The sequence below is a fragment of the Rhizobium aouanii genome, from assembly GCF_037002925.1.
Taxonomy (GTDB): Bacteria; Pseudomonadota; Alphaproteobacteria; order Rhizobiales; family Rhizobiaceae; genus Rhizobium; species Rhizobium aouanii.
In genome coordinates this window covers 1-53,711 of the sequence record NZ_JBAMYD010000031.1, presented here as the reverse complement: position 1 = coordinate 53,711, position 53,711 = coordinate 1, and the positions used below count along the sequence as shown (strand labels likewise).

Here is a 53,711-nt window from a genome sequence, read left to right as displayed (position 1 = left end):
TGCCGCGCGGCGTGCCCTCTCCTGCTGTCCCCAACATGACCCGAAGAAGCGCTTTACCCCTCCTCCCGCATCGTCTCCCTCTGGGTGATCAGCCGGGCGCTGTGCTGGCCGCTCAGATAGATCCACAGCCAGCTCCAGGCGACGGAGAAGCGCGAGCGGGTGCCGATCAGGAAGTAGATATGGGCAAGACCCCAGATCCACCAGGCGATCCAGCCCTTCAGCTTGATCCGGCCGAAATCGATGATCGCAGCACTCTTGCCGATCGTCGCCAGGCTGCCCTGATGCCAATAACGGAAGGGCGCCGGCGCCGGTTTGCCGGACAGGCGCGCGCGGATGACCTTGGCGACGTAACCGCCCTGCTGCTTGGCGGCGGGCGCAATGCCCGGCACCGGCCTGCCATCCTCGCGCATGACGGAGGCGGTATCGCCGACGACGAAAACGTCGGGCAGGCCGGGCGCGCTCAGATCGTTCTCGACCACGACGCGCCCTGCCCGGTCGGCCGGCACGCCGAGCCACTGCGCCGCAGGCGAGGCGGTGACGCCGGCTGCCCAGACGATCGTCCGGCTGGCAACGAAGGTCTCTCCGATCTTCACGCCGTCGGCGTTGCATTCGGTCACCGGCTTGCCGAGATGGATCTCGACCCCGAGTTTCTCCAGCGCCTTCTGAGCATAGGCGGAAAGCTCCTCGGCGAAGGTCGGCAGCACCCGCGGGCCGGCTTCGACCAGAACGACGCGGGTCTTGCGCGTATCGATGTTGCGGAATTCCTTGGGCAGCGTGAAATGCGCAAGTTCGGCAATGATGCCGGCAAGCTCGACGCCGGTCGGTCCGGCTCCGACGATGGTGAAGGTCAATAGCGCATCGCGCACGGCCGGGTCGGCCTCCATCTCCGCCTTCTCGAAGGCAAGCAGCACGCGCCGGCGGATCGTTGTTGCATCCTCAAGTGTTTTCAGGCCGGGCGCCACCGGCTCCCATTCGTCGTGGCCGAAATAGGCATGCGTCGCCCCGGTCGCCAGCACCAGCGTATCGTAACCAAGAGTCATGCCGTTGCGTAAGGAAACAGTCTTTGCGCCACTGTCGACGCCCGTGACCTCGCCGAGCAGCACCGTCACGTCAGGCCGGTCGGCATAGAGCCGGCGAATAGGCCAGGCGATTTCCGAGGTGGAAAGAATGGTGGTCGCCACCTGATAGAGCAGCGGCTGGAAGAGATGATGGTTGCGCCGGTCGACCAGCGTGATCCTGACACCCACGCCTTTCAAGCCGTTGACGAGCTGCAGCCCGCCGAAACCGCCGCCGACAACGACGACATGATGATCGCTCATGACCTACCCCTTTTGCGCCATTTCGCTCAAAGCCAATGTGGCCTTCGCCGCGATGGTTGCAACTGCCGTTTCGGCATAGCTCCCCTGCATCCCGGTCGGTGGAGCCGGCTCAATCGGCATATCCTACGGGAATCGCCGTGCCGCCCTTCAGAAGCTCCATCGAGATCGAGGCCGACACGTCGAAGAGCTCGATCTTGCGCACGATCTGCTTGTAGATCACGTCGTAATGCTCGACGCGCGGCAGCACGATCTTCAGGATGTAGTCGTGATTGCCTGTCAGCCGGTGCGCTTCGACGATCTCGGGAATGTCGCTGATGATCCGGCGGAAGGTCTCCGTCCATTCGTCGGAATGGTGCGCCGTCTTGACCAGCGCGAAGACCGTCGTCGGCACGCCCATCTTTTCCCGGTCGAGCACGACGATGCGCCGGGCGATATGGCCGCTCTCCTCCAGCCGCTGGATGCGCCGCGAGCAGGCCGATATCGAAAGTGCCACGCGCTCGGCAAGATCGGTCACGGATATGCCCGCATCCTTTTGCAGCATGTCCAGAATGCGTCTGTCGCGATCATCAAGCATGTGTCGAACATATACCTCTCGCGTCTTTTTTGCAGGATTTCATAAAATGACGCAAAATCCTGTCACATATATGACGCGAGAGACAAACAAAGCAAACACATCGCGCCGGGATTGCGGCATCATTTTCTAAGGTTCAGAAGCATGGAGAGCATGAAGAGATGGAAACGATCGGCCTTATCGGCGGCATGAGTTTCGAAAGTTCGGCGGTCTATTACCGTGTCGTCAACGAGATGGTGCGTGACCGCAAGGGTGGCCTCGCCTCGGCCGAACTCATCCTGCATTCTGTCAATTTCGAGGAGATCGTCGCGCTTCAGAAGGCCGGCGACTGGGATATGGCCGCCCGTCGCCTCGCCGACGTGGCGCTGCGCCTGCAGATCGCCGGCGCCGGCTGCATCCTCATCTGCACCAACACCATGCATCTGATCGCCGACAAGGTCGCAGAGAAGATCTCCGTACCGCTGATCCACATCATCGACGAGACCGCGAGATCGCTGCATGCGGCCGGCCGCAAGCGCCCGCTGCTGCTTGCTACCCGCTATACGATGGAGCACGGCTTCTATAGCGACCGCATGAAGAGCCTTGATGTTGATATCATGGTGCCAGATGCTAGCGACCGCACGACCGTGCACGACATCATCTTCAACGAACTCTGCGCCGGCAAGGTGCTCGACAGCTCTCGCGACAAGCTCATGGCAGTGATTGCACGCGCCATCGACAACGGCGCCGACAGCATCATCCTCGGCTGCACCGAGATCTGCATGATCCTCGATCCCGACCATTTGCCGCTGCCGGGTTTTGACACCACCGCGATCCATGCGAGGGCGGCGGTCGATTTTGCGCTCGGCGCAGACGAAGCGGCAGAAGAGGAAGCAGCTTGATATTGCCATGTTAGTTGACTCAGTCCACTAAATACAGGACAAGATCTCCATCTGGAGATCTTGTCGGACTGCTGACAAAGTCGGCCAACTCCTCTTTCGTCATGCTCGGGCTTGTCCCGAGCATCTGCAACCGGTGCAGCAGATCCTCGGCACAAGGCCGAGGATGACGCCGAGCAAAGAGCGAGGTTTGTCAACAAACCGGCGACGATCTCCATCTGGAGATTTTTGCCATGTCCGATATTGCCCTCATCGAAACCGCTCGCGATTTCAACCGCTTCTATACGAACTTCCTCGGCCTGCTGAACAAGGCCTATCTCGACACGCCCTTCACGCTGACGGATGCCCGCATCCTCTTCGAGGTCGGCTCGCATGACGGCGTCAGCGCCGCCGCACTTGTCCGCGACTTGCATCTCGACGCCGCTTATCTCAGCCGCATCCTCAAGCGTTTCCGCGCCGAGGGGTTGATCGAGACCAGCCCCGATCCGGCCGACCTGCGCAGCCAGGTCATCATTGTCACCGACCGGGGACGAGAGCAGTTTAAAGAACTCGGCCGGCGCGCCAATGCGCAGATCGCCGCCCGTTTCGACAATCTCGCCAGCGGCGAGCCGGAGGCCGCGGTCTCCGCCATGCACACGATCCGCACGCTGCTCGACCCGGCGGCAAAGCCCGCACCGGCCATCATCCGCGCCCACCGCGCCGGCGATATCGGCTGGATCGTTCAGAGCCAGGGCCGTTTCTATGCCGAGGAGTATGGCTGGGACCTACGCTTCGAGGCGCTGGTGGCCGACGTCGCCGGAAAATTCCTCGCCAATTTCGATCCGGCCAAGGAATATTGCTGGATCGCCGAACGCGGCGGCGTCAATATCGGCTCCGTCCTCGTCACCAATAGCGGCGACGGCATCGCCAAGCTCCGCCTGCTCTATGTCGACAAATCAGCCCGCGGCCTCGGGCTCGGCAAACTGCTGGTCGACGAATGCATCCGCTTCTCCAGGCAGAAAGGCTACCGCGAACTCTCGCTCTGGACCAACGACATGCTGGAGACCGCCCGCGCCATCTACGTCAAGGCGGGCTTCCGCCTTGTCTCCGAGGAGAGACATCGCATGTTCGGCCCTGAGGCCAACGGGCAGACCTGGGTGCTCGACCTTTGAATTTGCTGCGTCACAGAAATTCCACTTGATTTGGAAACGTTCATTCCCTAATTATGCGCCATGACCGTTGCCACTCTCACATCAGAAGCAAAGACCCGCAGCCGTGGCCGTCCGCGCGAGTTCGATATGGACGCCGCATTGGATTCGGCCTTACGGGTCTTTTCCGAACGCGGCTACCACGCCACCTCGATCAGCGATCTGACCGAGGCAATGGACCTCGCCTCTGGCAGTATCTACAAGGCGTTCAAGGACAAGCGCGGCGTCTTCCTCGCCGCTTTTGGTCGTTATCGCCAACTCGGCCGGCGGCGTCTCGAAGCGATGATTGCGTCGGCGGAAACAGGCCGCGACAAAGTCTTCCAGATGGTGATGTATTATACCGAGCTCTCCTATGGCGAGGCCGGCCGTAAAGGCTGTCTCGTCGTTGGCGGCGCCAACGACTTCGCCCTGCTAGACGAGGAAGCGGCTGCCCACGTCGTGACTGCCTTTGCCGCAGACGAAAAGCTGATGGCCGATCTCATCCGCATCGGCCAGGCAGACGGCAGCATTCCGAAGACGGTGGACCCGGATGCCGCCGCCCTCGCCTTCCTCTGCTTTACCAAGGGCCTGCGCGTCATCGGCAAAACAGGACGCAGCAGGGAAGAGATGATGTCTGCGGCCGAGGCCGCGATGAAGCTCGTGACCTGAACAGTCCGCACCGTGGACGAGAGAAATACCGGCATTCGGTCAAGGATCGGGTGGCCGCAGCCAGCATTTTTGCATTCAATCCCTACAATCTTTGAATACCGGAGTTTCTGATGAGCGTTTCAGCCACCACGCCGGATGAGGCCATTCCCCGGGAGTTATCCCCCTGGCTCACCTTCCTTTTCGCCGCCGCCTGCGGGCTGGTGGCCGCCAATCTCTATTACGGCCAGCCGCTCGCCGGTCCGATCAGCGCCGACCTCGGCTTCACGCCTGCCGCCACTGGCCTGATCGTCACGCTGACGCAGATCGGCTATGGTCTCGGTCTGCTGCTGATCGTGCCGCTCGGCGACCTCACTGAAAACCGCCGTCTGGTATTGATGCTGATCGCCGTCTCTGCCGTTGCGCTGATCGGCGCGGCGCTGTCTTCGACGTCGACAACCTTCCTCGTCGCCTCGCTCTCTATCGGTCTTTCATCGGTCGCAGTTCAGGTCCTGGTTCCCTTTGCCGCCAACATGGCGCCTGATGCCACCCGTGGCCAGGTCGTCGGCAACGTCATGAGCGGCCTGCTCTGCGGCATCATGCTGGCGCGCCCCTTCGCAAGCTTTGTCGCTGAAGCCTCGTCCTGGCATGTGGTCTACTACGTCACTGCAGCGCTCATGCTCGTGCTCGCCGTCGTGCTTCGCGCCAACCTGCCGGTCCGCCGGCCGACGACCAGGCTACGCTACGGCGAATTGCTCGCCTCCATGGGCCATCTGGCGCTGACGTCGCGGGTGCTGCAGCGCCGGGCGCTCTATCAGGCCGGCATGTTCGGCGCCTTCAGCCTGTTCTGGACGACGACGCCGCTGCTACTCGCCAGCCCGGCCTTCCGCCTGACACAGAACGGCATCGCCCTCTTCGCCCTCGCAGGTGCTGCCGGCGCCATCGCCTCGCCGATTGCCGGCCGGCTTGCCGATCGCGGCATGACGAAGATCGCCTCGACGCTTGCCATGCTGCTCGGCATGACGTCCTTCCTGATTAGCCATTTCGCCAGCGACGGCTCGCTCGCCGCCCTGATCCTTCTGACAGTAGCCGCGATCATGCTCGATTTCGGGGTGACGACCAATCTCGTCTGCGGCCAGCGCGCCATCTATGGCTTGAACCCGGAACATCGCAGCCGGCTGAACGGCCTCTTCATGGCCACCTTCTTTGCCGGCGGCGCACTCGGCTCCGCCGTCGGCGGCTGGGCCTATGCGACCGGCGGCTGGACGATGACGGCCTGGATCGGCTTCTGCTTCCCGGCGCTGGCCTTCCTGCTGTTCCTGACGGAAGGACGCGGCAAGTAAGGCACCATCAGAATCCAGGATCGAACATCTAAAATCTTGACAGAGCCGATTTATAGATGCCCACATCCAGGAAGCAGCGTATGCATCCGTTTGAGAGCTGCAGAATTTTCGCCTTTTGCATGGGATTCCGACATGGAGATAGACGAAGAGAAAATCGACGATGCTGTGCTCGCATTGTTATGGCTGACGCTGCATGACGGAGATCGTGCCTGGAAGGGTTTTGACTGGGACGTGATGGACCGTTTGCACCAGAAGGGTCTGATCGCAAATCCCGCAGGCAAGGCCAAGTCTGTCGTTCTGAGCGACGAAGGTTTGCGAAGATCGGAGGAATTGTTCCGCGCTCTGTTCATGCGGCCAACCAAATAATCGCTGTTTCCGTTTCCAGAAACGCCAAATTCGCTTTTATCAACGGTACTAGCCGCTGGCGGAATCGAAATGCAAGCGGGCGGCGCGAACGGCATCATGGTTCGCTTCCGCCCAGTTGAGAAGCTGCGACAACGGCTGGTAGAGCGAACGTCCAAGTTCGGTCATCGAATATTCGACGCTCGGCGGCTTGGTCGGGAATACCTCGCGGTCGATATAACCATCCCTCTGCAGGTCGCGCAGCGTCTGCGTCAGCATGCGCTGCGAAATATCGGGGATCATCCGCCGCAGCTCGCCGAAGCGATAAGGCCGATCCGCCAGCACCTCGAGCAGCAGCGTCGACCATTTGCCGCCGATCTGCTGCATCATGTCCCTGACCGGGCAATTGCCGAAATCGAGGGCTGCGAGATCGATCTCGCGCCGCGCCCCCGGCACCCTGTTCTTCAGACTGACAACCGCACCGCTCATCTGCTGGTTCCCTTTTGGTAACGTAGAGCTGAAAAACTGCCTCCTTTACAGCGTCAAGTCAATTCCTATTCTAGTGTTACTCTCTTTTTGAGACCACCGGCACAACACAGCCAGCACAACACAGAAGGAAACGACTTATGAGTGAATCCATCCTGGTCACCGGCGCTGCCGGGCAGCTCGGCCAGCGTGTCATCCATCACCTCATCGAGACCTACAAGGTCGCCCCCGGCAACATTGTCGCCGCGACGCGCAGCCCCGAAAAGCTCTCCGAACTCAAAGAGAAGGGCGTCGTGACCCGCAAGGCCGATTTCGATGACGCGGCAGGTCTGGAGAAGGCTTTCGCCGGCGTCGACCGGCTGCTGATCATCAGCACCGACGCACTGGATACTCCCGGCAAGCGCCTCGCCCAGCACAAGGGCGCCGTCGCGGCGGCAGTCAAATCAGGCGTCAAGCACATCGCCTATACCTCGATGCCGGCGCCGGACAATTCGCTCGTCACCTTCGCGCCCGATCATCTCGGCAGCGAAAACGCCATCAAGGCAAGCGGCATCGCCCATACGATCATCCGCGACGCCTGGTATCATGACAATTACCTGCACGGCATGCCGCACAACCTGCAGGGCGGCAAATGGTACAGCGCCACGGGCGACGGCAAGATCTCGACCATCTCGCGTGACGACTGCGCCCTGGCGATCGCCGCAGCCCTTGCCTCCGGCACATCCGAGAGCGCCACCTATACGGTGACCGGCACCCAGTCGCTGAACAACCGGCAGATCGCCGCCATCGTCTCCGATGTCGCCGGCAAGCCGCTCGAAGTGGTCGATGTCAATGATGAGCAGCTCGGCCAGGGCATGCGCGGCGCCGGCCTTCCCGGTTTCGTCGCCGACATGCTGGTGTCTGCCGACGCCAACACCCGCGCCGGCAAGTTCAACATCGTCACCGAAGACTTCACCAAGCTGACCGGCAAACAGCCGCAGCCGCTGAAGGATTTCTTCGTGGAGCACAAGGCGGCGCTGACCGCCTGAGGCAACACTTGTCGCCCCTGTCCTCTGGGTTTAACCCAAGGACAGGGGTGCAGTAGACACCGTCGGAGATAGCGATCCTTAGAATTGCGAGACGAAACGAGGCGGTTTTTCCCTAAGGTCCAGGCCGTATTCAAGCTCGGCCCTCATCCAGAGAACACCGCTTTCATAGGGATCGTCAGACATTGTCTCAGTTCGCGCGTGGGCGACATTGCTGTCAGGCCAGTTCTTGACGCACGCGACGTTCTCGCGTTTCCGCTCGTTCCGGTCGATCGCACACCATTCTCGTCTCTCGTCGAACGGAACCCATGCGAGACCATCCCGGAAACAGGTGATGGCGCGATATTTCGGCTCGACGACGATGTTCCCGGCGGCATCCGCGATGCCCCAAAGCAAGGTTCCGTTCGAATTCCTGGAGACGCGCTGTCCGCGGTCTGGTTCGCAACGCAACTTCGATTGCCGATCCTCCAGGCGGCGCGGCTCGGAGACTTCACGTCCTGATGCGTCGATCCAAAACTTCCGCGCATCCTTCGATACCGCATAGGCGCCGGAATCGGGCTGCATCTCATCGAACTGGGGAGCGAGGGCCAGCACACCGCTGCTGTCCAGTATTCCCCATTTGCCGTCAATCTTGACGCCGGCATAGCCACCGCTGAAACTAAATTGGCTCTGAAATGACGGCGGATCGACAAGCAGTTTGCCGTCCTGCTTGAGAAATCCCCATCTTCCATTGTACCGAACCGACACGGGGAATTCGCAAGTCATGTGCGTGTCGTCAAAGAGATACGAAACGGTCGGCTTTTCGTCCGCTCCGACGACCTGAATACGGTTGCCGCTGTGCATGAATTTGATACCCGAAGGACATGCCACCAGCGCCATCCCATCCTCCGGGTTGGGCACCAGATCCCCGGCACGGTTGAGCCCGGTCCACTGGCCGTTGACCAATATCTTGGCCACCTCACCGGAATAATCGGGCAATCTCGCATCGTCAAACAAACGCCCGCCAAGCAACCGTCCCGCCTCGTCAAGGAGGCCGGCTTTCTGGCCTTCGGTCACAAGGTAAAAACCGTTTCGATACCCATGAATCCTAAACTGCTGTGGGGCGAGAATAGTTTGACCGTCCCGGTCGATCACGCCGCATTGGGCGGTGTCGGCCCGGCCACGTTGGCTGGACTGGCCTTTGTGTCCGGCCGGCCGGACATAACAGACAATTGCTCTTCCTCCATGGAGTTTACCGACTGTTTCGAAGCGAGGCTCGATCTCCGTCGGGAGCAAGCAATCCGTATCGTTTATCTCCCGGTTGAGCGGCCCAGACGAAAGTGCCGAATTCGAATTCTTTAATGGCCAACTCGTCCTTCAGCATCTTTCCCGAAGGGAGATCGATGAGCAGATAGCGCAGATCGCCCCTCTCCGCGAACAATTCACCGATCGTGAAGCGCAACATGCCAAAGGAATCCGACGCGATCGCTTTGCCAGGACGAACGAGGGCCGCCTCGGCTCCGAATGGGATGGCACGCGCGTAGTTCGGCGCCAATACGAGCTTTCCCGCCCTGTCGATGATTCCTGCCTTTTCACCGAGCACCACCTCGGCATGGCCTTTGCGAAATGCACGGGCAAGGTCGAACGCAGGCGCGATCACCATCTCGCCACTCGAATTGATATAGCCGAATTTCCCCTCGGAGCGCACGGCGGCCAGCCCCTCCGAGAAAGGAAGCGCAACTTCGAACTTGCGATCGATCCGGGGTTCTAACGTCGCTCTGTCGATATAGCCGCAAAGAGCGTAGACGCCGCCGCACCTTTCCACCCATCTTTCCGGCCGGGGATCGGCGACGCCGATCCCAACGGAGCAGAGCAAACACGCCCATGCCACCGCGACAAACATAAAGTGACGCGTAACAACTCTCATCCTAGCGCCCCCCGGTTGAAAGGAACAAGGAGATGCTCGTGTGTTGGAAATATGGCCAGTCCGCAGGTCGGATGTCACGAACACAGGAGAGACCCTTGCAGGGCAAGTTAGTCGCTGCCAATACGCAAGAAGGAAACGACCTTCCTCAAACCGCCTGCCCACACGCCCGGCAGAAGCGCCGCACCGTTTCCGCCATGCCGTATTCCAGCGCATCGGCGGTCAGCCCATGACCGATCGAGACCTCGGCAAGCTGGGGAATGCGCTTCACCAGATCAGGCAGGTTTTCGACCGTCAGATCGTGGCCGGCATTGACGGCGAGGCCGATTGCAAGGGCCGCATCCGCCGTCCGTCCGAGCGCTTCGAGGATCGGGGCCGCCCGCTCCGGCGCGTCGAAGCAACCGCCATAGGGGCCGGTATAGAGTTCGATCCGATCGGCCCCGACCGCCTTGGCGATATCAACCGCTTCTGCATCCCCATCGCCGTCGGCAAACAGCGACACCCGGCATCCCATCGTCTTCAGCCGCGCGACGGCTTCGGTCAGGAACGCCCGGTGCTTGCGGAAATCCCAGCCGTGATCGGAGGTTGCCTGCGTAGGATCGTCGGGCACCAGCGTCACCTGCTCGGGTGCTGCCCCGGCGCAGAGCTCGAAAAATTCCTCTGTGGGATAACCCTCGATATTGAACTCGGCCTTCGGGAATTCGTCGTCGATCAGGTTGCGGATGACGGGCAGGTCGGAAAAGCGGATGTGCCGCTGGTCGGGGCGCGGATGCACCGTCAGGCCGCTGGCGCCGGAGGCAAGTGCTAACCGCCCGAGCGCTTCGACGCTCGGCCAGGGCAGATCGCGCCGGTTGCGCAGCATGGCGATGGCGTTAAGGTTCACGGAGAGCTTGGCGGGCATGGCTGATATCCATCGGTCACGGAAGCGGGAGACCCTGCTTTTAAGCCAAGGGCCACACGATGGCCAATCAGATTCGCAGATGAATGCGATGCCGATGGCTGATGAGCATCGCTGTTGGTGCATTCGAGCGCAGCTGCGTAGCACAAACAGTAATTCCCATCGCCCTTGAAGACGACCGGCCGATGCCGCAATGCAGCGCATGTTTTGCTGCAGCACACCCGAAAACCTCGGCAAATGAAGCCGTCACGTTGCTATCCCATTTAAAAGAGATTATTTTTAGCACTTATAAAAAAGATCGTTCACGCATAACGTGGATATCGTATCGCGTAAAAGTTAGCCGCGTACTGCTTCTTTCCCAATGACAAGAACGCTTAGAGGAAACCCCACTCGCCGCGCCCGGGAAGCAACTGGCAAATCCGCATGAGGTGCAACAACATGCCCTAGGAGGGTTCATGCCAGACGGTTCCAAACGCCTGTTTGCTGCCGCCGGTATCGCTTCGGAGGCCCGGTCGAAATATCGGTTCCTGCCTTCAGCCGCGCTGCCGCCGGATCTACCTGATGGTCCCGTGCCCATCGCCGATATGGCCAATGCATTCGGGGTTACGCACAGGACACTGCATTTCTACGAAGAAAAGGGATTAATCTCGGCCAACCGCATGGGCCTGATGCGGGTCTACGGCGAGGACGATGTGATGCGCATGGCCGTCATTACCGTTTGCCGTGAGACCGGCATGCCGATCGCCGTCATCCAGGAACTGATGGACGAACTCCGCAATGCCGATTCGCAGGAAACGGCCGAGGCGATGTTCCGCGAGGCCCTGCAGGTGCGCAAGCGCGAGCTGACGGCCGAGATGTCGACGCTGCACCGCCAGCTCCAGCAGGTCGGCGACCTCCTGGATTTCGACGGCAGCATCGAAGAGCCGCCGCTGAACGACAACCAGGACAGTGCAAGCCTGACCGCGCAGGAGCGGCGTTGCCTGGAACTGATGGCGGAGGGCTATTCCACCCAGCGAATCGCCCGGGCGCTCGACCTGAAGCATGACGAAACGCGTGACCTGGAGGCCGGAATCATCCTGAAATTCCGCGCCAACAACCGCTTCCAGGCCATCGCCAAGGCAGTTCTGCTCGGCATCGTGCAGGCTTAGTACCATCCGCCTAAGACACGGCCGCCACCGTTTCTTGCTCGCCAGTCCAGATCGGTAATGCGACCTAGTCGTAGGTGCGACTGGAATTAGCGGACGATCGTCAACGTCTCCGCCGCGCGCGTGATCGCAGTATAGAGCCAGCGTTCCCGGGTATCGCGAAACGCCCAGCTCTCGTCGAAGAGCACGACGTCGTTCCATTGCGAACCCTGCGCCTTGTGAACGGTCAGCGCGTAGCCATAGTCGAACTCGTCGTAGCGTTTGCGGGTGTTCCAGGGAATCTCGCCCTCGACATCCTCGAAGGCCTGCTTCAGCAGCTTGATCTTGGCTGCTCCCCGGTCCATGTCGTCATCCTCTGGCCGGACGAGCAGATTGATGCCGGGCTTCGTCGTTTCCTTGGATGAGGTCATCACCTGCCAGAGCGAACCGTTGAGCAGGCCCTTTGCCGGATCGTTCCTCAGGCAGACGAGCTTGTCGCCGGTCTGCGGATAATCGGCATTGAAGCCTTTCAACTCGCGCAGGCGCTGATTGTAGCGCCGCCGCGTGCGATTGGTGCCGACGAGCACCTGGTCGGCATCGAGCACCAGCTGCTGCGTCACCTCGTTCTTCGAGATCACCTTGGCCGTGCCGTAATCGCCATACATCACCTCATTGCCTTCGCGAACCTGCATGGCGAGCTTGATGATCGGATTGTCGCGCGCCTGCCGGTGGATATCGGTGAGCAGGTAGTCCGGATCCTGATTGGTGAAGTAGCCGCCACCGGTGACCGGCGGCAGCTGGCCGGGATCGCCGAGCACCAGGATCGGCGTGCCGAAGCTCATCAGATCCTTGCCGAGCGCCTCGTCCACCATCGAGCATTCGTCGACGATGATCAGCGCCGCCTTGGCGACCGGGCTTTGCCGGTTGATCGAAAACATGGGCGCGATCGAGGTCTTGCCCGTTTCCTCATCTTCCACCGCCTCCTCACCGCGCGGCCGGTAGATCAGCGAATGGATCGTCCGGGCGTTGGAGGCGCCGCGCGAGCGCAGCACCTGCGCCGCCTTGCCGGTGAAGGCGGCAAACAGTACGTCGCCATCGACATTTTCGGCAAAATGCTTGGCAAGTGTCGTCTTTCCCGTTCCGGCATAGCCGAACAGGCGAAAGAGCGGCGAGCGCCCTTCCTTCAGCCATTTCGAAACAGCCTTCAGGGCTTCATCTTGTTGCGGCGCAAATTGCATGATCGCAGGACTTGGCAGGATTCGCGGGCTTTAGGCAAGGCGGAAAACGGCAAATCACCCGGCCGGACGATCATCAGTTCCACTGCCGGTCCGCGCCGCTGGCGCACATCGACGGGTCCTGCCCCATAGCCTCGGTGAGAAAATCCAGAACCGTCTTGACGCGCAGCGCCATGTTGCGCCGCGAGGGATAGACGACGGTAACCGGCAGTCGGCTCGGCTGGAAATCCCTCATCACGGGGACCAGCCGGCCGGCGGCGATATCGGGCATCGCGATGATGTGCGAAAGCACCGCAAGACCCGCTCCAGCAAGGGCTGCCCGGTGGATGGCGACCGCATTGCAGGCGGTCAGCCGCGGCGAGATCCGGACCGATATGTCTTCCGAACCGTTCGAGAAGGACCAGGTATTGGCCTCGCCCGCCCTGTTGTAACACAGGCATTCATGGTCCTTGATCTCCTTCGGTGCGCGGGGGGCCGCCCTGCGCGCGAGATAGGCGGGCGAGGCGACGAGGAAGGCCGTCGTCCAGCCGATCCGCCGGCAGACGAGGCTGCTGTCGGCGACCTGGCCCAAGCGCACTTCGAGATCCAGGCGCTCCTCGATCATATCAGAGCCCTGCTCCCTTAAGATGAGTTCGACCGAGAGCTTCGGATGGGCGGCGAGAAGATCGCCGAGCCGCTCGCTGAGATAGAGGCCGAGTGGTGCTGGAACGCTGAGCCTGACCTTTCCCGAGGCCATGGCGCCGTCCGATCCGGCCGCATCGCCAAGCTCCTCAACCGCTTCGAGAATCCGCAGCGCCATCGGCAGCATCCGCTCCCCCTCTGCCGTCAGCGACAGGCCACTCGTCGTGCGATGCAGGAGGCGGGTGTTGAAATGGCCCTCGAGGGCCGCGACCTGTCGCGAGACCGCCGGCTGCGTCACGTCGAGATCGTGCGCCGCCGCCGAAAACGAACCCGTCTCCACGACGCGCTGAAAGGTCCGCAATGCCGAAACGATATCCATCCCCCTGCCCCTCATACTTTTGCGCATAGGCTTTATGCAGCCAGACTAAACGAGAATGGCTTTACAGTCCAGCAATTAAGGATATCTTCTATCCATAAGGATATTTAATATCCTTAATTAAAGGAGAGACACATGACCCAGCGACTGAACTACGCCCAACAGTCCCCCGAGCTTTTCAAGAAATTCATGGAATTCAGCATGGCGCTGAAGAGCAGCGTGATCGACGAGAAGCTGCAGGCCCTCGTCGAGATCCGCGCCTCGCAGATCAATGGATGCGGCTTTTGCCTCGACATGCATGTGAAGCAGGCCAAGATCCACGGCGAGACGGAACTGCGGCTCTACCACGTCGCCATCTGGCGGGAATCGAACCTGTTCATCCCCCGCGAGCGCGCAGCCCTTGCCTGGACCGAAGCGCTGACCAAGCTTCCCGAGGGCGGCGTTCCAGACGAGATTTACGAACGGGTGCGCGGCCAGCTTTCCGAGAAGGAAATCTCGGATCTGACTTTCGTCGTCATGGCGATCAACGCCTGGAACCGCGTCAATGTCGGCTTCAAGACCGTGCCCGGCACGGCCGACAAGGCCTACGGTCTCGATAAGGCTGGCCTGAACTAAACCGCGCAATTCATTGAGAAGATTCACCTTTGACGCTGCCGCACCACGGCAGCGAACGGAGATCCGTTATGAAAATCGTTGTCATCGGCGGAACCGGCCTTATCGGTTCGAAGACTGTCGAACGCCTGCGCAAACGCGGCCATGACGTGATCGCCGCCTCGCCGAACTCAGGCGTCAACACGATCACGGGAGAAGGACTGGCGGAGGCGCTCTCGGGCGCCGAAGTCGTGCTCGACCTCGCCAATTCGCCATCCTTCGAGGATAAAGCCGTGCTCGAATTTTTCGAGACCTCGGGCCGCAATCTTCTCGCCGCCGAAAAACTCGCCAGCGTCAAGCACCATATCGCCCTCTCCGTCGTCGGCACCGAGCGTCTGCAGGAAAGCGGCTATTTCCGCGGCAAGCTTGCCCAGGAAAAACTGATCAAGGCATCGGGAATTCCCTACACCATCGTCCATTCGACGCAGTTCATGGAATTCCTCAGTGGCATCGCCCAATCGGGAACGGTCGGCCAGACGGTCCACCTGTCGCCGGCCTATGTGCAGCCGATTGCGTCCGACGACGTGGCGGACGCCATGGCGGACGTGGCCCTCTCTGCTCCCGCCAACGCGACGCTCGAGATCGCTGGTCCGGAACGGGCGCGTCTCAGCGAGCTCGTCGCCCGCTATCTGAAGGCCATGAAAGACCCACGCACCACCGAAGCTGATGTCGAGGCGAGATATTTCGGCGCAAGACTGAACGACCAGTCGCTCGTTTCCGACGACAATCCGCGGCTTGGTTCGATCACCTTCGAGCAGTGGTTCGCAAAGTCCGCCCAGCGGACATGATTGACGTGCCCTCAAGACGCGACCGCTCGGGCGCGTCTTCCCCGACCCACCAACCATGGAGATTCCGATGATCAGAACATTTTTCCTCGCCGCCGCCCTCGCCTTTCCGGCTGCCACCGGCGTCAGCGCCCATGACAGCAGCGAGTCTGCGAAGGTGACACTCGTCTATGAGCACGAGCTTCCGAACGTGCCGGGTAAGAGCATCAAGGGCGTGCTGGTCGAATACGGCCCGGGTGGCTTCTCCGAAGGCCACACCCATCCCGACACCGCCTTCATCTACGCCACCGTGCTCGAAGGAGCGATCCGCAGCCAGGTCAATGACGGTCCGGTCAAGGTCTATCAGGCCGGAGAGAGCTTCTCCGAAATGCCGGGCGACCGTCATCGCGTCAGCGCCAACGACAGCGAGACCAAGCCCGCCCGCCTGCTCGCCGTCTTCGTCGTCGACACCAACCAGATAGAGCTGACCTATCCGCTCAAGAAGTAACGATCAGCATTACAGCGCCGCGCGTCTTTCAGACGCGCAAAGGACGCTGTAACACTTTGAATCTACGCATCGTGCTTTCCGAAAATCGGTTCCGATTTTCGGGCCGATGCGATACCGCCTGCGCAGGCCTGATGCTTGCGCGGGCGGACGAGATGCTGAATCATGTGCGGCCTGCACCCCGGAGACAGAGAGATGATTGACGACGCCCTCTTCGGCAAACCTCTGATATCCTTGATAACAGTCGGATTCGCCGGAATCGTCGTCTGGCATCTGCTCTCCCGCCACCGGCCGACGACGCGGCTGGTGGTGCAGATCATCTTCTTTGCAGTAATGACGCTGATCCTCGTCGGCAGCGGCATCGAACCCCACCGGTTTCAAGGATATGAGTCCGAGGATCCGCGGGCCCTGCTGGTCATCGTCGCAAAAACGCTCTGGTGGATCCATCTGGCATGGGCCGTCATCGGTTTCATCAGGCTCTATCTGGTGCTGGAGGGCAGTCCGCGAGAGGCTCGCCTGCTCCAGGATCTGGTTATCGGCGTCGTCTATATCGGCATGGCCCTGTCGGTTCTGGCCTTCGTCTTCGGCGTGCCGATCGGAACCCTCGTCGCGACCTCGGGCGTGGTCGCCATCATTCTCGGCCTGGCGCTGCAGAACACGCTCGCTGACGTCTTCTCCGGCATCGCCCTGACACTCGGCCGGCCATACATTATCGGCGACTGGATCCTTCTCAGCGACGGCACGGAGGGGCGCGTCGTCGAAAGCAATTGGCGCGCGACGCACATCCTGACCAGTGCCAACAATGTCGTCGTTCTGCCGAACAGTTTTCTGGCGAAGCTCGGCCTGACCAATGTCAGCCGGCCGGACGAGACCCATCTTCTGATCCTCACCATCCGCATCGCCCCGACGCGCATGCCGGCATCGGTCCGCCACGTCATGGCAACGGCACTTGCGAGTTGCAATTCGATCGTGCGCGAACCGCCGCCGGTCGTTGCGCTGAAGGGGCTGGATGCCACGGCGCTTGAGGTCGAGCTGCAGTTTCGGGTGACGAGCCCGAGCCAGCGGGTGCCGGCGCGGAACGAGGTGCTCGATCTCGTCTATCGCCATTGCAAATCCGCCGGCCTGCTGCTGGCCATTCCGCCGTCGGCGACGGTGCTGACCGCCGATCTGCCGACGGAAGAAAGCGCAAAGCCGCCGAGCGTAACGCCGCTTGCCCTGATTGAGGCCATTCCGGTCTTTACGACGCTGACATCAGATGAAAAGCGCAGGCTCGCCGAAACCACGACTGTCCGGGAGTTCCGCAAGGGCGATGTGATCGTGCGGGAGGACGAAATGCTCCCCTCACTGATGATGGTGCGCGCCGGTATCATCGCGGCGCGGAACGCAGGCGAGGAACGCGGACGGCTCGCGCCGGGCGATTTTTTTGGAGAGACCGGATTGCTCGCCGGCATGCAGGAAGTCTGCACCCTGGAGGCTCTGACCCCCGTGACCGCCTATGAGATCGACCAGGAGGCCTTCGCGCCGCTGCTAAGCGAACGCCCGGCGCTGGCGGAAGAAATCGCCGACCAACTCGCCAGCCGCGCCGAGCGTTTCCGCAACGGCGCCTCCTTGCCCCCGGAACATGCTCGCAGTGCGCATGCCATCCTGAAGACCATCAGGACCATCTTCAAGGCATAGAAATCGGCACCTCCGCTCAGCCGGCGCGCTTGAGCACCCATTCGAACGTGCTCCGCCAAATGTCGGCCGGCACTTCCTCGGACAAGGTGCCGACCAGATCGGAAAGCCGCACGCGCCTCAGAGTATCCCGCCAGGCCTCGTCGGCTTCCCACATGATGCGGGCGACCGCGCAGGGCTTGCTGTCGCAATAACCGGCCGGCCGGCAGGGATTGTTCTCCCGGATGTTCGTGCAGGTGAAGCTGCGCGCCTTCCCCTCGACCGCCTCGACGATCTCGAGAAAGTTGATATCCGAGGGAGCCCGGGCAAGCCGGTAGCCGCCGCTCGGCCCGAGCGTGGTCTCGACCAGCGATGCCTGCGAAAGGCTCTGCAGCGCCTTGGAGAGATATTCCTTCGGCAGACCATGAAGCTCGGCGAGCGCCTTGGTGGAAAGATACCTGCCCTCTGGCAGGCCCGCGAGAATGGCGCAGCAGTGTAGCACCCACTCGACCTGGCTTTTCAGGATCATTCAGCAACTCGTGTGATGGCTGGTTCCGCCAATGGAATTAAGGACATATACTATCCGAAAACAGACACGATGTAAATGAGCTGCAAAAGCAGCGTGTTGCTGCTTGAACGGCGAGCGATGCGGGGCTGTCCAGCTCCCCTCAGCCCCCGTTCTCGTCCTCTCCCCGCGCCTGCTCATTTTCAATTCCGGCGATCAGCTTGCGCAGCAGCGCCGCGAGCGCCTCGCGCTCCTTTCCGTCAAGAGCCTGCAGGAAAGAAGCTTCGCTCGCCATGTCGGTGCGGAAAGCCTTTTCGGCGAGTGCCGCACCCGCCTCGGTCAATGCCACCAGCACACTGCGCCCGTCCCGCGGCGATTTCTCCCGGCGGATCAGTCCCGCCTTCTCCAGCCGGTCGAGCCTGTGAGTCAGGCCTCCCGAGGAGATCATCAGCGCCGAATACATGTCCGTGGGGGTTAGCCGGTAAGGTGGCCCGGAACGGCGCAGCGTTGCGATCACGTCGAATTCGCCGCGGTCGAGGCCAAAATCGGCAAATGTTGCCTCGATACTGGGACGCACCAGGTTCGACAGCCGGAAGGCCCGTCCCAGGATCGCCATCGGCTCCGTGTCGAGGTCGGGCAGTTCTAACGCCCATTGCCGTCGCAGCCGGTCGACGTGGTCCTCCCCAGGGCAGTCCTCGTCCCCGAGGCGGTCACCGTCCCCGGGGCGGCCACCGTCCCCTTTAGTTCCATTCATCATTCTCTGCCTCATATCACCACAAGCGAGACATACACCTTCTATCCGAGTTACGGAAGATATCTTGACAGGAAGATAGCTTGGGAATATCTCTTCTCGAGAAGATAGTTTTATGTTCATAGACAGCACCAGCAGGAGGCACGTGATGTTCAGGATTCTTCGCCACCAGGAACCGCGACCCGATCAGAGCCGCACGGTCCGCTTCGAAGGCCGCGATCATGGTGGCGAGATTTCGCTTTTCCTGGTCGACAATGAGCCCGGCCAGGGACCCGACCTTCATGTCCACCCCTACTCCGAAACGTGGGCCGTCAGGAAAGGCGAAGCCGAGTTCACCGTAGGTGACGCCAAGACCCGCGCCTTTCCCGGCGATATCGTCGTCGTGGCCGCCAACATTCCCCACCGCTTCGAGAATGTCGGCACCGGACGGCTCGAAATCGTCTGTATTCATGCCAGCGACACGATCGTGCAGGAATTTGTGTGAGCCGAGCCGCCGCCTGGAAAACAAAGCCTCGACGTCAAAACCCGGAAGACAAAGGAAGAGGAGAGAACTGCCATGCCGAAGATGATTTTCGTGAACCTGCCGGTGAAAGACTTTGCTGCTGCGACCCGCTTCTATGAAGCGATCGGCTGCAGCAAGAACGAACAGTTCAGCGACCATCAGGCGTCGAACATGGTTTGGTCCGACGCCATCTTCTTCCATCTGCTGACGCGCGATTTCTTCGCGACCTTCACGCCAAAACCCGTTGCCGAAGCGCAGAAGGCGAGCGAAGTGCTGATCGCGCTGACGATGGACAGCCGCGAAGAGGTGGACGCCATCGTCGAGGCGGCCGGAGTTGCCGGGGGCAAAGCCGATCCGCGCGCGCCGACGGACATGGGTTGGCTCTACAACCGTGCCTTCGAAGATCCCGATGGCCATATATTCGAAGCGGTCTGGGTCGACATGGCGGCGGCGACCGCCACCGGAGAATAGCCGGCAAGGCGCCTGAGGCGACATGCGCGGGCGAAACGGGCTTCGGCCCACCGCGCCCGCCATGAAACTTTTGCCGCACCTGGAATAAAACCACCGCGCCACGTGTCTCATCTCAGGTACCGCAAGATTGCGTGCCCAATCTGAGGAGAGACATCATGAGAACCGTGAAATTCCTGTCCGTCGTGGCCGCCGCCGCCCTTGCCGCGACCGCTGCTTTCGCCGCTGCTCCCGTCAAGGAAGTCGACTCCGCCAAGGGCAAGGTGCTTGCCGGCGAAAACGGCATGACCCTCTACACCTTCAAGAAGGACGTCAAGGGCGTTTCCAACTGCTACGACGATTGCGCCAAGAACTGGCCGCCGCTGATGGCGGCTTCCGATGCCAAGGCTGATGGTGCATATTCGATCGTCGATCGCAAGGATGGCACGAAGCAATGGGCCAAGGACGGCATGCCGCTCTATTTCTGGGTCAAGGACACGAAGATGGGCGACATCACCGGCGACGGCGTCGGCGGCAACTGGGATCTCGCCAAACCTTGATTGCAGGGGCCCTGATGCCAAGAGAGCCGGCATGAAGATACCCGCACCCGAAACCTTCGAGGGCCAGATCCTGGCCCTCCTGCCCTCGCTCAGGCGCTATTCGCGCAGCCTGACTCGTTCGGATGCCGATAGCGAGGATCTGCTCCAGGATTGCGTCGAAAAGGTTCTCACGCGCCGCGGCCAATGGCGCGGCCTCAACCTGCGCGGCTGGGTCCTGACCATCATGACCAATCTCTACCGCAACGGCCGGCGCGGCAAGACGCGCGATGGCCTTGTCGAGCTCGATGCCGCAGAAAATCTGGCCGTGCCCGAACCGCCGGCCGATCCGCTGGAACGTGCTCGGCTGGACGATGCGCTGAACAGCCTTTCGGAGGAACACCGCGCTGTGCTGATGCTCGTGGTCATCGAGGGATACACCTATGGCGAGGTCGCAGCCGCGCTCGATATCCCGATCGGCACCGTCATGTCCCGCCTGTCGCGCGCCCGCCGGCGCGTCGCCGAGCGATTGAAGGCCGACAACATCATTACGCTTCGGAGACCGAAATGAACGAGACCAATCCGAGCGTCACCGAAGCCGACCTTCACGCCTATGCCGACGACCAGCTGCCGGAAACAGCGCGCGCCCGCATCGAGGCTTACCTTGCCGAAAACCCGGACGAGGCGGCGATGGTCGCTGGCTGGCAAGCGCAGAATGGAGCGATCCGGTCGCTGTTTGCCGGTTATGAAAAGGCAAAGGACACCGATCCGCTACTCGTCGTCCCCCCGCGCGCCGTTTCATCGGGACCGAAACGCTGGGCGATTGCCGCATCAGCCCTCCTCGTCTTCACGCTCGGTGCCGTCAGCGGCCATTATGGCCCCGCACTTCTGGAAAAGCCGGAACTGCAGCTTGCCGGCTCCGAAACCCTGCCAAAACAGGCCCAGACCGCGTTTACGGTCTATGCCGCCGAGGTTCGCCACCCTGTCGAGGTCTTCGCAAACGAGGAGGTCCACCTCGCCAGCTGGCTCGGCAAGCGCCTGGCAATCCAGAACCTCAAGATTCCGAACCTGCAGCCGCTCGGCTTCAAGCTAGTCGGCGGCCGCCTGCTGCCGGTCGACGGCAGGCCGGGCGCGATGTTCATGTATGAAAACCAGGCCGGCGAGCGCCTGACCGTCATGGTCGGCCGCAACACGGAGAACCGCACGACGAGCTTCCGCTTCGCCTCATCGGGCAATCTTGAAACCTTCTATTGGATCGACGGCGAACTCGGTTATGCCGTGACCGGCGAAATCTCCCGCGAGACGCTGCGTCAGGTAGCCGAGGAGTGCTACCGGCAATTCCCGTCGTAGAGTAATTCCAGGAAAAGTGCGAAGCGGTTTTCCGTCCGGAATTACGTAGAAAACAAAGACTTAGAGCGGTTCTGCGCTTCCGTGAACAGCTGAACCGCTCTAAGGATCAGCGTGAGGGATCGTTGCCGAGCTCGATCGGCCGTCCATACGGCGTCGCCTCCGCCGCCCGCTGCCAGCTCTGTTGCAGTGCCAGGATCGTTTCCGCATCGGCGATGCCGTTGTCGACGATAAGGTCGCAGAGTGCAGCCACCCAGCAGTCGAAATAGTCGCTGCCATCTTCGGCCCGGCCAGGCTTGTGCAATTGCGCGGAAAGCGTTTCAGCCCATTCGCTCCAGCTGAACAGGCCTTTTGCGTGCAGGTGCACGGTCATGGCGAAAGCTTCGGCCGCCCATGGTTCCGGAAAAACCGGCTCGCCCTCCGGCGACCTCGGCAGCCCGGACGATTGCGTCAGCGGCGACATTTCATGCCGGCTCAAGATAGCTCTCCCAAGCATCGATCGACACGGTCAGCGTGGGATCGGCATCTCCACCCCAAAGCTCCGCGCCGTCGAAAACGACCGTATAGAGCCATTGCGGGTTTTCGCCCTCGCCATGCGCATTGTCGTCAGGGAAGACGAAAGCACCCTGCACTGCCTCGACCACGCCTGTTTTGGCTCGGGCATAACGCGGCAGGCGCGTATGTGTTACTGGATTGAAATTCTTTATCTTCACCCCTTCGCCGGCCACGAAGCGCGGCGCGGTCTTAACAGGACGATCGCAAGGCCCGCCCTTCGCAAGAACGCCGGGCACCATGTCCGCCTTCAGCACCCGCTTCGGAACGGCTCCTGGCTGCTGCGCATGACCGGACAGCAATTCCGCGCGAGTCGCAAAGCCATGCCGTTCGAGCAGCTTGTCGATGCCGCGGATCCAGATCTCGTAATAGCTGGCGGCGAGATAAGCGGCCGGCGGAATATTCTCGCGCGCGTGCCGGCTTTCGTCGATGGTCCAGGCGCCGAAAGCGCCGCAGGAAAGCGTGATGCCGAGCGCCCGCTTTTCCCATTCGGCATGGAAATAAGGCTCGTCCTTTTCGGGCGCGACAGGTCCGAACCCCATCTGCCCGCCGAGATCGTGCGGTCCGTTCATGTCAAGCTCTCCGGCTTGCCGGCAACGGCCGTACCGATCATCGCATCGCGGCTGACGAGGCCAGCGAGCGCCTGCTCGTCCATTCCGTCGGTCCCTTCGGGCCGCTCGGGAATGACGAGGTAACGCAGCTCCGCCGTCGAATCCCAGACGCGGACCTTCTTATCCTCAGGCAGCGTCAGCCCGAATTCGGCCAGCACGCCGCGCGGATCGATGACGGCGCGCGAACGATAGGCCGGCGCCTTGTACCAGATCGGCGGCAGGCCGAGCACCGACCAGGGATAACAGGAGCAGAGCGTGCAGACGACGAGATTATGGGTCTCGGCCGTATTGAAGACGGCGCGCATATGCTCGCCCTGTCGGCCGGTATAGCCGAGGCTGGCAATGGCCGCCGTCGCATCACGCTTCAGCCAGTCGGCGAAATCAGGATCGCTCCAGGCCTTGGCGACGACATGCGCGCCGTTCCTCGGCCCCACCTTCGTCTCGTAGGTCTCGACGATCGCGTCGATCGCTGCCGGATCGATGAGCCCCTTCTCCGTCAGCAGCGTTTCCAGCGCCTTCACGCGCGCCTGCATGTCGGAATAGTGGTTGTCATGATCATGCCCGTGGGCGTGATTGTGGTCGTCGTGCAAGGCGAGATCCTCCCTTAACTGCAGACAAGCAATTTCCGCCCCTTCTCTTTGAGGGCGGTCTGAGGAACAGCGAAGTCCGAGGCTTGCTCCCTCTTCTCCCCAGCGGGGAGAAGGTGGCCCGTAGGGTCGGATGAGGGGGCCGCACAGCAGACCCGTCATTGTTGCCCTTCGCTTACGCTTCGTGCATTCGCGGCTTTCGCCGCTCACCCCCTCATCTGCCTGCCGGCATCTTCTCCCCGCTGGGGAGAAGGGGGAATGAAGCAAGGCCGCGCGCTACCAACGCATCCCTCGAAACATCTTCCTCTTTCTAGCATACACCGCGCATCCGCCAAGCCCTTCTCTGCGCCCAAGCTCTTCTATGTCTCATGCGCTTTTCCGCTAATCTCCTGCCATGAACATTCTGATTCTCGGCGCAACCGGCTTCATAGGCTCCGTCGTCGCGGCCCGGCTCGTTGCCGACGGCCACGCCGTCACCGGCATCGGCCGCAATCCCGCGCGTGCACGCCTGAAACAGCCGGCGATCGACTGGCAGCGCGCAGATCTCTCGCGCATGACGAAACCAACGGATTGGGACGAGATCCTTAAGGACCAGCATGTCGTCGTCAATTGCGCCGGCGCTCTGCAGGACGGCCTCTCGGATGATCTGTCGGCCACCCAGGCAGAGGCGATGCTGGCGCTCTATTCCGCCGCAAAACGCTCGTCGCGCCCGCTGATCGTGCAGATATCGGCAAGGACGACGGGAGCCGCTGGTGATCTGCCCTTCCTCGCTACCAAGCGGCGGGCCGACGAGGCGCTGGCGACAAGCGGTCTGCCTCACCTCATCCTGCGCCCTGCCCTCGTTCTCGGCCGCAATGCCCATGGCGGCTCGGCGCTGCTGCGGGCGCTTGCCGCCTTTCCCTGCGTGCTGCCACTGGTCCATGCCGAAAGTCCGGTCGAAACACTTTCAGTGGACGATGTGGCAGAAGCCGTGTCGCGGGCAGTCTCCGGCGGCATCTCCGGCGATATCTATCTTGCCGCCGACGAAGTTCTACCGCTCGCCGATCTCGTCCGCCTTCACCGCCAGTGGCTCGGCCTGCCGCCCGCCCGCGTGTTCGCCCTTCCCGGCTGGTTTTCCAGGCCGGTGACGTGGCTGGCCGATATATCAGGCCTCCTCGGCTGGCGTTCGCCGCTGCGCTCGACGGCGATGACTGTCATGTCCGAAGGCGTGCGGAGCTCGAAAACAGGGAGCAGCCTTGCCACAACACCCGCGGCAGCAACGCTCTCGGCCAATCCGTCCGGCGTACAGGATCTCTGGTTTGCCAGGCTCTATCTTCTGAAGCCGCTCGTCATATCGGGCCTATCCGCTTTCTGGCTGCTCTCAGGTTTGATCCCGCTGCTGACGCTGGAGAAGACATCCGCTCACTTCCTGCCGTTCATGCCTCAGGCCGCAGCCACGGCGCTGACGCTTGCAACCTGCCTGATCGACATCGCTCTCGGCGCCGCCGTCCTCCTTCGCCCGCTGGCGAAACGTGCCCTTCTCGGCATGATGGCCGTGTCGTTCACCTATCTTGCCGGCGCCAGTCTGCTCGAACCCGCACTCTGGCTCGATCCTCTTGGTCCACTCGTCAAGGTGCTGCCATCGATCCTGCTGACGCTCACCGCACTTTCCACGCTGGATGAACGCTAATGCTTGAGGAATGGCTGCTGCTTGCCCATGTCATCGGCGCGACCGTGCTCTTCGGCACTGGCGCCGGCATCGCCTTCTTCATGGTGATGGCGCACCGGACACGCGATCCCAAGCTGATCGCTCATGTTGCGGCAACTGTGGTGGTCGCCGACACCCTCTTCACCGCCACCGCCGCCATTCTCCAGCCGGTGACCGGCTATCTGCTGGCCCGGTCGATCGGTTGGGACTTGTCGGAGGGATGGATTGCGCTTTCGCTGCTGCTCTATGTCGTGACCGGCCTGTTCTGGCTGCCGGTCGTCTGGATCCAGATCCGCTTGCGCGATCATGCCCGCGCCGCAGCAGCGGCGGGAAAAGCACTGCCACCAGCCTATTTCAGCCTTTACCGCATCTGGTTCGCCTGCGGTTTTCCGGCCTTCTTCGCTGTCATCGGCATTTTCTGGCTGATGCTCATGAAGCCGGCAATCACTCTATTTTAGCATCGGCCAGAGGCTTAGCACCAACAACACCGCCATGCTGATATTGAACCATTTCAGCCGCACCGGATCGGACAGCCATTCCCTCAGCGCCGAGCCGAAGCCTGCCCATGTCGAAACGCTGGGCACATTGACTGCCGCGAAAGCGAGACCGACGATCAGCACGCTCACCAGGTAGAGTTGCGGATTGGTGTAGGTCGCCATCGCGGTGACCGCCATCACCCAGGCTTTCGGGTTGACCCACTGGAAGGCGGCCGCTGCGAAGAAGGACATCGGCTCGACACCGCTCCTGCCTTCGCTGAGCGCGCGCGACGAGGCGATCTTCCAGGCGATCCAGAGGAGATAGGCGCCGCCCGCAAATTTCAGCGCCGTATAGACCAAAGGCACCGTGTGCAGCAGCGCGCCAAGCCCAAGGCCGACGCCGATCAGCAGCGAGAAGAAACCCACGCCGATGCCGAACATATGCGGGATCGTCCTGCGAAAGCCGAAATTCACGCCCGATGCGAAGAGCATCATATTGTTCGGTCCCGGCGTGATCGAGGTCGTGAAGGCGAAGAGAACGAGGGCGAGAAATGTATCCAGCGGCATGCGACCTCCCGAAGCCAGCTTTCTGCGGCCTGCTTATTTAGGTCAGCATAACTGTCCTAAGTGGCCCATACCATTGCATCATTGTCATGGTGACAGGATTACTTGAAAGATAAGAATTCGCCGCAATCTCCTGCAATATGGAAAAGATCATGCAAGACAACCGGATTCCGACAATCACCTTCCCGAACGGCGTAGAAGTGCCGGCGCTCGGCCAGGGAACCTGGGCGATGGGCGAGGATGCCGGCCATGCCAAAGCGGAGATCGAAAGCCTGAGGGCCGGCCTCGATCTCGGCATGACGCTGATCGATACTGCAGAAATGTACGGCGACGGCGGCGCCGAGGAGATCGTCGGCCAGGCGATCAAAGGACGGCGCGACGAAGTCTTCATCGTCAGCAAGGTCTATCCCTGGAATGCCAGCCTGAACGGCACGATCGAAGCCTGCGAACACAGCCTTGAGCGGCTGGGCACCGACCGCATCGATCTCTATCTGCTCCACTGGCGCGGCAACCATCCGCTCACAGAGACCGTCGCGGCCTTCGAAACCCTGAAGGCATCCGGCAAGATCGGTGCCTGGGGCGTCTCCAACTTCGACACCGACGACATGGAAGAACTGCTCCGCGTGCCCGACGGCGCCAATGTCGCCGCCAACCAGGTGCTCTACAATCTCTCCCGCCGCGGCATCGAATTCGACCTGCTGCCCTGGTGTCAGAGCCGCAAGATCCCCGTCATGGCCTATTCGCCGATCGAGCAGGGAAATATCCTGCACCATCCCGAACTGATCCGCATCGCCAAGGCCTATCAGGCAACGCCCGCCCAGCTGGCGCTCGCTTTCCTGCTGGAACGCGACGGCGTCATCGTCATCCCGAAGACGTCGAGTGCCAAACGAGCGGCCGAAAACCGTGACTGCGTCTCGCTTGAGATCACCGAGGAGGACTGGCAAGCGCTCGACGCCGCTTTCCCGTCGCCGGCAAAGAAAAAGCCGCTGGAAATGCTCTGATCTCCAGCGGCTTTCAACACCGTTGCGGTGCCGGGTTTACATCCCCTGCGCGCCGCGGTTCATTGCCGCAATGCCGGTACGGCACACCTCGATGAGGCCAAGCGGCTTCATGATCGCCACGAATTGGTCGATCTTCGATGATTTGCCGGTGATCTCCAGAATGAAGTGACCGACCGTCGCATCCACCACCTTGGCATGGAAGGCATCGGCAAGGCGCAGCGTCTCGGCGCGCATCTCGCCCTCGCCGATCACCTTGATCAGCGCCACTTCGCGTTCGATCGGGCGGTCCTGGCCAAGCTCGCGGGCACGCACCGTCAGATCGACGACGCGGTGCACCGGCACGATGCGTTCCAGTTGCGCTTTGATCTGCTCCAGCACCTGCGGCGTGCCGCGAGTGACGACCGTGATGCGGGAAAGATGCGCCTGATGCTCGGTCTCGGAGACTGTCAGGCTCTCGATATTGTAGCCGCGGCCGGAAAACAGGCCGATGACCCGGGCAAGAACGCCCGGTTCGTTGTCGACGAGAACCGAAAGCGTGTGGCTTTCGACCGCCGCCGTTTCCGGCGAGATGAAATAAGCGGAGCCCGTGGGCTGTAGGTGTGCGTTCATGGTCTTGGTTCCTTCCCTGATCAGACGAGCGCGCGGCCCTTGGCGTCGATCGCATTGGCGACCGCTTCGTCGGTGGCTTCGTCCGGCAGCAGCATTTCGTTATGGGCCTTGCCCGAGGGGATCATCGGGAAGCAATTGGCGAGATTGGCGACGCGGCAATCGAAGATGACAGGCTTTCTGACCTCGATCATCTCCAGAATGGTGTCATCAAGCGCATCCGGCTTTTCGCAGCGCAGGCCGACAGCGCCATAGGCCTCCGCCAGCTTGACGAAATCGGGCATTGCTTCGGTATAGGAATTGGAGAGACGGTTGCCGTGCAGCAGCTGCTGCCACTGGCGCACCATGCCCATATACTGGTTGTTCATGATAAAGATCTTGATCGGCGCATCATGCTGGATCGCTGCCGACATTTCCTGGATACACATCTGTATCGAGGCGTCGCCGGCAATGTCGATGACGAGGCTGTCGGGATGGGCGATCTGCACGCCAAGCGCGGCCGGCAGACCGTAGCCCATCGTGCCGAGGCCTCCCGAGGTCATCCAGCGGTTTGGCTCCTCGAAACCGAAGAACTGTGCCGCCCACATCTGGTGCTGGCCGACCTCGGTGGTGATGTAAGTATCGCGGTCCTTGGTATGGGCAAAGAGCCGCTCCAGCGCATATTGCGGCATGATGACGTCATTGCTCTTCGTATAGGCGAAGGAGTTGCGTGCCCGCCAGCGGGCGATATCGGTCCACCAGTCGTCCAGGCGCCCCTTTTCCGGCTTCTTCGGCAGCGCCCGCCACAGGCGGACCATGTCTTCGAGGACATGGCCGACATCGCCGCGAATGCCGATATCGACCCGGACGTTCTTGTTGATCGAGGACGGATCGATATCGATATGGATCTTCTTCGAGTTCGGCGAAAAGGCATTGAGACGGCCGGTGATGCGGTCGTCGAAACGGGCGCCGATGCAGACCATGACGTCGCAGTCGTGCATCGCCATATTGGCCTCGTAGGAGCCGTGCATGCCGAGCATCTTCAGCCAGTTCTTGCCCGAAGCGGGATAGGCGCCGAGGCCCATCAGCGTCGAAGTGATCGGGAAATCGGTGAGATCGACCAGCTCGCGCAGCAGCTTGGAAGCCTCGGGGCCGGAATTGATGACGCCGCCGCCGGAGTAGATGATCGGACGGCGCGCATTCGCCATCAGTTCGATCGCGGCATGGATCTGGTTGAGGTCGCCCTGGATCTTCGGCTGGTAGCTCTTCTGGATCGCGTAATCGGCGGGCGGCGTGTAAGTGCCGGTCGCAAACTGCACGTCTTTCGGAATATCGACGACGACCGGGCCCGGACGACCGGACTGGGCGATCCGGAAAGCCTCGTGAATGACGGCGGCGAGCTGGTTGACATCCTTGACGAGCCAATTGTGCTTGGTGCAGGGCCGGGTGATGCCGACCGTATCGCATTCCTGGAAGGCGTCGGAGCCGATCAGTGGGGTCGGAACCTGACCGGTCAGGCAGACGAGCGGGATCGAATCCATCAGCGCATCCTGCAGCGGCGTGACGGCGTTGGTAGCGCCCGGACCGGAGGTCACCAGCATGACGCCGACCTTGCCGGTGGAGCGGGCGTAACCTTCGGCCGCATGGCCCGCCCCCTGCTCGTGGCGGACGAGGATGTGCTTGACATCCTCCTGCTGGAAAATCTCGTCATAGATCGGCAGGACGGCGCCGCCGGGATAGCCGAAGATATGTTCGACGCCATTGTCCTTCAGCGCCTTGAGAACGATCTCCGCCCCCGTCATCCGATTGCCTGCCGCCTGATTGTCCGTGCTCATCTGTCTGTTCCGTTTGATGCTGGGATTGCGTTTGTGGCCGGAAGCCCGAATTTCGGGCATAAAAAAAGGCCCCTGAGGAGCCTGTCATCTAGCGCATGGGTGGCTATCGCCGGATGGTTACACCATCCTGCCCATGCGCTTTCCCACCACGATAAGAGCCGTTGCGATTTTCATGGTCGGAAGTGATAGACAGAAAATTTCGCAGCGTCAACGCATGCCGCAATAAAAAACTCCCCCCGCCTGCATCCCCGAAAATCGATAGGATGAAGGATTTGTTAAAGGATCGACTTTATTCTTCTACGCTACCGCAGGGAGTAGCCCTTTGCTCAACAACGACTTGCGCATGTCTGGCAAGGCAGGCGAGCATGATCGCCGCGATGGCCATGCGCCGGGGAATCGCTTTCTCGGCCGCGTCGTCGCATGCAGCGGTTCGCGGGCGACGATTGCCGCCGTCGCCGAACAGGGCGGCACCGATCTGACCGAACTCTGGTCCGTGGGCCGGCTGATTTCGATCAGCGTCGGCCGCAACCGCGTCGTCGCGCTCGTCTATCAGATGAACACCGGCAGCCATGCCTGGGGCGAAGGCGAAGACAATATATTCAAGATCGAGACCGAGCTGCTCGGCGAAGTCCGTGTCGACGAGGACGGGCGCGAGGAATTCTCGACCGGCATCTCGCGTTATCCCTATCTCGGCGCCATCGCGCACCGCATCCGATCGGCCGACCTGATGCGCATCTACGATGCCGGCGAAGGTACGACCGCCGTCATCGGCAAGCTGACGCAGGACGAAAGCATCGATGCGGCGATCCACATCCCCTCGATGCTCTCCAAGCATTTCGCCGTCGTCGGCTCCACCGGTGTCGGCAAGTCGACGGCCGTGTCGCTGCTCCTGCACAAGGCGATCGCGGCGGACCCGAAGCTGCGTGTACTGATCCTCGATCCGCATAACGAATTCGCCGCCGCCTTTCCTCAGCACGCCGTCACCATCGATACTGATACGCTTGATCTGCCCTTCTGGCTGATGCGGCTGGAGGAGTTCGCCGAAGTCGTCTTTCGCGGCCGCCCGCCGGTGCCCGAAGAGCTCGACATGCTGCGCGATATCCTGCCGGAAGCCAAGCGCGCCTTCCGCGGCAGCGACAATTCGCTGGTGCGCCGCACGACGGAAAAGAGTTCGATCACCGCCGATACGCCGGTCCCCTACCGCATGGCCGATCTGCTGGCGCTGATCGACGAGCGCATCGGCCGCCTGGAAGGCCGCGCGGAAAAGCCCTCCCTGCGGTCGCTGAAGATGCGTCTCATCGCTGCAATCAACGATCCGCGCTATCACTTCATGTTCTCCAACAACACCATCAGCGACACGATCACCGAAACCATCGCGCAGATCTTCCGCATCCCCGGCGAGAACCGGCCGATCTGCACCTTCCAGCTTGCCGGCATCCCCTCGGAGGTCGTCAATTCGGTCGCTTCGGTGCTTTGCCGCATGGCCTTCGAGGTGGCGCTGTGGAGCGACGGCGCCATCCACATGCTCGTCGTCTGCGAGGAAGCTCACCGCTATATCCCTTCCGATCCCACCCTCGGCTTCGTACCGACGCGCCAGGCGATCGCCCGCATTGCCAAGGAAGGCCGCAAATACGGCGTCTCGCTCGGCATCATCACGCAACGGCCGGGCGAGCTCGACCAGACGATCCTGTCGCAGTGTTCGACGCTCTTTGCCATGCGCCTCGCCAACGACCGAGATCAGGACATCATCCGCTCGGCCATCCCGAACTCGTCGATCTCGACGACCAGCTTCATCTCCTCGATCGGCAACGGCGAGGCGATCGCCTTTGGCGAGGCGATCAGCGTGCCGATGCGCATGCGCTTTTCCCGCGTCGACGAAAACCTCCTGCCGAAGGCGAGCAGCGCCAACAGCAAGCAGAGCGAGGAAGATCCGGATACGGTCGATCTACGCAAGATCGTCACCCGCATGCGGGCGGTGACCGTCGGACCCGACATTTCGAATTTCCAGCAGAACTATGCCGCGGCCGTGGCAGACTTCGACGAGGCTGATCCAGCCGACGAGGATCTTGACGCCAAGCCCTACGCGCCGCCCACCTCTTCCGCCGCGCCGCCCGCCTCCGCGCCGCTTGAATCCTACCGCCGCGAACTGCTGCCGCAGACGCCGCGGCTGGACCCCGCCACGTCACCCGCGATCGATCCCAGGCTGGACGCGCTCCGCCGTGAGATGAGCCGCGATGAGCCGGTCTTTCCCCGGCCGGCACCGCCGGCGGACCAGCCCGCAGTCTCGCGCCGGGAACCCGGCACGTCGCTGCGCGAAAGCATCCTGAAGAAACCGCTGAGCAGCCTCTACAACAAGGATTGAGGCTTCAGCTCGCTCTCCAGGGCGATCAGTGGCTCGACGGCCTCGAGCACCCGTTGCCGGTCCGTCGGCCCGAGGGGCAAGAGAGGGCGTGGAAGCTCTGCCCTGGCGAGTGAAAGAAGGTCGACCAGCGTGTAGACCACGCGAAGGCTTCCGAACGCCTTGAACGTTTGCCAGAGCGGCTCGAGAAGACCATCGAGCCGACGCACTTCACCGTCTTCGCCCGCAATCGCGGACTCGGTCAGGGCAAGGGCGACGCGCGGAAGCACGCCGCCGATGACGCTGTACCAGGCGTCGGCACCTGAAAGCAGCGCTTCGGCCGCGCTCCAGTCGCCGCTGTAGCCGATCGCGAGCCTGGTTGTCTCTCGCAATGCCGCCAACTCGCCTGCGAAATCGCCGTCAGCAGGCAGAGGCATCTTCACGGCCCTGATCGTCTCGATATCGGACAGGCGCTGCAGAAGACCCCGGCTGAAGGTGAAGTGGGTCGTGCCAGGATTGTTGTAGATACAAAGCGGCAGCTTCGCCGCCTCGGTGACCGCCAGGAAATGCTCGTAGGCTTCGTCCTGGGTCAGCGGCGTGTAGGACACCGGCGCAAGCAGAAGAGCGTCTGCACCGGCGGCCTCGGCATCCCTTGCCAGGCTCCGGGCATGGTCTGTCCTCAGAGCACCGACGCCGACGACGAGGGGAATACGACCGCGAACGCACTCGACCGCAGCCTCTACGGCTCGCCGTCGCTCCTCGCGTGTGAGAAAGGCATAGATCCCGGTGCTGCCGAGAAGGCCTATCGAAGCCACGTCTGCATCACACAGGCGTTCCAGCAGGCGGCCGAGGGCTTCCGTGTCGACCCGGCCATCCCTATCGGCGGGCGTGAGCGGAAAGGCCGAAAGTCCATGAAAAGGAGAAGCGATAGACATGATGCGATCCTGAAAATCCAGTCAATGTGAGAACAGAAGGCGCGATCCGGCGCCCGCGAAGAAGACGGCAAGACTGCCCTCGATCCACCGCCGCGCACGGGCGTAGCCGCGCACCATCGGTGCCGTGGAGAAGAGCACCGCATAGCCGGCAAATATCGAGATCCCCAAGACCACGCAGCCGCCGAAGGCGGTGACGGCCATCTGCGGCGAAGCGCCCGGCTTGAGGCCGAGCGACATGATCGCCACCCAGGCCAGAACCGCCTTCGGATTGCCGAGATGCATCAAAACGCCGCGACGATAGAGCGCGCCGAGTTGCGCGGCAGGCCGGACTGTCTCGCTTGCCGGTCTGTCCGGGGCGGCGGCCGAGCGGGCCGCCCTCCAGGCGAGCCAGAGAAGGTACAATCCGCCTGCGATCTTAAGAAACAGCAGGGCATGGGCATAGCGGACGAGGAGTGTCGAGATGCCGGTGACCGCGATCAGCCCCCAGCACGTCGACATCGTTATAACACCAGCGGCAAGGGTGAGCGCCGGTCGACGCCCTTGCCGCATTGCCACATTCATGATGGCCATATTGCTTGGTCCGGGACTGCCTGCAGCGATTGCGTAGGCAATGTAGACGACGAGAAGATCCTGCATTTACGTTTTTTCCGGAGTTTGCGCCCGCACGACCCACGAAGACGAAGAATGCGCCGTCGGGAACCGCCAATACGCTTCCTTTTCCTCGAAAATTGGTTCACCATGAAGCGCCATTTTTGAAGAAACTATATGGACCATTTTTGCGATGTCCAAACGGCGCAGCATCATCGAGATACCAACGCTGAAGGCGATCGATCGAACGGCCAATGTCGGTCGCCAGCTTACGCAGGCCCTGCGGAACGCCATCGCCCGCGGTGAGCTGAGGTCGGGGGAACGCCTTCCTTCGACGCGTAGCCTTGCGGCTTCGCTGAAGATCGCGCGCGGCACTGTCGTCGAGGTGTTCGATCAGTTGACCGCCGAAGGCTATCTCGAAGCGCGGGTCGGAGCCGGAACCCGTGTTGCCGCCGATCTGATGGACACCACGCCGGCGCTCCCGCCCGCGCCGGCAGTGCCGTCAAGCGCGGATGCTGTCGACTTGCCTTTCCCGGCTGCCCGGCTGATCGCCATCGCCCGTGCACTCACCCCTCACCCGCCCGTTCCCTTCGCCATCGCCGTCCCGGCTTGCGGTATTGCGCCCGACGACAACTGGCGCCGTCTCGGCAATCGCGTGCGCGCGTCGCGACAGGCCGCACCCTCGGGTTACCACGATCCTATGGGTTTGCTCGAACTCAGGTTTGCCATTGCCGACCACGTCCGCCGCGCGCGGGCCGTTCATTGTGAGCCGGAACAGGTCATCGTCACGTCAGGCACCCAGCAAGGCCTCTATATGGCAGGCCGGGTGCTTCTCTCGCGTGACGATGCGGCATGGGCTGAGGACCCGGCCTATCCCGGCCTGACGGCGGTGCTCGACGATCTCGGTGTCCAGACGCACCGCCTGCCGGTCGATGCACAGGGAATGAACGTGGAACGCGGCCTCGAGCTATGCCCGCAGGCGCGCGCCGCATTCGTGACCCCATCGCACCAATATCCGATCGGAATGCCGCTCAGCATGGCTCGGCGCAATTCCTTGATCACCTGGGCCGACCAAAATCGCGCCTGGATCGTCGAAGACGACTACGACAGCGAGCTGCGTTATGCCGGACACCCCTTTCCCTCGATGCAAGGGCTGCGTCCCTCACGCGTCATCTATCTCGGCACGTTCAGCAAGGTGCTCTTTCCCTCCCTACGCCTCGGCTACGTCATCGCCCCTTCGCCACTCGTGGAAGCCTTTGCTGGCGCCCGCGCCATTCTTGACCGGCATTCGCCGATCGCCGAACAGCACGTTCTGGCGTCCTATATGCGGGAAGGCTATTTCGAAGCGCATATCCGGCGCATCCGCGGCCTCTATGCCGAGCGCCGCGCTGTTCTGCTTTCGGCGCTCGCCCGGGCCTTGCCTGAGGGATGCCGCGTACAGCAGAGCGACCAGGGCATGCATATCCTCCTATGGTTGCCAGAGGAGGTCGACGACGTGCAACTCGCGCGGCGCGCCCTCTCGGCCGGCCTCGCCGTGCGGGCGATCTCACCGATGTATGCCGCGCGGCCGGCGCGCCCCGGCCTGATGCTGGGCTTCGGCGGGTTTCAGCCGGAACAGCTGCAGGCGGCGGTCGGCGAACTCGTCAAACTGCTGAGCCAGCAGATGTCTGGAGCGGGAGGTCCGCAACAAGCTGAAGTCTAAAGCGTCAGCCGCTCCCAACTGTCGTCCATCTGGTTGCGGAACCATGTCATTTGCCGCTTGGCATATTGCCGCGTCGCCGCAGCACCCTTCTCCAGTACCTCGTCGCGTGTCATCTCACCCCTCAGCATCGCCGTAATTTGCGACACGCCGATTGCCTTCATCACAGGCGTCTCGGCCGGCAGATCGAGCGCAAGCAGAGCCCGTACCTCGTCTTCCGCGCCTTGCTGCAGCATCTTTTCGAAACGCCCGTTGATGCGCCGGTGCAGCACCGCCCGGTCCGGCAGCACGACGATCTTGCGGGCCTGGCCGGCATCGATCACCACCGGTCCGGACCGGCCTTGGAAATCGGCGATCGACCGCCCCGTCGCCTTTACCACCTCCAGCGCCCGGACGATGCGCTGTCCGTCCTGGCGGTTGAGGCTTGCCGCCATGGCGGGGTCGGCCTCGGCGAGTTCGATATAGAGCCCGTCCGGTCCCTCCTCCAGCAGCCGCGTCCTGAGTTTCTCCCGCAACACCTCAGGTATCTCGGGCATATCGGAGAGACCGCCGGTCAGCGCCTTGAAATAAAGTCCCGTACCGCCGACGAAGACCGGCAGCCGTCCTGCCTCCCTCAGCGTCGGCAGCAACGCTGCGACATCGCGCAGCCAGGCGCCTGTGGAATAGGCCGCAGCCGCCGGCACGTGGCCGTAGAGATGATGCGGCACGCCCTGCATCTCCTCCTTCGACGGTCGTGCCGTCAACACCCGCAGCGTGTCATAGACCTGCATGCTGTCGGCGTTGACAACCGCGCCGTCATGGCGTCTGGCCAATTCGACGGCGAGCGCGGACTTGCCGCTGGCGGTCGGCCCGGTTATCAGGATCGCGTTCACTGTGCTCAGAAGGTTTTCCATCATGGCCCTCGTTGCCACGCTTGTTGCCAATCCGTCAAATCCCGTGCTGACCCCCGAAATCGCCGAGCAGGCGGCCGAGGCCGTGAACGCTGCCGGTCTCTACTGGCTGGCCGATGGCGTTGCCTGCGACATCGCGCTGCGCGACGGCACCGATAGGCAAGCGGCCGAGGCCAATATCCTTGCCGTCATATCAAGCGCGCCCATCGACCTCGTTATCCAGGAGCAGGAGACCCGCCGCAAGAAGCTGCTGATCGCCGATATGGATTCGACGATGATCGGCCAGGAATGCATCGATGAACTCGCCGCTGAAGTCGGCCTGAAGGAGAAGGTGGCGACCATCACTGCTCGCGCCATGAACGGCGAGATCGCTTTCGAGCCTGCCCTGCGTGAGCGTGTCGCCCTGCTGAAGGGGCTGCCGATATCGGTCGTCGACGAGGTCATCGCCAAGCGCATCACGCTCACCCCGGGCGGCCTGGAACTGATCGCCACCATGAAGTCGAAAGGCCATTACACCGCGCTTGTCTCCGGCGGTTTCACGGTTTTCACCAGCCGCATCGCCGCCACCCTCGGCTTCGACGAGAACCGTGCCAACATGCTGCTCGAAGACGGCGGCATTCTCTCGGGTTTCGTCGCCGAACCGATCCTCGGCAAGCAGGCGAAAGTCGATGCGCTGAACGAGATCGCGGCAAGCCTCAGCATTTCGCCGGAAGAAGCGATCGCCGTCGGCGACGGCGCCAATGATCTCGGCATGCTGCAGCTAGCCGGTTCCGGCGTTGCCCTCCACGCCAAGCCCACAGTCGCTGCTCAAGCGCGGATTCAAATCAACCACGGCGACCTGACCGCACTGCTTTATATCCAGGGTTACCGCAAGACGGATTTCGCTTCAACGATAGCCTCTTGAAATTTTACACATTTGTACGTACAATTTTGTCGGATAAGACATGCCGGTTTCAATGGAACGACGAGAAGAACCGGACCAACAAGGCCAAGCATGGCGTATCCTTCGAGACAGCGTGTTTGATCTGGAATGATCCGCAGTATCTTCTCATTCCGGACGCGGTCTATGACGGCGAACAAAGATGGCTGGCGATCGGCGTCGTGGGTTTGGTGACTGTACTGGTCGCCGTCCATATCATCCTCGGTGCCGAGGATGAAGAGACCGTCCGAGTGATCAGCGCTCGAAAGGCGACATCTCACGAGAGAAGACGATATGAACAATCGACCCTTAACTGACGCGCAGCTCGCCGAACTTCGGGCACTGGAGAAGCTTCCCGAAGAGGATATCGACACTGGCGACATTCCTGAGATCACCGATGAACAGTGGCGCCTAGCTCGCAAGGGCAATTTGTACCGGCCGCTGAAGCATTCAGTGACTATCCGCCTGGATGCCGATATCCTAGACTGGTTCAAGAGCCATGCGGGCGGCCGCGGCTACCAGACGGACATCAATGCCGCGTTACGCACCCATGTCGCTAGGTATCAAAAGAGGAGCGGCTGACCGCTCCTTCCCTTACTCCATCGGCACTGCCACGAACCGCAGATCGCCATTCGCCCCTGCGATCATCAGCTGGGCGTTGCGGCGGCCTTCCTGTTTCAGCGCCTGCACCTTGGCGGCGACCGCATCCGGCGACTTCATGAACTCCTGCGCCACCTCGACGATGACGTCGCCGGGCTTCAGCCCCTTTTCGGCCGAGGCGGAGCCGGGCGTCACTTCCGTCACGACGACACCATCGACGCTCTCGGCGATGCCGAAGGCCTTGCGCGTCTCAGCGCTCAACAGCGACAGCGACAGCCCGAGCACGTTCTTCGGCGTGGCCGCATCCGGTGACACCTGGCCCTTATGCTGGTCGGGTGTATCAGGTACAGGTTTGGCCTGATCGCCGGAATCCGGCTGGTCCATGTCATTGTTCTCGCCGGGATCCGGAATGATCACGCCGTCGTCCTGCGAGCCATCGGGTGCTAAATCGTCGGATGCAGCCGCCTGATCGCTGTCTTCGAGCCGGCCGAGCTTCACCTTGACGGTCTGCTCCTTGCCGTCGCGCAGCACCACCACGTCGACTTCCTTGCCGACAGTGCTTTCCGCCACGACGCGCGGCAGGTCGCGCATCTCGCTGACGGTCTTGCCGTCGAATTTCAAAATGACGTCGCCCGCCTTGATCGAACCGTCGTCGACGGGGCCGCCCTTGATGACGCCGGCGACCAGCGCACCCTTTGCGGTGTCGAGCCCGAGGCTGTCGGCGATATCGTCGGTCACCGGCTGTATGCGCACGCCGAGCCAACCGCGCCGCGTCTCGCCATATTCGCGCAGCTGATCAACGACGCCGGAGGCAAGCTCCGACGGCACCGAGAAGCCGATGCCGATCGAGCCGCCGCTCGGCGAGATGATTGCCGTGTTGATGCCGATCACCTCACCCTTCATGTTGAAGAGCGGGCCACCGGAATTGCCCTTGTTGATCGCCGCGTCCGTCTGGATGAAATTGTCGTAGGGGCCGGCATTGATGTTGCGGCCACGCCCGGAAATGATGCCCACCGTCACCGAACCGCCGAAGCCGAACGGATTGCCGATCGCCATCACCCAATCACCGATGCGCATCGTGCTGGAATCGCCGAATTTCACGGATTTCAGCGGCGTCTTCGGCTCGACCTTCAGCACCGAAAGATCGGTCTTCGTATCGGTGCCGATCAGCTTCGCCTTGAGCTTCGAACCATTGGCGAAATTGATCTCGATATCGTCGGCGCCCTCGATCACGTGGTTGTTGGTGACGATATAACCGGCCGGATCGATGACGAAGCCGGAGCCAAGCGAGCTGACATTGTGGTTGCCGCCCTTGTTGCCCTGCTGCTTGTTGAAGAAGTCGTTGAAGAATTCCTGGAAAGGCGAGCCGTCGGGCGCGCGCGGCGCCGGACCCGCGCCCTCATCGTCCTTGACCTTCTGCGAGGTCGAGATGTTGACCACGGCGTCGAGCAGGCCTTCGGCAAGATCGGCGACGGACGCCGGGCCGGTGTTGGGCATGGCGGCCTGGATCGGAGCGCTCTGCTGCGGTGCGACGGCTGCGGGAGGCGTAGGAGCGGGAGCAGCCGTTTCCGGAGTAGCCGGAGCGGGTGCCGTAACCCCGGGTGCGGTCGTCTCAGGCGCGGTTTGCGCATAGGCAATCCCGCTCAGGCCGGCTTGCGCCAGGATTGCGGCGCTGGCCATAAGCGCGAGCGTTCGTCTGAAGGGCGAGCGAATCGTGGGGGCCATCAAGCTTCCTCATAAGCGGTGCATGCGCACATTGAGCATCAGCATAAGGCGGAATGATGGAGGGTGAAATCACCTTTTCGCGAAATCCCCGTGCAATGTGACGTGGCCTCGCAAAAGCCGGATAGTCACAATCATTCCACGAAAAAAGGGCCGGCGCTCGGGCCGGCCCTTCCGAAATTGTCTGTGGTCGTTTCGCTGGCTGTCAGTTCGCCGGGACCGGTGCTGCGGGAGCAGTTGCGCCGGGACCTGCCGGAACTGGCGCGGCCGGATTTGTCGGCTGCAGGGTGCCAGCGGCATTGTCGAAATAGCGGAAGAATTCCGAATTCGGCGACAGCACCAGCGTCGTGTCCTGCGACGAGAGAGAGGAGGAATAGGCCGCCATCGAGCGATAGAACTCGAAGAAGGCCGGATCCTTGCTGAAGACTTCGGCGAAGACGCGGTTGCGTTCTGCATCGCCCTGGCCTCGAAGGATTTCCGCATCACGCTGGGCGCCTGCGGTGAACTCGACGACCTGACGGTCGGCGATGGCTCGGCGCCGCTGGCCTTCCTCACTGCCCTCCGCTCGAATGCGCTCGGCCTCGGCGAGGCGTTCCGACCGCATGGCATTATAGGTGTTGGGCGCAACCTCTGGCGAAAGATCGGTGCGGCGGATGCGAACGTCGTCTATATGCAGGCCGAGATTTTCGGCATCTGTACGCAGGTCGTCGCGAATCTCCAGCATCATCGCGACACGCTCTTCCGACAGCGCGGCATTGTAGTCGCGCAGACCGTAGACGCGGCGAAGCGATGAATCGAGCTGGGCTCTCAACCGCGCTTCCGCGGCTTCGCGATCGCCCGATACCGTTTCACGGAAGCGGCGCACATCCGCGATGTTGTAGATTACGAAAGCATCGACGTCGAAGGTCTGGCCATCCTGTACCTGAACGCGAATATTGTCGAGATCGAGCCTCAGCGCCTGCTTTTCGACCAGCTGAACGCGGTCGGCATCCATGAAGCCGAAGGGCAGCTTGAAATAAATGCCAGGCTCGGTCTTGACCGACTGGATCTGGCCGAAACGGACGACGATGGCCTGCTCTCGTGCATTCACCACGAAGATGGACGAATAAAGCCCGACCAGCACGATGGCGAGGATGATGAGAATGATGGGAAGTCTGTTCGATGTCATGACTCAACCTCCCTGCTGCGCAGGCTTGCCGAGCTCATTGAGCGGCAGATAGGGCAGGACGCCCTGCTTCTCGTCGATAATGACCTTCCGGGAATTCTTCAGCACCTGCTCCATCGTTTCGAGATACAACCGCTTGCGGGTCACGTCGGGCGCCTTCGAATATTCGTCGTTGATCGCCGTGAATCGCTGCGCTTCACCTTCCGCCTCCTTCACGACACGGTCCTTGTAGGCGGCTGCATCTTCACGGATTCTGGCCGCATCGCCTCGCGCCTGGCCGAGCTTCTGGTTCGTGTAGCGATTGGCCTCTTCGATCGTGCTGTCGCGGTCACGGCCGGCACGCTGCACTTCTTCGAAAGCATCGGCGACTTCCCGCGGCGGCGCCACGTTCTGGATCGTCACGCCGGTCACGGTCACGCCCGCGCCATAGCGGTTCATCGTGTCCTGCAGGATGTTGAGCACGTCCACTTCGATCGGCTGACGATTGCTGCGGAAGGCGTCCTGCGCCGGACGTCGGCCAACGATCTCACGCATGGCACTGTCGGATACCTGCTGCAGCGTCTCCGCCGGGTTTTCGACATTGAAGAGATAGGCCTTGGGATCGCTGACGGTGTAAAAGACCGCGAACTGCACGTTGATGACGCTTTTGTCGCTGGACAGCATCAAGCCGTTCGAAGACGATGCAGAAGTCGCCCCGATGTTCAGCTGCTGTACGGTCACCTTGACCGTCTCCACGGTTTCCATCGGCCACAGGTGGAAATGCAGGCCCGGCATGGAAATCTCGTCCTTCGGCTTGCCGAACTGCAGCTCGACGCCGCGTTCGTCCGGCTGCACGACATAAATGCACTGGATCAGCCAGAAGACCGCGACGATCGCCGCGACGATCACTGCCACGCCGCCGTTGAAGCCGCCGGGAATGATGTTGCGCAGCTGGTCCTGGCCGCGCCGGATAATATCTTCCAGATCAGGCGGTCCGCCCTTGCCGCCGCCACCGCGCGGCCGGTTCGGCCCCTGTCCCCATGGTCCCTGATTATTACCGCCGCCGCCGCCCCAAGGGCCGCCGCCGCCATTCTGATTGCTCCAGGGCATCAAAACCTCGTTGTTCGTTAAGTCTCCACGCATCCGAACCGTGGGGGCTGACCGGCGGACGCGTTGGTGACCGTTATAGGTATCGCCGCATCGGCTTTCAACGCAACGTGAGAAACTTGGTCAATTTAATTGGAAAATAGTTCATTTTCAGGCGTGGCGGCGTTCGTAGACGATGAAACGCGTGGGATAACTGTCCTTTTCGCCGGCCGGAACCGCGATTATCTCCCCCGCCTGCCAGATCTCGGGATCGATCGCGGGAAATGAGGCATCTCCGTCGAGATCGGCCTCGACATGCGTGATGCACATCCGGTCGGCAAGACCGATCGCCTGGGCATAGACCTGCCCGCCGCCGAGAATGCAGATCTCGTCGACGCCGGTTTCGAGCGCCAGCCTGTCGGCCGCCGTCATCGCCTCAGACAGCGAATGGGCCATGGAGACATCGGGATGGTCTATCGCCGCTTGCCGCGAAATGACGACGTTCGGCCGTCCCGGCAGCGGCTTGCCGATCGAATCGTAAGTCTTGCGGCCCATCACGACAGGCTTTCCCAATGTCAGCGCCTTGAAGCGCTTGAGATCGCTCGAAAGCCGCCACGGCATATCGCCGTCGCGGCCGATAATGCCGTTGCGGGCAACGGCGGCGATTATGGTCCTGCGAATGTCGGCCATGGAATATCCCGGATCAGACGGCGATCGGCGCCTTGATGCTGGCATCGGCCTCGTAGCCGATCAGCTCGAAATCGTCGAAGGTGAAGCCAAAAATGTCCTTCACATCGGGATTGATGCGCATGAAGGGTAAGGGCTTCGGCCGGCGCGCCAGCTGCAGCTTCGCCTGGTCGAAATGGTTGTGATAGAGATGGGCGTCGCCGAGCGTGTGGACGAAATCGCCAGGCTTCAGCCCGGTCACCTGAGCCACCATCATCGTCAGCAGCGCATAGGAGGCGATGTTGAACGGCACGCCGAGGAAGATATCGGCCGAGCGCTGATAGAGCTGGCAGGAAAGCTTGCCATCAGCCACATAGAACTGGAACAGGCAATGGCAGGGCGGCAACGCCATTTCGTCCACTTCGGCCGGATTCCAGGCCGAGACGATGTGGCGGCGCGAATTCGGATTGTTGACGATGCCTTTGACCAGATTGGCGATCTGGTCGATATGGCCGCCGTCGGGCGCTGGCCAGGAGCGCCACTGGGCGCCGTAGACCGGCCCGAGATCGCCGTTTTCATCGGCCCATTCGTCCCAGATCGAAACGCCGTTCTCCTTGAGATAGCGGATATTCGTCTCGCCCTTGAGGAACCAGAGAAGCTCGTGGATGATCGAGCGCAGATGCAGCTTCTTCGTGGTGAGGACGGGAAAGCCCTCTTCGAGGTCGAAGCGCATCTGGTAGCCGAAGACCGAGCGCGTGCCGGTGCCGGTGCGGTCGCCCCGGTCGGAGCCCTTTTCCATCACATGATTCAAGAGATCGAGATATTGCTTCATGTCGCGCTGATTCCGTTTCGGCCAATTTAAGCCTTCGGAGCCGGGAAACCAATCACCGGCGGGTATTTTCCCCATGTTTCTGATGGGTCGCATAACGCTTTTATGACGTTTGCCCTTTCCTTGGGCTGAGGAAACCACTATATCAGCCTTGCCGGCTTTCGGGTCGGCTATGGCGATAAATGAGCGGTGTAATAAACCTATTGGACCCGGGGGCGGTACCCGGCGCCTCCACCAAAAACCGGCGGCTTTCAAGGCCGGCTTTTGATGGGGGCGAAACAGGATCGACAAGGGTGTAAAGATCGTCTTTTTGCTCGGCATTGTACCGCCGTTATCGGGCTAAAATTGTAGTTGCAAACGACAACTATGCGGAAGCTCGTCTCGCTGCTTAATCGCGGTGTGACACTTCAATCAAAGTCCTAGTGGTTCGCACCTCTAGGCGGGGTCCGAAGGCACCTGGCAACAGAAGCCTTCACCTTCTCCCTGCCGCCGAAATCATGTATGCTGCTTAAAAACGTGACTCGGCTCCGGTCTTTCCCAAGGCGCCCGGACGTGGCATATAACCTTGTGAAAAGACTTCCGAACCGACGAAAGACAGGAAAAGCATGGGGCAGGATCATATCCGCTACGACATTCTGGCACAGGATGCACTTCGCGGCGTCATCCGCAAGGTTTTGGCGGAAGTCGCAGCGACGGGCCGCCTGCCCGGTGATCATCACTTCTTCATCACCTTCCTCACCGGCGCCACCGGCGTGCGCATCTCCCAGCACCTGAAGTCGAAATACCCCGAGCAGATGACCATCGTCATCCAGCACCAGTTCTGGGACATGAAGATCACCGAGACGCATTTCGAGATCGGCCTTTCCTTCTCAGACGTTCCGGAAAAGCTGGTCATTCCATTCAATGCGATCCGCGGCTTCTACGATCCCTCCGTCAACTTCGAGCTCGAATTCGACGTGCCGCTCGCCGATGGCGAGGAACTGCCGTCCGGCGAAATCACCGCCTATCCCGTGGATGCGGCCGGAAAGCCCGATGACGCCGCAGGCGCAAAACCCGCCGACGGCGAGGAGAAGAAACCGGGCTCCGTCGTCTCGCTCGACTCCTTCCGCAAGAAGCAGTGATTTGAAGGGAGGCCAAGCCTCCCTTTTTCGTGAGGGTCCAGGCAACGCATGAGCGCCGAAATCATCAATCTGCGCCAGTTCCGCAAGAAGCAGGCTCGCTCCGAAAAGGAGAAGCAGGCCGAACAGAACCGCGTCTCCTTCGGCCGCACCAAGGCCGAGAAACAGCTGACCCGCAGCCTGAACGACAAGGCCGACAAAGCCCATCGCGACGGCCGGATCGAGACGGATGACGACGGCGCGTGACAATTTCACGCAACGCGTGAAAGCCGGAATGGATTCTGCGATCAGCCACTTGCGCACTTTCCTTGAATCGATCTGCCAACCGACCCTTAATTTGATGGAGAGTCCTGAGCGCGTCGTCTCGGAGGCGCTGTACTCTATCCGGGATGTGAAGGCCCCATGATTCGTAAGCATTCGGCGACATTGCACGGCCATCGCACCAGTTTCTCGCTGGAGGATGAGTTCTGGGCCGAGCTGAAGACGATCGCCGCCGCCCGTTCGATGCCGCTCGCCGCCCTGATTTCCGAAATCGACGACCACCGCCCACCGGACAGCAACCTGTCCTCGGCGCTGCGCTTGCATGTGCTTTCCTGGCTGAAGGCCGGCAGCCTTGATGCATGTTGCTCAAAATCGCGTAGAGATTTGGGATAATATCAATTAAAACAAAGACCTGAAGCGTCTTGCATGAATCAAATTCTATGCGCTGTCATTGCGCCTGAACGCCCGGCAACTGGTCGAAATTGAGGGGACCGGGCTGCGCTTGCCCGCTGCGCCGTGCTGCTTCCGCCTCGGCCGCGGCCCTCGCCTGCGCATCGGCATCCGCCTTTGCTTTGGCTTCCGCCGCGCGTGCGGCCTCCGCCTCGGCAGCAGCCTTCTCAGCGGCTGCTTTCTGCGCCAGCGCGCGCAGCCGCTCTTCCTCCGCCTGCCGTTGCTGCTCGATCTCGGCCGCCTTGGTGCGCTCGGCGTCGTTGAACCGGTAGAGCGCCACTTCGCGGCGCAGCCGCTGTTTTTCGAGCACGATCGCCTGCAGCCGCTCGACGCGCTGGCGCTCGCGCTCGAAGGCGCGCAGCGACAGATAGCTGGTGATATCGGTCACATCCATCGTCTTGCCGGGCGACGGCAGCATGCCGGAAAAATTCAGCCGGAGCGCCGGCTCGGCGCCGGAAAGCGCTTCCGTGCCAGGATTGAACCCGACACCCAGTGTCGCGCTGATCCGCTCTTCCGGCAGCGCGATCTGCGCATCGGCGGTGATGCGGGCGAGATCGTTGGCGACGGTGACATTCTGCACCCTCAGCGTCCCGTCGGCGATATTGAAGGGGATGCCGAGTGGCGGCAGCTTCGCCTCGCCGTTGCTGAGCAGCGTCTCGATGATCGGATGCACCTTGCCGGCATTGATCTGCTCCTGCATCGTATCGGTCGCGGCAAGCAGCGGCGGCAGGATAGCAAGATTCAACCCGCGTATGCTGGTATCGCCGAGCCTCAGTTCGCCCGAACCATTGAGCGAGCTGGCGATCTCGCCGATCGTCTTGCCCGAGGCCTCCATTGACAGCGACAATCCGAACTTGCCGTTGGCGATCGGCGCGCCATCGCGCAGCCAGACGACGCCGGAAAGATCGGAATCGGCAAGCGCAAGCTTCGTCTGCAGGAAACCTGTGCCGCTGGCATTGGTGAACAGCAGGTTGCCGGAGAGTTTTCCGCCGTCCCAGTTGCCGGCCATGTCGTTGAGCTGCAGCTCGTCGCCCTTGTAGGCAACGTTGCTGGTGAAGTCCGACACCGCCGTTTCCGGCAGGCCGGGCCAGAATTCCTTGGCCGCCAGCTTCACGTTGACGTCGAGATCCTTGAAGATCGGCAGCCCCAGCGGCGCCGTCGTCAGCTGACCGTTCGCGGGATCGACGATCTGGCCGAACACCGCCTCGCCGAGCCAGCCGGCATCGGCCTTGGAGAGTGTCAGCCCGCCGCTCGCGGTCGTCTTCGCAGCCTTCCGGTCGAAGGTCAGCGCACCGGAAAATTCGTTGTCGGCCGCATGCCCCTTGAGATCCGAAAAGACGATCTTGTCGCTGTCGACGGCGGTATTGACCTGCAGGCCGAACGGCAGCCCAGTTCCGGTCTGCGGCAGGGCGATGCCGTTCATGATGAGATAGGGGTCGATATCGGCGCTGTCGAGCGAAAGCGCGATCTGGCCGTTCATGAAGGTCTCCGGCCGGACGTCGACCTTGCCGTTGGCCATGAACGAGGTCCGGTCGGTCGCAAAGGTCAGCGCCGCATCGGCGGGATCGTTGCCCGATGCCTTCACCTTCAGCGTCAGCCGGCCATTGGCGCCGACATCGACCGGCAGCGGGTCGAGCCCGGCCTGGCCGAACAGGACTGATGGCACGGCGTTTTCGAGCGTCGCCTCGAGGCTCGTCGTACCGTTGCCGGTCAGCGCCAGGAGGTCGGACATGCGGTAATCGAGATTGACACGGCTGCCGTTCGCCACGCCGGCAAGCGTCACCGTCAGCGCATTGCCCTCGTCGCCGCCGAGCGTCAGCGCGCCGCGAAGCGCCGTATTGCCGTACCAGCCGGCATTGCGCACCAGCCGATCGAGCACCGGGTGATGCGGCAGGTGTTCGCGCAGCATGGTGAAGAAGCCGCCGGGATCGGCCGATTTGAAGGTGATTTCGCCCGCACCCTTGTAATCGAGCAGCGAGCCTTCCGCCCTGCCCGTCGCCGTCAGCTCTGCGCCGGCGATATTCTTGATCGACAGCCGGTCGACGGCAAGCCCGCCGTCGGCGATGGTGAAGGTGGTCTCGACATTCTCGGCACTGACGCCGAAGGCGGTGAACTTGTCCGCCTTGAGCTGGGCGGCGATCTTGTGGTCAAGCACGTTGTCGCCGGCATCCTGCCCGGTCATCAGCCCGCTCAGCGCCTGCAGCGCGTCGAGATCGAGCGTATCGCCGTTTAGCGCCACCGACAGCGTCGGCGGCTGGCCTGAGATTGCCTGGCGCTCCAGCCGACCCTTCAGCGTCGCCGGTCCGATGGTAATCTCAAGGTTTTCAAAACGCTGCAATTCGTGCGTCAGGCTGACATTGGCGGAAAAGCCCGCCTGCCGCAATTGCCGGATGGCCGGATCGACCGAGCCGGCAAGCCAGGAGGCAAGCCCCGTCGGCTGGCTGGAGGCCACCACGATCTGGCCGTTGAACGAAGGTTCGCCCTGAAGTAGGAGCTTGCCCTTGCCTTCCACCTGCGTGCGCCCCGGCAGCGTGCCGGTGGCGCTGTCGATCATCCAGCCGGTGCCGGCCGGTTCGAGCTCCAGCTGCACGTCGCGCAGCGTCGTATCGCCGGCGACGATCGCCGGCAGCTTGACGCTCGCCTTCCCCGGCACCTGCGGGATCGGCACCTGCGCGACGATATCGATCAGCGAATTCAGCCGCTGGCGCGCCGAAACGGCGGGATCCCGCGTCGTTTTGCCGGACGCCCCCTGATTGCCGATGCGGTTGACGTCGATCTGCTGCCCGACGGCGGTCAGCAGGAATTCCGGCGCATTGCCGGTATCGAGCGTCGCCTCGCCGGTTATGACATAGGGATCGTCCGTCGGGCCGATCTCCATCCGGTATTCGGGGATGCGGATGCGTTCGTTGGTGAGCTCGAAGCGGCCCTTGACGCGCGGCGGCTGCTCTTTCTTGTTGGCGGGCTTGGCGCTGTTGCGGATCTCGATCGCTGCCGAAAGCTGACCCTGATAGTTCGGCTTGCTGTCGACGAGCTTCAGTTCGCCATCGAGATCCACGCTGACAGGGTGCTTGTCCGGCGAAAGCCTCGTGCGCATGCGCAGCACGCCCTTCTCGTCCGGTTGACTGCTCGAGATCGAGAAGCCGCCGTGCTCGCCGTCGAGCGCTGCGTCGCCCTCGATGCGCCAAGGACCAGCCAGCGACTTTGCCGACATTTCCGCGTTGAGGCCGGTGATGCGACGCGAGCGACCCGACTGATCGTCGATGAATTCGACCTCGCCGCCGCTGACATGCACGTTTTCGAGAACGACGGTCCTTGCCGGTATTTCCGCGCGGCTGCCGCGCATCCAGTCGAGCGTGCCGTCCTTGAGCAATCTCAAGCGCACCTTCGGATTGACGACGCGCATGTCGAAGATCAGTGCTTCGCCCGACAGGAAAGGTGCAAGCTCCGCATCCATGGAGAACTGCTCCACCTTGACGATCGGCGTGCCGTCCGCTTCCTGGCCGACGCGCACGTCATGCAGCGTCACCGACGGGAACGGCAGCAGGCGCGCATCCACCGTGCCGTAGACGGTGACCTTCTTGCCGATGATGCGGCTTGCCTGATCCTCGAAATTCTTACGGAAATCCGTCCAGTCGATGAACAGCGGCGCAAGCAGCGCCACAAACAGCACTACGACGATCACTCCCCCCAGAAAGACGAGGAACCGGCCTACCAATGCAAAGCGTCTCCATTCGGGATTCTGTTGCCGACACTAGAGCATGATGCCGAAAAGTGTGAGCGGTTTTCGGACGACATCATGCTCTAACTCTTTAATTGAGAATAAGATTCAGATTTCAGGGCGAGCCGGCCTAACATCATCTTGTTCTAGCGCTATTCATCCCGGGGGCAAGACCCAACTTCATGAGAATGTTCCGTTTTCAGCCATGGTGGAAAATCTTGCCGGGATTGAAGATACCGTCCGGATCGAGCGCCTGTTTCACCTGTCGCATCAGATCCACCGCACCGCCGAGCTCCTGTTCCAGAAACGCCATCTTGCCCTGTCCGACCCCGTGTTCACCGGTGCATGTTCCGTCCATTTCGAGCGCCCGCCGGTTGAGCCGTTGCACGAAAGCCTCGGCCACGGCGACGCCTTCGGTGCTCTTGTCATCAAACAACAACAGCACATGGAAGTTCCCGTCGCCGGCATGGCCGACGATCGGCCCCAGCAGCCCATGCTCCTCGATATCCGCCTGCGTTTCGGAAACACAATCGGCAAGCCTTGATATCGGAACACAAACATCGGTCGAAAGTGCGGCAAGCCCGGGCGCCAGCGCCCTTGCAGCCCAATAGGCGTCGTGGCGCGCCTTCCAGAGCTTCGTCCGCTCCTCGGCATTGGCGGTCCATAGGAATTCGCCGCCGCCGCATTCCGCCGCGATCTCGGCAAAGGCTGCCGATTGCAGCGGCACCGTCTCGTCGGTGCCGTGGAATTCGAGGAACAGCGTCGGGCTTTCGGCATAGGAAAGCTTGGAATAGGCGTTGCAGGCCCGCATCTGTACCGTGTCGAGCAACTCGATACGCGCCACCGGAATGCCCATCTGGATCGTCATGATGACGGCATCGCAGGCGGCCTTGATGCTCGGAAAGGCACAGGCCCCTCCGGCAATCTTCTGGGGGATCGCCTGCAGGCGCAGCGTCACCGACGTCAGGATGCCAAGCGTGCCCTCGGCGCCGACGAAGAGCCGCGTCAGATCGTAGCCCGCCGAAGACTTGCGGGCGCGCCGGGCCGTGCGGATCTCCTCGCCATTGGCAGTGACGGCGGTGACGGCAAGCACATTGTCCTTCATCGTTCCATAGCGCACGGCATTGGTGCCGGAGGCCCGCGTCGAGGCCATGCCGCCGATCGAGGCGTTGGCGCCGGGATCGATCGGGAAGAACAGGCCGGTATCGCGCAGGTAGATGTTCAGCGCCTCGCGTGTCACACCCGGTTCGACGGTGCAGTCGAGATCTTCGGGATTAACCTCGATCACCCGGTTCATGCGGCTGAAATCGATCGAAATACCGCCATTGGCGGCATTGACCTGCCCCTCCAGCGAGGTGCCGACGCCGAAACCGATTACCGGCACCTTGTGGGTCGCACAGGCATTGACCGCCGCCTTCACATCCTCGGCGCTCTCGGCGAAAAGCACCCCGTCGGGCAGTTGCGGCGGGATATAGGTGGTCGTATGGGCATGCTGTTCGCGGAAGGACTGGCCGGTCTGGAAACGCTCGCCGAAGCTCTGCTTGAGAATGCCGAGCACCGCGGCAATTCCCGCCTCGTTGCGTGTGCCCGCCTTCGCGTCCTTCAGCGCCATCCCTTTGATCTCCCAGCCATTCCGCAGAAACCATATCGTGTCCCGCGGGCTACAGCGCCGCGCGTCTTTTCAGACGCGCAAAGGGCGCCGTAGGACTCTAGAATTGCTGCATAATTTCATCCTTAAATCGATTCCGATTTAAGGAATTAGGCAGATGGCTGGGTATGCGGCAAGTCAAAGCGGCTGTCCAGTTAAGATTGGCAGAAGATTTCATTCCCACTTTGTTATAGGCCGGCTGCTATAGACAAATCCGCCGTCCCCGGCGCCTTATACGATCGGCGGATTGAGCCGGGCAAACCCCTCCTGCCGCCGATAGGGGAAATAGGGATAGGGCGCCGTGACCGTGCAGACGGCGTCGAGCCTTTCGATCTCAGCCTTCGACAGGCTCCAGCCGACTGCGCCGAGGTTCTGCCTGAGCTGCTCCTCGTTGCGGGCGCCGATAATGACGCTCGATACCGTCGGCCGGTTAAGCAGCCAGTTGATGGCGATCTGCGGCACCGTCCGGCCGGTCTCACCTGCGATGGCGTCAAGCACCTCGACGATGTCGAACAGCTTCTCGTCGTCGACGGGCGGGCCGTATTGTGCCGTCTCGTGCAGCCGGCTTGCCTTGGGCAGCGGCTGGCCGCGGCGGATCTTGCCGGTCAGCCGTCCCCAGGCAAGCGGGCTCCAGACGAGGGCTCCCACCCCCTGGTCGGCGCCGAGCGGCATCAGCTCCCATTCGTAATCGCGCCCTGCCAGCGAATAATAGACCTGATGGGCGACATAACGTGGATAGCCGTGGCGCTCGGCGGCGGCGAGCGACTTCATCAGTTCCCAGCCGGCAAAATTGGAAACCCCGACATAGCGGATCTTGCCTGCTGTAACGAGCTCATCGAGCGTCGACAGCACCTCCTCGACCGGTGTCGAGGCATCGAAAGCATGAAGCTGCAGGAGGTCGATATAGTCGGTCCCGAGCCGACGCAGCGCATCCTCGGTCGCGCGGATCAACCGCGCCCGCGACGTTCCCCAGTCCTGCGGCCCCTCGCCCATCGGCAGCGCCGTCTTCGTCGAGATCAGTACAGCGTCGCGCCGGCCACGGATGGCCTGGCCGAGCACCTCCTCGGACGCGCCGGCCGAATAGACGTCGGCCGTGTCAAAGAGATTCACACCGGCTTCGAGGCAGATGTCGACGAGCCGCCGCGCCTCTTCCGCATCGGTACTGCCCCAGGCGCCGAATAACGGACCGCTACCGCCGAATGTGCCTGCGCCGAAGCTCAAGACCGGCACCCTGAGGCCGGATGCGCCGAGATTTCTGTAGTCCATGGATCTGTCTCCTTAGCTTTCCTACGAGATAGACCTCGGACGTTTGATGATATAGATTGCCTATCGGAAAATCATCTGTGACTTGAATTCATCATGAGCCGTCAAGACATTAACCGCTCCGGCGAAATGGAAGTCTTCGTCAGCGTGGTAGAGCGCGGCGGTTTTTCCGCGGCCGCCATGGCCCGGCGCATGACGCCGTCGGCCGTCAGCAAGCTCGTCGCCCGGCTGGAGACACGCCTCGGCGCCCGCCTCGTCAACCGCTCGACCCGCAGGCTGCAACTGACGCCGGAAGGCTGCGCCTTTTACGAGCGAAGCATCGCCATTCTTGCCGATATCGCCGAAGCCGAACGTCAGGCCTCGACGGGCGAACAGGCATCAGGCCGCATCCGCATCAATACCAGCGGCTCTTTCGGCAACCATGTGCTGGCGCCGCTTGTGCCGGCCTTCATGGCGCTTCATCCGGCCGTGACGCTGGATATTTCCCATACCGACAGGATAGTCGACCTGATGGAGGAGCGCGCCGATGTCGCAATCCGCGCCGGCCCCTTGAAGAATTCCAGCTTGATCGCGCGCAAGCTTGGCGCCACCGGCAAGATCATCGTCGCATCGCCGGATTATCTCTCGGGCCACGGCAAACCACACACGGCCGCCGATCTCCGCCGCCATTGCCGCATCGGCTTTTCCTACACCCGCGCCACCGAGGGCTGGCCGCTGCGCGAGGACGGCGAAACGGTGATGATCCCGATCACCCCGGGCGTGCAGGTGGGAGACGGCGAAGCCATGCGCCATCTCGCTTTGTCTGGCGCCGGCCTTGCCCGCCTTGCCGCCTTCACCGTGCGCGCCGATATCGACGCCGGGCGCCTGGTGCCGGTGCTCGAAGAGGCCAATCCCGGCGATCTCGAGGAATTCTACGCCGTGTATATGGGCCAAGGCGGCCCGCTGCCGGCGCGTGTACGCGCACTGCTCGATTTTCTCGTCAGCCACGTACGTTTCTGAGGCACCCAGCGCGAAGCCGTTCAGCGATGTTGGAAAAGATGACATCCATAAAAACAACGACTTGAAGCGGTCGCATGAATCAGTTTCGCACTCCAAGACGCCAAGAAGCCAGATTTCGCAATTGACCGCTGCCGTGCCGCCCACCTATACCGGACACGCGCCAGCCGGCTCTTTCAGCCGGCTTCTCTTCGTCATGCGGAGCGTCCTCCCACCTTCGGCCTCAGGGCTCGCGCCGACCAGGAAAGATATGGGATCATGTCATTCAGCGACGCGAGCCGCTTGCTGCGGGATGCCGGCCTACCGAAATGGGCGCTGCTGTTGGCACTTTCGACCGCTCTCGTCGTCTTCCTCGAACTCTTCGCTCTGCCGGCCTCGCTGCTGATCGGACCGATGGTCGCGGCAATCGCACTGGCGTTGACCGTCGGCAAGGGAAAGCTTCGCGTGCCCTTCTGGCCGCTGCAGTTCGGCCAGGTCCTGGTCGGTCTGATGATGGCGCGCACCATCACTCCTGACATTCTCGGCACCATGGCGAAGGACGCACCGCTCTTCCTGCTGTTCATCTTCTCGGTCATCGCCATCGCCACCGGCCTAGGCTGGCTTTTGACGCGTTGGCAGGTGCTGCCTGGGACGACCGCGGTCTGGGGTTCCTCGCCGGGCGGCGCCTCCGCCATGGTCATCATGTCGGAAGCCTATGGCGCCGATGCCCGTCTCGTCGCCCTCATGCAGTATCTGCGCGTCGTCTTCGTTGCCGTCGGCGCCTCCGTAATCTCGCGCCTGTGGGTGGCAGCCGACGGCGCCGAGCCGCCGCCGCTTATCCTCTTTCCCTCAGTCGACTGGCCGGCCTTCGCGGCGACGATGGCTTTTGCCGCCTTTTGCGCCTACGGCGTCCGACGGCTGCGCCTCCAGGGTGGCACGATCATCGTGCCGCTCTTTCTCGGCGCCTTGCTGCAGGGCACGGGCGTCCTGAAGATCGAGCTGCCGATGTGGCTGCTCGCCATCGCCTATGCACTGGTCGGCTGGAGCATCGGCCTGCGTTTCACCCGCTCGATCCTCAGCCACGTGGCCCGCGCCCTGCCGAGGGTGTCGGCCTGCATCGTGCTGCTGATGGCGCTCTGCGGTTGCATGGCGGTAGCACTTCACGTCTTCGCCGGCATCGATCCACTGACCGCCTATCTCGCCACCAGCCCCGGTGGTGCCGATTCCGTCGCCATCATCGCCGCCTCCAGCGATGTCGACGTGCCCTTCGTCATGGCAATGCAGACCGGCCGTTTCCTGGTGATCCTGATGATCGGCCCGATGCTCGCCCGTTTCATCGCACGCCGTTCCGGCCTTGCGGAAAATCCCGTC

Annotated in this window: 57 protein-coding genes and 1 other RNA gene; 31 read left to right on the top strand and 27 right to left on the bottom strand. The window is 62.0% G+C overall.

Features of this window, described 5'->3' with window-relative positions; all coding sequences use genetic code 11:
- Positions 1-53: 53 nt before the first annotated feature.
- On the bottom strand, positions 54-1,319 hold the full coding sequence (locus V8P77_RS33515; RefSeq protein ID WP_335916616.1) for an NAD(P)/FAD-dependent oxidoreductase: 1,266 nt from the start codon (positions 1,317-1,319) through the stop codon (positions 54-56).
- Between the two features lie 109 nt (positions 1,320-1,428).
- Positions 1,429-1,893, bottom strand: coding sequence for an Lrp/AsnC family transcriptional regulator (locus V8P77_RS33510; RefSeq protein ID WP_003541227.1), 465 nt, complete (start codon positions 1,891-1,893; stop codon positions 1,429-1,431).
- Between the two features lie 158 nt (positions 1,894-2,051).
- Between V8P77_RS33510 and V8P77_RS33505 the strand changes: the two genes are divergently transcribed.
- The 5 genes from V8P77_RS33505 (at position 2,052) to V8P77_RS33485 (ending at position 6,288) form a co-directional block, all read left to right on the top strand.
- Positions 2,052-2,771 (top strand): aspartate/glutamate racemase family protein, encoded by a 720-nt coding sequence (locus V8P77_RS33505; protein WP_077978723.1) that lies wholly within the window; start codon positions 2,052-2,054, stop codon positions 2,769-2,771.
- Positions 2,772-3,001: 230 nt separating this feature from the next.
- Positions 3,002-3,919 (top strand): bifunctional helix-turn-helix transcriptional regulator/GNAT family N-acetyltransferase, encoded by a 918-nt coding sequence (locus tag V8P77_RS33500; RefSeq protein WP_077978724.1) that lies wholly within the window; start codon positions 3,002-3,004, stop codon positions 3,917-3,919.
- 60 nt (positions 3,920-3,979) lie between these two features.
- Positions 3,980-4,603, top strand: a complete 624-nt coding sequence (locus V8P77_RS33495; protein ID WP_020050749.1) for a TetR/AcrR family transcriptional regulator — start codon at positions 3,980-3,982, stop codon at positions 4,601-4,603.
- Positions 4,604-4,713: 110 nt separating this feature from the next.
- Entirely contained in the window at positions 4,714-5,922 is a 1,209-nt protein-coding gene (locus V8P77_RS33490; protein WP_335916615.1) for an MFS transporter, read from the top strand.
- Positions 5,923-6,054: 132 nt separating this feature from the next.
- The gene (locus tag V8P77_RS33485) at positions 6,055-6,288 is read left to right on the top strand and encodes a DUF6429 family protein (RefSeq protein WP_027668598.1); all 234 of its coding nucleotides are present in this window, start codon (positions 6,055-6,057) and stop codon (positions 6,286-6,288) included.
- Between the two features lie 48 nt (positions 6,289-6,336).
- Here the strand turns inward: V8P77_RS33485 and V8P77_RS33480 are convergent, their stop codons facing one another.
- Positions 6,337-6,753 carry a winged helix-turn-helix transcriptional regulator gene (locus V8P77_RS33480; protein ID WP_335916614.1) on the bottom strand — a complete coding sequence of 139 codons (417 nt, stop codon included), beginning with the start codon at positions 6,751-6,753 and terminating at the stop codon, positions 6,337-6,339.
- Positions 6,754-6,890: 137 nt separating this feature from the next.
- On the opposite strand from V8P77_RS33480, the gene V8P77_RS33475 reads away from it, so the two are divergent.
- Positions 6,891-7,778 carry an SDR family oxidoreductase gene (locus V8P77_RS33475; RefSeq protein WP_335916613.1) on the top strand — a complete coding sequence of 296 codons (888 nt, stop codon included), beginning with the start codon at positions 6,891-6,893 and terminating at the stop codon, positions 7,776-7,778.
- 78 nt (positions 7,779-7,856) lie between these two features.
- On the opposite strand, the gene V8P77_RS33470 is transcribed toward V8P77_RS33475, so the two are convergent.
- The 3 genes from V8P77_RS33470 to V8P77_RS33460 form a co-directional block, all read right to left on the bottom strand.
- The gene (locus tag V8P77_RS33470) at positions 7,857-9,050 is read right to left on the bottom strand and encodes a WG repeat-containing protein (protein ID WP_335916612.1); all 1,194 of its coding nucleotides are present in this window, start codon (positions 9,048-9,050) and stop codon (positions 7,857-7,859) included.
- A complete protein-coding gene (locus V8P77_RS33465; protein ID WP_335916611.1) occupies positions 9,007-9,657 on the bottom strand; it encodes a WG repeat-containing protein in 651 nt (216 codons plus the stop codon). The genes V8P77_RS33470 and V8P77_RS33465 overlap by 44 nt, the downstream gene beginning before the upstream one ends.
- A gap of 169 nt (positions 9,658-9,826) precedes the next feature.
- Complete coding sequence (locus V8P77_RS33460; RefSeq protein ID WP_335916610.1) at positions 9,827-10,579, bottom strand: pyridoxine 5'-phosphate synthase; 753 nt, start codon at positions 10,577-10,579, stop codon at positions 9,827-9,829.
- A 101-nt stretch (positions 10,580-10,680) separates the two neighbouring features.
- On the opposite strand from V8P77_RS33460, the gene V8P77_RS33455 reads away from it, so the two are divergent.
- The gene (locus V8P77_RS33455; protein ID WP_335916609.1) at positions 10,681-10,941 is read left to right on the top strand and encodes a hypothetical protein; all 261 of its coding nucleotides are present in this window, start codon (positions 10,681-10,683) and stop codon (positions 10,939-10,941) included.
- Positions 10,942-11,031: 90 nt separating this feature from the next.
- Complete coding sequence (locus V8P77_RS33450) at positions 11,032-11,724, top strand: MerR family transcriptional regulator (protein WP_335916608.1); 693 nt, start codon at positions 11,032-11,034, stop codon at positions 11,722-11,724.
- Positions 11,725-11,810: 86 nt separating this feature from the next.
- On the opposite strand, the gene V8P77_RS33445 is transcribed toward V8P77_RS33450, so the two are convergent.
- A complete protein-coding gene (locus tag V8P77_RS33445) occupies positions 11,811-12,938 on the bottom strand; it encodes an ATP-dependent DNA helicase (protein ID WP_003541249.1) in 1,128 nt (375 codons plus the stop codon).
- 73 nt (positions 12,939-13,011) lie between these two features.
- A complete protein-coding gene (locus tag V8P77_RS33440; RefSeq protein ID WP_335916607.1) occupies positions 13,012-13,935 on the bottom strand; it encodes a LysR family transcriptional regulator in 924 nt (307 codons plus the stop codon).
- A gap of 132 nt (positions 13,936-14,067) precedes the next feature.
- Between V8P77_RS33440 and V8P77_RS33435 the strand changes: the two genes are divergently transcribed.
- From V8P77_RS33435 to V8P77_RS33420, 4 genes are all read left to right on the top strand, one after another.
- Positions 14,068-14,547 carry a carboxymuconolactone decarboxylase family protein gene (locus tag V8P77_RS33435; RefSeq protein WP_003560866.1) on the top strand — a complete coding sequence of 160 codons (480 nt, stop codon included), beginning with the start codon at positions 14,068-14,070 and terminating at the stop codon, positions 14,545-14,547.
- Between the two features lie 68 nt (positions 14,548-14,615).
- Entirely contained in the window at positions 14,616-15,371 is a 756-nt protein-coding gene (locus tag V8P77_RS33430; RefSeq protein WP_335916606.1) for an SDR family oxidoreductase, read from the top strand.
- A gap of 67 nt (positions 15,372-15,438) precedes the next feature.
- Positions 15,439-15,855, top strand: coding sequence for a cupin domain-containing protein (locus V8P77_RS33425; protein WP_335916605.1), 417 nt, complete (start codon positions 15,439-15,441; stop codon positions 15,853-15,855).
- Between the two features lie 192 nt (positions 15,856-16,047).
- Positions 16,048-17,529, top strand: coding sequence for a cyclic nucleotide-binding domain-containing protein (locus V8P77_RS33420; protein ID WP_335916604.1), 1,482 nt, complete (start codon positions 16,048-16,050; stop codon positions 17,527-17,529).
- 16 nt (positions 17,530-17,545) lie between these two features.
- On the opposite strand, the gene V8P77_RS33415 is transcribed toward V8P77_RS33420, so the two are convergent.
- Together V8P77_RS33415 and V8P77_RS33410 are read right to left on the bottom strand one after the other, a co-directional pair.
- On the bottom strand, positions 17,546-18,034 hold the full coding sequence (locus tag V8P77_RS33415) for an RrF2 family transcriptional regulator (RefSeq protein WP_335916603.1): 489 nt from the start codon (positions 18,032-18,034) through the stop codon (positions 17,546-17,548).
- Positions 18,035-18,173: 139 nt separating this feature from the next.
- Positions 18,174-18,767 (bottom strand): MarR family winged helix-turn-helix transcriptional regulator, encoded by a 594-nt coding sequence (locus V8P77_RS33410; RefSeq protein WP_335916602.1) that lies wholly within the window; start codon positions 18,765-18,767, stop codon positions 18,174-18,176.
- A gap of 142 nt (positions 18,768-18,909) precedes the next feature.
- Here V8P77_RS33410 and V8P77_RS33405 point away from each other — a divergent pair, with 142 nt between their 5' ends.
- The 5 genes from V8P77_RS33405 (at position 18,910) to V8P77_RS33385 (ending at position 21,596) form a co-directional block, all read left to right on the top strand.
- The gene (locus V8P77_RS33405; protein ID WP_032992058.1) at positions 18,910-19,245 is read left to right on the top strand and encodes a cupin domain-containing protein; all 336 of its coding nucleotides are present in this window, start codon (positions 18,910-18,912) and stop codon (positions 19,243-19,245) included.
- 72 nt (positions 19,246-19,317) lie between these two features.
- Positions 19,318-19,734 (top strand): VOC family protein, encoded by a 417-nt coding sequence (locus V8P77_RS33400; protein ID WP_335916601.1) that lies wholly within the window; start codon positions 19,318-19,320, stop codon positions 19,732-19,734.
- Between the two features lie 155 nt (positions 19,735-19,889).
- Positions 19,890-20,270, top strand: a complete 381-nt coding sequence (locus V8P77_RS33395; RefSeq protein WP_335916600.1) for a COG4315 family predicted lipoprotein — start codon at positions 19,890-19,892, stop codon at positions 20,268-20,270.
- A gap of 31 nt (positions 20,271-20,301) precedes the next feature.
- Positions 20,302-20,817, top strand: a complete 516-nt coding sequence (locus V8P77_RS33390; protein WP_335916599.1) for an RNA polymerase sigma factor — start codon at positions 20,302-20,304, stop codon at positions 20,815-20,817.
- A complete protein-coding gene (locus V8P77_RS33385; RefSeq protein ID WP_335916598.1) occupies positions 20,814-21,596 on the top strand; it encodes an anti-sigma factor family protein in 783 nt (260 codons plus the stop codon). Before V8P77_RS33390 ends, V8P77_RS33385 begins: the two co-directional genes overlap by 4 nt.
- Positions 21,597-21,702: 106 nt before the next feature.
- Here the strand turns inward: V8P77_RS33385 and V8P77_RS33380 are convergent, their stop codons facing one another.
- The 3 genes from V8P77_RS33380 to nthA are packed head-to-tail and all read right to left on the bottom strand — an operon-like array spanning position 21,703 to position 23,289.
- Positions 21,703-22,071, bottom strand: a complete 369-nt coding sequence (locus V8P77_RS33380) for a nitrile hydratase accessory protein (protein WP_335916597.1) — start codon at positions 22,069-22,071, stop codon at positions 21,703-21,705.
- A complete protein-coding gene (gene nthB / locus V8P77_RS33375; protein WP_335916596.1) occupies positions 22,058-22,717 on the bottom strand; it encodes a nitrile hydratase subunit beta in 660 nt (219 codons plus the stop codon). The genes V8P77_RS33380 and nthB overlap by 14 nt, the downstream gene beginning before the upstream one ends.
- On the bottom strand, positions 22,714-23,289 hold the full coding sequence (nthA, locus tag V8P77_RS33370; protein ID WP_335916617.1) for a nitrile hydratase subunit alpha: 576 nt from the start codon (positions 23,287-23,289) through the stop codon (positions 22,714-22,716). Before nthA ends, nthB begins: the two co-directional genes overlap by 4 nt.
- A gap of 448 nt (positions 23,290-23,737) precedes the next feature.
- Between nthA and V8P77_RS33365 the strand changes: the two genes are divergently transcribed.
- A complete protein-coding gene (locus V8P77_RS33365; RefSeq protein ID WP_335916595.1) occupies positions 23,738-25,012 on the top strand; it encodes an SDR family oxidoreductase in 1,275 nt (424 codons plus the stop codon).
- Positions 25,012-25,488, top strand: coding sequence for a DUF2269 family protein (locus V8P77_RS33360; protein WP_335916594.1), 477 nt, complete (start codon positions 25,012-25,014; stop codon positions 25,486-25,488). The genes V8P77_RS33365 and V8P77_RS33360 overlap by 1 nt, the downstream gene beginning before the upstream one ends.
- Here the strand turns inward: V8P77_RS33360 and V8P77_RS33355 are convergent.
- The gene (locus V8P77_RS33355) at positions 25,480-26,073 is read right to left on the bottom strand and encodes a LysE family translocator (RefSeq protein WP_335916593.1); all 594 of its coding nucleotides are present in this window, start codon (positions 26,071-26,073) and stop codon (positions 25,480-25,482) included. The two genes, V8P77_RS33360 and V8P77_RS33355, sit on opposite strands and share 9 nt — an antisense overlap.
- A gap of 149 nt (positions 26,074-26,222) precedes the next feature.
- On the opposite strand from V8P77_RS33355, the gene V8P77_RS33350 reads away from it, so the two are divergent.
- Positions 26,223-27,071, top strand: coding sequence for an aldo/keto reductase (locus V8P77_RS33350; protein WP_335916592.1), 849 nt, complete (start codon positions 26,223-26,225; stop codon positions 27,069-27,071).
- A 36-nt stretch (positions 27,072-27,107) separates the two neighbouring features.
- On the opposite strand, the gene ilvN is transcribed toward V8P77_RS33350, so the two are convergent.
- Positions 27,108-27,680: an acetolactate synthase small subunit gene (ilvN, locus tag V8P77_RS33345; RefSeq protein ID WP_168310041.1), complete on the bottom strand. Its 573-nt coding sequence runs from the start codon at positions 27,678-27,680 to the stop codon at positions 27,108-27,110.
- 20 nt (positions 27,681-27,700) lie between these two features.
- Complete coding sequence (locus V8P77_RS33340) at positions 27,701-29,491, bottom strand: acetolactate synthase 3 large subunit (protein ID WP_335916591.1); 1,791 nt, start codon at positions 29,489-29,491, stop codon at positions 27,701-27,703.
- Positions 29,492-29,813: 322 nt separating this feature from the next.
- On the opposite strand from V8P77_RS33340, the gene V8P77_RS33335 reads away from it, so the two are divergent.
- On the top strand, positions 29,814-31,853 hold the full coding sequence (locus V8P77_RS33335; RefSeq protein WP_335916590.1) for an ATP-binding protein: 2,040 nt from the start codon (positions 29,814-29,816) through the stop codon (positions 31,851-31,853).
- Here the strand turns inward: V8P77_RS33335 and V8P77_RS33330 are convergent.
- Together V8P77_RS33330 and V8P77_RS33325 are read right to left on the bottom strand one after the other, a co-directional pair.
- Complete coding sequence (locus V8P77_RS33330) at positions 31,838-32,764, bottom strand: dihydrodipicolinate synthase family protein (protein ID WP_335916589.1); 927 nt, start codon at positions 32,762-32,764, stop codon at positions 31,838-31,840. The genes V8P77_RS33335 and V8P77_RS33330 overlap by 16 nt on opposite strands.
- 21 nt (positions 32,765-32,785) lie before the next feature.
- A complete protein-coding gene (locus V8P77_RS33325) occupies positions 32,786-33,400 on the bottom strand; it encodes a LysE family translocator (protein ID WP_335916588.1) in 615 nt (204 codons plus the stop codon).
- Between the two features lie 145 nt (positions 33,401-33,545).
- On the opposite strand from V8P77_RS33325, the gene pdxR reads away from it, so the two are divergent.
- Entirely contained in the window at positions 33,546-35,054 is a 1,509-nt protein-coding gene (gene pdxR / locus V8P77_RS33320; protein WP_335916587.1) for a MocR-like pyridoxine biosynthesis transcription factor PdxR, read from the top strand.
- Here pdxR and miaA read toward each other — a convergent pair.
- The gene (gene miaA / locus V8P77_RS33315; RefSeq protein WP_335916586.1) at positions 35,051-35,947 is read right to left on the bottom strand and encodes a tRNA (adenosine(37)-N6)-dimethylallyltransferase MiaA; all 897 of its coding nucleotides are present in this window, start codon (positions 35,945-35,947) and stop codon (positions 35,051-35,053) included. The genes pdxR and miaA overlap by 4 nt on opposite strands.
- Between miaA and serB the strand changes: the two genes are divergently transcribed.
- Genes serB through V8P77_RS33300 form a run of 3 tightly spaced genes read left to right on the top strand, consistent with a single transcriptional unit; the run spans position 35,946 to position 37,442 of the window.
- On the top strand, positions 35,946-36,845 hold the full coding sequence (gene serB / locus V8P77_RS33310; protein ID WP_335916585.1) for a phosphoserine phosphatase SerB: 900 nt from the start codon (positions 35,946-35,948) through the stop codon (positions 36,843-36,845). The two genes, miaA and serB, sit on opposite strands and share 2 nt — an antisense overlap.
- Positions 36,842-37,177, top strand: a complete 336-nt coding sequence (locus tag V8P77_RS33305) for a BrnT family toxin (protein ID WP_335916584.1) — start codon at positions 36,842-36,844, stop codon at positions 37,175-37,177. Before serB ends, V8P77_RS33305 begins: the two co-directional genes overlap by 4 nt.
- Positions 37,155-37,442 (top strand): BrnA antitoxin family protein, encoded by a 288-nt coding sequence (locus V8P77_RS33300; RefSeq protein WP_335916583.1) that lies wholly within the window; start codon positions 37,155-37,157, stop codon positions 37,440-37,442. Before V8P77_RS33305 ends, V8P77_RS33300 begins: the two co-directional genes overlap by 23 nt.
- Positions 37,443-37,454: 12 nt before the next feature.
- On the opposite strand, the gene V8P77_RS33295 is transcribed toward V8P77_RS33300, so the two are convergent.
- The 5 genes from V8P77_RS33295 to V8P77_RS33275 form a co-directional block, all read right to left on the bottom strand.
- Positions 37,455-39,185, bottom strand: a complete 1,731-nt coding sequence (locus V8P77_RS33295; RefSeq protein ID WP_335916582.1) for a Do family serine endopeptidase — start codon at positions 39,183-39,185, stop codon at positions 37,455-37,457.
- A 202-nt stretch (positions 39,186-39,387) separates the two neighbouring features.
- Entirely contained in the window at positions 39,388-40,350 is a 963-nt protein-coding gene (gene hflC, locus V8P77_RS33290; RefSeq protein ID WP_335916581.1) for a protease modulator HflC, read from the bottom strand.
- A 3-nt stretch (positions 40,351-40,353) separates the two neighbouring features.
- On the bottom strand, positions 40,354-41,436 hold the full coding sequence (hflK, locus tag V8P77_RS33285; protein WP_335916580.1) for an FtsH protease activity modulator HflK: 1,083 nt from the start codon (positions 41,434-41,436) through the stop codon (positions 40,354-40,356).
- A gap of 147 nt (positions 41,437-41,583) precedes the next feature.
- Entirely contained in the window at positions 41,584-42,102 is a 519-nt protein-coding gene (locus V8P77_RS33280; RefSeq protein ID WP_335916579.1) for a dihydrofolate reductase, read from the bottom strand.
- 13 nt (positions 42,103-42,115) lie between these two features.
- Positions 42,116-42,910, bottom strand: coding sequence for a thymidylate synthase (locus V8P77_RS33275; RefSeq protein ID WP_026158765.1), 795 nt, complete (start codon positions 42,908-42,910; stop codon positions 42,116-42,118).
- 111 nt (positions 42,911-43,021) lie between these two features.
- Here V8P77_RS33275 and ssrA point away from each other — a divergent pair.
- The 4 genes from ssrA (at position 43,022) to V8P77_RS33255 (ending at position 44,679) form a co-directional block, all read left to right on the top strand.
- Positions 43,022-43,384, top strand: a transfer-messenger RNA (tmRNA) gene (gene ssrA / locus V8P77_RS33270).
- A gap of 128 nt (positions 43,385-43,512) precedes the next feature.
- A complete protein-coding gene (locus tag V8P77_RS33265) occupies positions 43,513-44,028 on the top strand; it encodes an SspB family protein (RefSeq protein WP_003541317.1) in 516 nt (171 codons plus the stop codon).
- A 48-nt stretch (positions 44,029-44,076) separates the two neighbouring features.
- Positions 44,077-44,271, top strand: coding sequence for a DUF4169 family protein (locus V8P77_RS33260; protein ID WP_131639470.1), 195 nt, complete (start codon positions 44,077-44,079; stop codon positions 44,269-44,271).
- Positions 44,272-44,427: 156 nt separating this feature from the next.
- A complete protein-coding gene (locus tag V8P77_RS33255) occupies positions 44,428-44,679 on the top strand; it encodes a ribbon-helix-helix domain-containing protein (RefSeq protein WP_335916578.1) in 252 nt (83 codons plus the stop codon).
- A gap of 55 nt (positions 44,680-44,734) precedes the next feature.
- On the opposite strand, the gene V8P77_RS33250 is transcribed toward V8P77_RS33255, so the two are convergent.
- The 3 genes from V8P77_RS33250 to V8P77_RS33240 form a co-directional block, all read right to left on the bottom strand.
- Positions 44,735-48,451, bottom strand: coding sequence for an AsmA family protein (locus V8P77_RS33250; protein WP_335916577.1), 3,717 nt, complete (start codon positions 48,449-48,451; stop codon positions 44,735-44,737).
- A gap of 202 nt (positions 48,452-48,653) precedes the next feature.
- Positions 48,654-50,066: an FAD-binding oxidoreductase gene (locus V8P77_RS33245; RefSeq protein WP_335916576.1), complete on the bottom strand. Its 1,413-nt coding sequence runs from the start codon at positions 50,064-50,066 to the stop codon at positions 48,654-48,656.
- A gap of 267 nt (positions 50,067-50,333) precedes the next feature.
- Entirely contained in the window at positions 50,334-51,368 is a 1,035-nt protein-coding gene (locus tag V8P77_RS33240) for an aldo/keto reductase (protein ID WP_335916575.1), read from the bottom strand.
- Between the two features lie 93 nt (positions 51,369-51,461).
- Here V8P77_RS33240 and V8P77_RS33235 point away from each other — a divergent pair, with 93 nt between their 5' ends.
- Both V8P77_RS33235 and V8P77_RS33230 read left to right on the top strand, forming a co-directional pair.
- Positions 51,462-52,364, top strand: coding sequence for a LysR family transcriptional regulator (locus V8P77_RS33235; RefSeq protein WP_335916574.1), 903 nt, complete (start codon positions 51,462-51,464; stop codon positions 52,362-52,364).
- 255 nt (positions 52,365-52,619) lie between these two features.
- Positions 52,620-53,711: AbrB family transcriptional regulator (locus V8P77_RS33230; protein ID WP_335916573.1), on the top strand; the 1,092-nt coding region annotated here is incomplete at its 3' end.

Bases quoted from the DNA above. Each gene is read 5' to 3' on its own strand.
- V8P77_RS33255 (WP_335916578.1), top strand. From the start codon at position 44,428: ATGATTCGTAAGCATTCGGCGACATTGCACGGCCATCGCACCAGTTTC.
- V8P77_RS33500 (WP_077978724.1), top strand. From the start codon at position 3,002: ATGTCCGATATTGCCCTCATCGAAACCGCTCGCGATTTCAACCGCTTC.
- V8P77_RS33350 (WP_335916592.1), top strand. From the start codon at position 26,223: ATGCAAGACAACCGGATTCCGACAATCACCTTCCCGAACGGCGTAGAA.
- V8P77_RS33510 (WP_003541227.1), bottom strand. From the start codon at position 1,893: ATGCTTGATGATCGCGACAGACGCATTCTGGACATGCTGCAAAAGGAT.
- V8P77_RS33385 (WP_335916598.1), top strand. From the start codon at position 20,814: ATGAACGAGACCAATCCGAGCGTCACCGAAGCCGACCTTCACGCCTAT.
- V8P77_RS33295 (WP_335916582.1), bottom strand. From the start codon at position 39,185: ATGGCCCCCACGATTCGCTCGCCCTTCAGACGAACGCTCGCGCTTATG.
- hflK (WP_335916580.1), bottom strand. From the start codon at position 41,436: ATGCCCTGGAGCAATCAGAATGGCGGCGGCGGCCCTTGGGGCGGCGGC.
- V8P77_RS33435 (WP_003560866.1), top strand. From the start codon at position 14,068: ATGACCCAGCGACTGAACTACGCCCAACAGTCCCCCGAGCTTTTCAAG.
- V8P77_RS33280 (WP_335916579.1), bottom strand. From the start codon at position 42,102: ATGGCCGACATTCGCAGGACCATAATCGCCGCCGTTGCCCGCAACGGC.
- V8P77_RS33475 (WP_335916613.1), top strand. From the start codon at position 6,891: ATGAGTGAATCCATCCTGGTCACCGGCGCTGCCGGGCAGCTCGGCCAG.
- V8P77_RS33260 (WP_131639470.1), top strand. From the start codon at position 44,077: ATGAGCGCCGAAATCATCAATCTGCGCCAGTTCCGCAAGAAGCAGGCT.
- V8P77_RS33445 (WP_003541249.1), bottom strand. From the start codon at position 12,938: ATGCAATTTGCGCCGCAACAAGATGAAGCCCTGAAGGCTGTTTCGAAA.
- V8P77_RS33265 (WP_003541317.1), top strand. From the start codon at position 43,513: ATGGGGCAGGATCATATCCGCTACGACATTCTGGCACAGGATGCACTT.
- V8P77_RS33330 (WP_335916589.1), bottom strand. From the start codon at position 32,764: ATGTCTATCGCTTCTCCTTTTCATGGACTTTCGGCCTTTCCGCTCACG.
- V8P77_RS33485 (WP_027668598.1), top strand. From the start codon at position 6,055: ATGGAGATAGACGAAGAGAAAATCGACGATGCTGTGCTCGCATTGTTA.
- V8P77_RS33275 (WP_026158765.1), bottom strand. From the start codon at position 42,910: ATGAAGCAATATCTCGATCTCTTGAATCATGTGATGGAAAAGGGCTCC.
- V8P77_RS33245 (WP_335916576.1), bottom strand. From the start codon at position 50,066: ATGGCGCTGAAGGACGCGAAGGCGGGCACACGCAACGAGGCGGGAATT.
- V8P77_RS33400 (WP_335916601.1), top strand. From the start codon at position 19,318: ATGCCGAAGATGATTTTCGTGAACCTGCCGGTGAAAGACTTTGCTGCT.
- V8P77_RS33460 (WP_335916610.1), bottom strand. From the start codon at position 10,579: ATGCCCGCCAAGCTCTCCGTGAACCTTAACGCCATCGCCATGCTGCGC.
- V8P77_RS33420 (WP_335916604.1), top strand. From the start codon at position 16,048: ATGATTGACGACGCCCTCTTCGGCAAACCTCTGATATCCTTGATAACA.
- V8P77_RS33395 (WP_335916600.1), top strand. From the start codon at position 19,890: ATGAGAACCGTGAAATTCCTGTCCGTCGTGGCCGCCGCCGCCCTTGCC.
- V8P77_RS33410 (WP_335916602.1), bottom strand. From the start codon at position 18,767: ATGATGAATGGAACTAAAGGGGACGGTGGCCGCCCCGGGGACGGTGAC.
- V8P77_RS33405 (WP_032992058.1), top strand. From the start codon at position 18,910: ATGTTCAGGATTCTTCGCCACCAGGAACCGCGACCCGATCAGAGCCGC.
- nthB (WP_335916596.1), bottom strand. From the start codon at position 22,717: ATGAACGGACCGCACGATCTCGGCGGGCAGATGGGGTTCGGACCTGTC.
- pdxR (WP_335916587.1), top strand. From the start codon at position 33,546: ATGTCCAAACGGCGCAGCATCATCGAGATACCAACGCTGAAGGCGATC.
- V8P77_RS33365 (WP_335916595.1), top strand. From the start codon at position 23,738: ATGAACATTCTGATTCTCGGCGCAACCGGCTTCATAGGCTCCGTCGTC.
- miaA (WP_335916586.1), bottom strand. From the start codon at position 35,947: ATGATGGAAAACCTTCTGAGCACAGTGAACGCGATCCTGATAACCGGG.
- V8P77_RS33355 (WP_335916593.1), bottom strand. From the start codon at position 26,073: ATGCCGCTGGATACATTTCTCGCCCTCGTTCTCTTCGCCTTCACGACC.
- V8P77_RS33455 (WP_335916609.1), top strand. From the start codon at position 10,681: ATGAGCATCGCTGTTGGTGCATTCGAGCGCAGCTGCGTAGCACAAACA.
- V8P77_RS33505 (WP_077978723.1), top strand. From the start codon at position 2,052: ATGGAAACGATCGGCCTTATCGGCGGCATGAGTTTCGAAAGTTCGGCG.
- V8P77_RS33465 (WP_335916611.1), bottom strand. From the start codon at position 9,657: ATGTTTGTCGCGGTGGCATGGGCGTGTTTGCTCTGCTCCGTTGGGATC.
- V8P77_RS33325 (WP_335916588.1), bottom strand. From the start codon at position 33,400: ATGCAGGATCTTCTCGTCGTCTACATTGCCTACGCAATCGCTGCAGGC.
- V8P77_RS33440 (WP_335916607.1), bottom strand. From the start codon at position 13,935: ATGGATATCGTTTCGGCATTGCGGACCTTTCAGCGCGTCGTGGAGACG.
- V8P77_RS33390 (WP_335916599.1), top strand. From the start codon at position 20,302: ATGAAGATACCCGCACCCGAAACCTTCGAGGGCCAGATCCTGGCCCTC.
- V8P77_RS33450 (WP_335916608.1), top strand. From the start codon at position 11,032: ATGCCAGACGGTTCCAAACGCCTGTTTGCTGCCGCCGGTATCGCTTCG.
- V8P77_RS33415 (WP_335916603.1), bottom strand. From the start codon at position 18,034: ATGATCCTGAAAAGCCAGGTCGAGTGGGTGCTACACTGCTGCGCCATT.
- V8P77_RS33430 (WP_335916606.1), top strand. From the start codon at position 14,616: ATGAAAATCGTTGTCATCGGCGGAACCGGCCTTATCGGTTCGAAGACT.
- V8P77_RS33360 (WP_335916594.1), top strand. From the start codon at position 25,012: ATGCTTGAGGAATGGCTGCTGCTTGCCCATGTCATCGGCGCGACCGTG.
- V8P77_RS33480 (WP_335916614.1), bottom strand. From the start codon at position 6,753: ATGAGCGGTGCGGTTGTCAGTCTGAAGAACAGGGTGCCGGGGGCGCGG.
- V8P77_RS33240 (WP_335916575.1), bottom strand. From the start codon at position 51,368: ATGGACTACAGAAATCTCGGCGCATCCGGCCTCAGGGTGCCGGTCTTG.
- V8P77_RS33515 (WP_335916616.1), bottom strand. From the start codon at position 1,319: ATGAGCGATCATCATGTCGTCGTTGTCGGCGGCGGTTTCGGCGGGCTG.
- ilvN (WP_168310041.1), bottom strand. From the start codon at position 27,680: ATGAACGCACACCTACAGCCCACGGGCTCCGCTTATTTCATCTCGCCG.
- V8P77_RS33495 (WP_020050749.1), top strand. From the start codon at position 3,980: ATGACCGTTGCCACTCTCACATCAGAAGCAAAGACCCGCAGCCGTGGC.
- V8P77_RS33300 (WP_335916583.1), top strand. From the start codon at position 37,155: ATGAACAATCGACCCTTAACTGACGCGCAGCTCGCCGAACTTCGGGCA.
- V8P77_RS33340 (WP_335916591.1), bottom strand. From the start codon at position 29,491: ATGAGCACGGACAATCAGGCGGCAGGCAATCGGATGACGGGGGCGGAG.
- hflC (WP_335916581.1), bottom strand. From the start codon at position 40,350: ATGACATCGAACAGACTTCCCATCATTCTCATCATCCTCGCCATCGTG.
- V8P77_RS33235 (WP_335916574.1), top strand. From the start codon at position 51,462: ATGAGCCGTCAAGACATTAACCGCTCCGGCGAAATGGAAGTCTTCGTC.
- serB (WP_335916585.1), top strand. From the start codon at position 35,946: ATGGCCCTCGTTGCCACGCTTGTTGCCAATCCGTCAAATCCCGTGCTG.
- V8P77_RS33425 (WP_335916605.1), top strand. From the start codon at position 15,439: ATGATCAGAACATTTTTCCTCGCCGCCGCCCTCGCCTTTCCGGCTGCC.
- nthA (WP_335916617.1), bottom strand. From the start codon at position 23,289: ATGCAGGCGCGCGTGAAGGCGCTGGAAACGCTGCTGACGGAGAAGGGG.
- V8P77_RS33490 (WP_335916615.1), top strand. From the start codon at position 4,714: ATGAGCGTTTCAGCCACCACGCCGGATGAGGCCATTCCCCGGGAGTTA.